Annotated in this window: 44 protein-coding genes (1 of these 44 only partly in view); 21 read left to right on the forward strand and 23 right to left on the reverse strand. The window is 46.6% G+C overall.

What is annotated here, in order from left to right:
• On the forward strand, positions 1 to 247 hold the final stretch of the coding sequence (locus tag Aso01_RS04260; protein ID WP_004933670.1) for a formate/nitrite transporter family protein. Its footprint begins 608 nt before the window's first position; the window shows 247 of its 855 coding nt (coding positions 609–855); its start codon lies off the left edge, out of view; the stop codon is at positions 245 to 247.
• On the opposite strand, the gene Aso01_RS04265 is transcribed toward Aso01_RS04260, so the two are convergent.
• From Aso01_RS04265 to Aso01_RS04285, 6 genes are all read right to left on the reverse strand, one after another.
• On the reverse strand, positions 244 to 2280 hold the full coding sequence (locus tag Aso01_RS04265) for a putative bifunctional diguanylate cyclase/phosphodiesterase (protein WP_004933667.1): 2037 nt from the start codon (positions 2278 to 2280) through the stop codon (positions 244 to 246). The two genes, Aso01_RS04260 and Aso01_RS04265, sit on opposite strands and share 4 nt — an antisense overlap.
• A 222-nt stretch (positions 2281 to 2502) precedes the next feature.
• Positions 2503 to 2661 carry a hypothetical protein gene (locus Aso01_RS15860; RefSeq protein WP_004933664.1) on the reverse strand — a complete coding sequence of 53 codons (159 nt, stop codon included), beginning with the start codon at positions 2659 to 2661 and terminating at the stop codon, positions 2503 to 2505.
• Between the two features lie 100 nt (positions 2662 to 2761).
• Positions 2762 to 4036, reverse strand: coding sequence for a replication-associated recombination protein A (locus tag Aso01_RS04270; RefSeq protein ID WP_025096028.1), 1275 nt, complete (start codon positions 4034 to 4036; stop codon positions 2762 to 2764).
• A 79-nt stretch (positions 4037 to 4115) separates the two neighbouring features.
• Positions 4116 to 5303, reverse strand: a complete 1188-nt coding sequence (gene blaASDC / locus Aso01_RS04275) for an ASDC family class C beta-lactamase (protein WP_004933657.1) — start codon at positions 5301 to 5303, stop codon at positions 4116 to 4118.
• A complete protein-coding gene (locus Aso01_RS04280; RefSeq protein WP_004933654.1) occupies positions 5304 to 6494 on the reverse strand; it encodes a PQQ-dependent sugar dehydrogenase in 1191 nt (396 codons plus the stop codon).
• A gap of 122 nt (positions 6495 to 6616) precedes the next feature.
• Positions 6617 to 7030, reverse strand: coding sequence for a Cd(II)/Pb(II)-responsive transcriptional regulator (locus Aso01_RS04285; RefSeq protein WP_004933651.1), 414 nt, complete (start codon positions 7028 to 7030; stop codon positions 6617 to 6619).
• Positions 7031 to 7094: 64 nt separating this feature from the next.
• Between Aso01_RS04285 and Aso01_RS04290 the strand changes: the two genes are divergently transcribed.
• Positions 7095 to 7733 (forward strand): cation efflux transmembrane domain-containing protein, encoded by a 639-nt coding sequence (locus tag Aso01_RS04290; protein WP_004933648.1) that lies wholly within the window; start codon positions 7095 to 7097, stop codon positions 7731 to 7733.
• Here Aso01_RS04290 and Aso01_RS04295 read toward each other — a convergent pair.
• Entirely contained in the window at positions 7730 to 8182 is a 453-nt protein-coding gene (locus Aso01_RS04295) for a YcgN family cysteine cluster protein (protein ID WP_004933643.1), read from the reverse strand. The genes Aso01_RS04290 and Aso01_RS04295 overlap by 4 nt on opposite strands.
• A gap of 187 nt (positions 8183 to 8369) precedes the next feature.
• Between Aso01_RS04295 and Aso01_RS04300 the strand changes: the two genes are divergently transcribed.
• The 8 genes from Aso01_RS04300 to ahr all read left to right on the forward strand — a co-directional run bounded on the left by Aso01_RS04300 (position 8370) and on the right by ahr (position 13519).
• Positions 8370 to 8528 carry a DUF1328 domain-containing protein gene (locus Aso01_RS04300; protein ID WP_004933640.1) on the forward strand — a complete coding sequence of 53 codons (159 nt, stop codon included), beginning with the start codon at positions 8370 to 8372 and terminating at the stop codon, positions 8526 to 8528.
• Positions 8529 to 8722: 194 nt separating this feature from the next.
• On the forward strand, positions 8723 to 9466 hold the full coding sequence (locus Aso01_RS04305) for a dienelactone hydrolase family protein (RefSeq protein ID WP_004933637.1): 744 nt from the start codon (positions 8723 to 8725) through the stop codon (positions 9464 to 9466).
• Positions 9467 to 9525: 59 nt separating this feature from the next.
• On the forward strand, positions 9526 to 9888 hold the full coding sequence (locus Aso01_RS04310; RefSeq protein ID WP_004933633.1) for an HIT family protein: 363 nt from the start codon (positions 9526 to 9528) through the stop codon (positions 9886 to 9888).
• A 130-nt stretch (positions 9889 to 10018) separates the two neighbouring features.
• Entirely contained in the window at positions 10019 to 11053 is a 1035-nt protein-coding gene (gene mutY, locus Aso01_RS04315) for an A/G-specific adenine glycosylase (protein WP_004933631.1), read from the forward strand.
• Positions 11054 to 11090: 37 nt separating this feature from the next.
• Positions 11091 to 11627 (forward strand): M23 family metallopeptidase, encoded by a 537-nt coding sequence (locus tag Aso01_RS04320; RefSeq protein WP_004933628.1) that lies wholly within the window; start codon positions 11091 to 11093, stop codon positions 11625 to 11627.
• Between the two features lie 11 nt (positions 11628 to 11638).
• Positions 11639 to 11884 carry a hypothetical protein gene (locus Aso01_RS04325; RefSeq protein ID WP_025096036.1) on the forward strand — a complete coding sequence of 82 codons (246 nt, stop codon included), beginning with the start codon at positions 11639 to 11641 and terminating at the stop codon, positions 11882 to 11884.
• 34 nt (positions 11885 to 11918) lie between these two features.
• On the forward strand, positions 11919 to 12473 hold the full coding sequence (locus Aso01_RS04330; protein ID WP_004933621.1) for a DNA-3-methyladenine glycosylase I: 555 nt from the start codon (positions 11919 to 11921) through the stop codon (positions 12471 to 12473).
• 23 nt (positions 12474 to 12496) lie between these two features.
• A complete protein-coding gene (gene ahr, locus Aso01_RS04335; protein ID WP_004933617.1) occupies positions 12497 to 13519 on the forward strand; it encodes an NADPH-dependent aldehyde reductase Ahr in 1023 nt (340 codons plus the stop codon).
• A 42-nt stretch (positions 13520 to 13561) separates the two neighbouring features.
• Here the strand turns inward: ahr and Aso01_RS04340 are convergent, their stop codons facing one another.
• Complete coding sequence (locus tag Aso01_RS04340; protein ID WP_004933615.1) at positions 13562 to 14974, reverse strand: aminotransferase-like domain-containing protein; 1413 nt, start codon at positions 14972 to 14974, stop codon at positions 13562 to 13564.
• 90 nt (positions 14975 to 15064) lie between these two features.
• On the opposite strand from Aso01_RS04340, the gene Aso01_RS04345 reads away from it, so the two are divergent.
• Positions 15065 to 15424, forward strand: a complete 360-nt coding sequence (locus Aso01_RS04345) for a hypothetical protein (RefSeq protein WP_004933612.1) — start codon at positions 15065 to 15067, stop codon at positions 15422 to 15424.
• Here the strand turns inward: Aso01_RS04345 and Aso01_RS04350 are convergent.
• Positions 15407 to 16312, reverse strand: coding sequence for a LysR family transcriptional regulator (locus Aso01_RS04350; protein ID WP_004933609.1), 906 nt, complete (start codon positions 16310 to 16312; stop codon positions 15407 to 15409). The genes Aso01_RS04345 and Aso01_RS04350 overlap by 18 nt on opposite strands.
• 141 nt (positions 16313 to 16453) lie before the next feature.
• Here Aso01_RS04350 and dkgB point away from each other — a divergent pair, with 141 nt between their 5' ends.
• Together dkgB and Aso01_RS04360 are read left to right on the forward strand one after the other, a co-directional pair.
• Entirely contained in the window at positions 16454 to 17257 is an 804-nt protein-coding gene (gene dkgB, locus Aso01_RS04355; protein ID WP_004933595.1) for a 2,5-didehydrogluconate reductase DkgB, read from the forward strand.
• 9 nt (positions 17258 to 17266) lie between these two features.
• Positions 17267 to 18445: an MFS transporter gene (locus Aso01_RS04360; protein WP_004933592.1), complete on the forward strand. Its 1179-nt coding sequence runs from the start codon at positions 17267 to 17269 to the stop codon at positions 18443 to 18445.
• Positions 18446 to 18493: 48 nt separating this feature from the next.
• Here Aso01_RS04360 and Aso01_RS04365 read toward each other — a convergent pair whose 3' ends face one another.
• The 6 genes from Aso01_RS04365 to Aso01_RS04390 form a co-directional block, all read right to left on the reverse strand.
• Positions 18494 to 19141, reverse strand: a complete 648-nt coding sequence (locus Aso01_RS04365; protein ID WP_004933591.1) for an START domain-containing protein — start codon at positions 19139 to 19141, stop codon at positions 18494 to 18496.
• 199 nt (positions 19142 to 19340) lie between these two features.
• Positions 19341 to 20162 (reverse strand): 4-hydroxy-tetrahydrodipicolinate reductase, encoded by an 822-nt coding sequence (gene dapB / locus Aso01_RS04370; protein ID WP_004933588.1) that lies wholly within the window; start codon positions 20160 to 20162, stop codon positions 19341 to 19343.
• A gap of 118 nt (positions 20163 to 20280) precedes the next feature.
• Positions 20281 to 21399 carry a molecular chaperone DnaJ gene (gene dnaJ / locus Aso01_RS04375; RefSeq protein ID WP_004933585.1) on the reverse strand — a complete coding sequence of 373 codons (1119 nt, stop codon included), beginning with the start codon at positions 21397 to 21399 and terminating at the stop codon, positions 20281 to 20283.
• Positions 21400 to 21501: 102 nt separating this feature from the next.
• On the reverse strand, positions 21502 to 21879 hold the full coding sequence (locus Aso01_RS04380) for a hypothetical protein (RefSeq protein WP_004933584.1): 378 nt from the start codon (positions 21877 to 21879) through the stop codon (positions 21502 to 21504).
• A gap of 132 nt (positions 21880 to 22011) precedes the next feature.
• Positions 22012 to 25140: an efflux RND transporter permease subunit gene (locus Aso01_RS04385; RefSeq protein ID WP_004933581.1), complete on the reverse strand. Its 3129-nt coding sequence runs from the start codon at positions 25138 to 25140 to the stop codon at positions 22012 to 22014.
• The gene (locus Aso01_RS04390) at positions 25137 to 26243 is read right to left on the reverse strand and encodes an efflux RND transporter periplasmic adaptor subunit (protein WP_004933579.1); all 1107 of its coding nucleotides are present in this window, start codon (positions 26241 to 26243) and stop codon (positions 25137 to 25139) included. Before Aso01_RS04390 ends, Aso01_RS04385 begins: the two co-directional genes overlap by 4 nt.
• A 148-nt stretch (positions 26244 to 26391) precedes the next feature.
• On the opposite strand from Aso01_RS04390, the gene Aso01_RS04395 reads away from it, so the two are divergent.
• From Aso01_RS04395 to Aso01_RS04410, 4 genes are all read left to right on the forward strand, one after another.
• A complete protein-coding gene (locus Aso01_RS04395; RefSeq protein ID WP_004933577.1) occupies positions 26392 to 27006 on the forward strand; it encodes a TetR/AcrR family transcriptional regulator in 615 nt (204 codons plus the stop codon).
• A gap of 186 nt (positions 27007 to 27192) precedes the next feature.
• Positions 27193 to 29877: a phosphoenolpyruvate carboxylase gene (gene ppc / locus Aso01_RS04400; protein WP_004933575.1), complete on the forward strand. Its 2685-nt coding sequence runs from the start codon at positions 27193 to 27195 to the stop codon at positions 29875 to 29877.
• A 272-nt stretch (positions 29878 to 30149) separates the two neighbouring features.
• Complete coding sequence (locus Aso01_RS04405) at positions 30150 to 31445, forward strand: solute carrier family 23 protein (RefSeq protein ID WP_004933573.1); 1296 nt, start codon at positions 30150 to 30152, stop codon at positions 31443 to 31445.
• Between the two features lie 112 nt (positions 31446 to 31557).
• On the forward strand, positions 31558 to 32472 hold the full coding sequence (locus tag Aso01_RS04410; RefSeq protein WP_004933570.1) for a LysR family transcriptional regulator: 915 nt from the start codon (positions 31558 to 31560) through the stop codon (positions 32470 to 32472).
• Here the strand turns inward: Aso01_RS04410 and Aso01_RS04415 are convergent.
• The 4 genes from Aso01_RS04415 to ilvD all read right to left on the reverse strand — a co-directional run bounded on the left by Aso01_RS04415 (position 32464) and on the right by ilvD (position 37917).
• A complete protein-coding gene (locus tag Aso01_RS04415) occupies positions 32464 to 33204 on the reverse strand; it encodes a sulfite exporter TauE/SafE family protein (protein ID WP_004933568.1) in 741 nt (246 codons plus the stop codon). The two genes, Aso01_RS04410 and Aso01_RS04415, sit on opposite strands and share 9 nt — an antisense overlap.
• A gap of 127 nt (positions 33205 to 33331) precedes the next feature.
• Positions 33332 to 34651: an NAD(P)/FAD-dependent oxidoreductase gene (locus Aso01_RS04420; protein WP_004933566.1), complete on the reverse strand. Its 1320-nt coding sequence runs from the start codon at positions 34649 to 34651 to the stop codon at positions 33332 to 33334.
• Between the two features lie 179 nt (positions 34652 to 34830).
• On the reverse strand, positions 34831 to 36159 hold the full coding sequence (locus Aso01_RS04425; RefSeq protein ID WP_004933565.1) for a hypothetical protein: 1329 nt from the start codon (positions 36157 to 36159) through the stop codon (positions 34831 to 34833).
• Between the two features lie 72 nt (positions 36160 to 36231).
• Positions 36232 to 37917 carry a dihydroxy-acid dehydratase gene (gene ilvD / locus Aso01_RS04430; RefSeq protein WP_004933560.1) on the reverse strand — a complete coding sequence of 562 codons (1686 nt, stop codon included), beginning with the start codon at positions 37915 to 37917 and terminating at the stop codon, positions 36232 to 36234.
• A gap of 312 nt (positions 37918 to 38229) precedes the next feature.
• Here ilvD and fmt point away from each other — a divergent pair, with 312 nt between their 5' ends.
• The gene (gene fmt / locus Aso01_RS04435) at positions 38230 to 39189 is read left to right on the forward strand and encodes a methionyl-tRNA formyltransferase (RefSeq protein ID WP_004933558.1); all 960 of its coding nucleotides are present in this window, start codon (positions 38230 to 38232) and stop codon (positions 39187 to 39189) included.
• On the forward strand, positions 39186 to 40490 hold the full coding sequence (gene rsmB, locus Aso01_RS04440) for a 16S rRNA (cytosine(967)-C(5))-methyltransferase RsmB (protein ID WP_004933555.1): 1305 nt from the start codon (positions 39186 to 39188) through the stop codon (positions 40488 to 40490). Before fmt ends, rsmB begins: the two co-directional genes overlap by 4 nt.
• A 31-nt stretch (positions 40491 to 40521) precedes the next feature.
• Here rsmB and zupT read toward each other — a convergent pair whose 3' ends face one another.
• From zupT to Aso01_RS04460, 4 genes are all read right to left on the reverse strand, one after another.
• Entirely contained in the window at positions 40522 to 41328 is an 807-nt protein-coding gene (gene zupT, locus Aso01_RS04445; RefSeq protein WP_004933552.1) for a zinc transporter ZupT, read from the reverse strand.
• An 82-nt stretch (positions 41329 to 41410) separates the two neighbouring features.
• On the reverse strand, positions 41411 to 41554 hold the full coding sequence (locus tag Aso01_RS04450) for a methionine/alanine import family NSS transporter small subunit (RefSeq protein ID WP_004933550.1): 144 nt from the start codon (positions 41552 to 41554) through the stop codon (positions 41411 to 41413).
• Positions 41555 to 41566: 12 nt separating this feature from the next.
• A complete protein-coding gene (locus Aso01_RS04455) occupies positions 41567 to 43045 on the reverse strand; it encodes a sodium-dependent transporter (protein WP_004933548.1) in 1479 nt (492 codons plus the stop codon).
• Positions 43046 to 43441: 396 nt separating this feature from the next.
• Positions 43442 to 44890: an aldehyde dehydrogenase family protein gene (locus Aso01_RS04460; protein ID WP_004933547.1), complete on the reverse strand. Its 1449-nt coding sequence runs from the start codon at positions 44888 to 44890 to the stop codon at positions 43442 to 43444.
• 325 nt (positions 44891 to 45215) lie between these two features.
• Between Aso01_RS04460 and Aso01_RS04465 the strand changes: the two genes are divergently transcribed.
• Entirely contained in the window at positions 45216 to 46313 is a 1098-nt protein-coding gene (locus Aso01_RS04465; RefSeq protein WP_004933543.1) for a zinc-binding metallopeptidase family protein, read from the forward strand.
• 156 nt (positions 46314 to 46469) lie between these two features.
• On the forward strand, positions 46470 to 47009 hold the full coding sequence (locus tag Aso01_RS04470; protein ID WP_004933540.1) for a type 1 glutamine amidotransferase domain-containing protein: 540 nt from the start codon (positions 46470 to 46472) through the stop codon (positions 47007 to 47009).
• The last annotated feature ends 35 nt before the right edge of the window (positions 47010 to 47044 follow it).

Below are 47044 nucleotides of genomic sequence, written 5' to 3' on the forward strand. Positions count from 1 at the left end.
GATGCTCCCTTCGGCCACCAACAAGTTTTTACTGATTTTCTTTATTACCTATCTGATGGGTTTGGGCGGATTTACACATGTGATCGTCGGCTCGGCAGAAATGGCCTACTGGGTATATCAGGGGCAGGCATCGCTTTATGACTATGTGCTTCAGTTTTTACTTCCGACCACCTTGGGCAATATTTTGGGAGGAACAGGCGTGTTTACCTTACTGATTTACGGACAGGTGAATGAAGAACTGGACTAATCGTGCAGCGTCTTGATCGGTAGTGGTCGCCCAAACAAAAAGCCCTGAAAACTAAAGCATTGGTTTTCTTTTAGGCAGTCGAGCTGCTCTTGAGTTTCGACGCCTTCGGCGACAATATTCAAATCAAGCAGATGCGCTAAACGGATAATCGTATTCACAATCGCCAGATCGCGCGGATTATCCACAATATTTTTTACAAAGGATCGATCGATCTTGAGCTGATCTAAAGGCAATAGCTTCAAGTAATTCAGCGATGAGTAGCCCGTGCCAAAATCGTCCATCGAAAAGCGAACGCCAATTTCGATCAGTTTTTTCATTTTTTGAATTGAACTGTGCATATCGCGATAAAACATACTTTCGGTCAGTTCTAAACGCAGGCGATGAGGATTGGCCTCTGTTTCGCGAATGATCTGCATGACGTTGTCTTCAAAATCGGATTGGCGAAATTGCTGTACACTAATATTGACCGATACCGTCCAGTGCGCCGAATGTTCATGCTGGCTCCATTGGTACAACTGCTGACAAGCCATCCGTAACACGCGATTGCCAATATGATGGATCAGATCCGATTTCTCGGCCTGTTCAATAAATTCGCCAGGTAAAATCAGCCCCCGTACCGGATGAATCCAGCGCAATAATGCTTCATAGCCAATAATGGTTTTATGCTGATCCACAATAGCCTGATAATACAACTCGAACTCATCTCGAATCAGCGCCTGCCGTAAATCTGAAATGAGCGAGGCGCGTGACACCACCTGCGATTCCATCAAAGGATCGAAGGTACAAATGCAGTTTTTTCCGTTGGCCTTGGCTTGATAGAGCGCCATATCCGCATATTTGAGCAGTGCATTTTGTGGAATGGAATCATCTTTAAATACAAAAATTCCGATACTGGCACTGGTTTGAATGACCTGATTTTCAAGTACAAAAGGCTGATAAATCACTTGAGAAATACGCTCTGCAATCGAATGTGCCTGCTGATGCGCTGTGGCCTCATCTTCACTTAAGTGAGACAGAATAATCAGCAGCTCATCACCACCCAGACGTGCCGTGGTTTCTGTTTCCCGCACACATTTGCTGACCCGTTTCGCCACCATTTTGAGTAAATGATCGCCGTAGTCGTGCCCCAAGGTATCATTGACCGTTTTAAAGTTGTCCAGATCCATCATCATGATTGCACTATGATGTTGCTCGTCTTTACTGGCCTGAATCACCTGCTTTAGTCGCTCTTTGACATAGCGTCGATTGGGCAGTCCGGTTAATTCGTCATACAGCGCCATGTACTTGGCATGATCTTCGGAAGATTTCAACTGCGTGATATCGGTTCGGATAGAAATATAATTCTTTAATAAACCATTGTTGTCTTTAAGCGGCACAATGGTGGTATCGACCCAGTACAAATTGCCATGTTTGGTACGATTACAGATCTCACCTTTCCAAATCTGTCCTTGAGCAATGGTTTTCCACATGGTTTTAAAAAATGTCCGTGGATGATAGCCCGAGTTGATAATTTTATGCGTGCTGCCCACCAGTTCGTGATATTCATACTGCGAGATATCACAAAATTTCTCGTTCACATGGGTGATGATGCCACGATGATCGGTGATGGCCACAATCGAATGCGCATCGATCGCCAATTTGTAGTTTTCAAAATCTTTCAGAATTTTCGCAAGCTGCTGCTGCATGCTAAGCTGATCAGCTTGTTCAATCACACTGAGGGTGATGCCCGCGACCTGCTGATCGCCTGAAAAATAAGGCGATACAAAGGCCATTTTAGAGAGAGTGCCCTGCTTGTGACATTGAATCTGCCAGCAGGCCTGTCCCGAGTGTCCCTCAATTGCGGGTTGCAATAAGGGATAAATATGCTGCCACCAGTCATCTGGAAGTAGATCTTGCAAATCGCGTTGCTGACATACCGCGACATCCATGTTAACGCGTTCAAAGAATGCGGCATTTCCACCACACACCGTCATATTTTTATTTAAATAAGTGATGCTATTAACTGTATGATCCAGATTTAAACTACTTTCCACTTTTATATCAGCACTATTTTATTTTATAGACAAATCTGTCTATAAGTATAACATCATTTGTCACCCGTTTTATTTGGCATAAAAAATCTATTTAAATATTAGAAACATACTTTTACTATAAATTATAATTTTTTAAATTGTTCATTTTTAATAGATTAATTTGAAGATATATTCATGATTAACGGATCGATGGTATTTGATCCGTTATAATCTGCTTAAGCATTATGACATTTTATCTGTTGTATCATTTTCTAAATCCACCAATAACTTTGCAGGATAGACACGATCCCAGTTTTCTTTAAATTTTTTATGGATCGCATCGATTTCAAAGGTACTGGTTTTCGCAACCTGTTGCGCATGTTGAATATCTCGCGCGCGCATGTATGCAATTCAAACTGCTTCAACATCCATTCTTTTTTACCCATTTTTCTCATAATTCTATTGATAGAACTCTCATCTTCCTTGATGGGAGTTCCTTTGATTATTGTTGCTGCTGCTCGTGTTGCCAGCGACGTTGCTGTAAACGCTCACCTTCGACTTCACGCTTGTTTCGGGCGTATTCGTATAGCTTGGTGCCTTTGAGTTCAGGCGGCAAATACTCTTGCTCTACAAAATGCTCCGGATAATGATGTGGATACAGATAATCCACACCATAGCCCTGCTGCTTCATCAGTTTGGTCGGTGCGTTGCGTAAATGCAATGGTACAGGCAAATTGGCGGTTTTTTCTGCCAAAGCCAAGGCCCGATCGATGGCCAGATAAGTGCTGTTACTTTTTGGACTCGTAGCCAGATATACAGCACACTGGCCCAAAATAATTCGCGCTTCGGGCATGCCCACAGCCTGTACTGAGCGAAAACATTCCCCTGCCAACAGCAATGCATTTGGGTTGGAGTTGCCAATATCTTCAGAAGCGGCAATCAGCATGCGTCGTGCAATAAATACGGGATCTTCTCCGCCTTTAAGCATTCGTGCCATCCAGTACAGCGCTGCATCCGGATCACTCCCGCGAATCGATTTGATAAAGGCCGAAACGATATCGTAATGCTGTTCACCCGATTTGTCGTAGCGGGCAATATTTTGTTGTGCCACCTTAACCGTTACAGCATTGGTGACCAGATTTTCCTGATCAGGCTCAAAAGTACTGGCAATTAAGTCGATCAGGTTGAGTGCCTTACGGGCATCACCAGCGGCGAACTGAAGCAGCGCATCGTATTCTTCAATATGAATATGGCGCGCTTTTAAAAAGGCATCCGAATCGAGCGCTCGATCAATTAAGCGTTGTATGGCATTTGCATCGAGCACATTCAAGGTATATACCTGACAACGCGACAATAGCGCACCATTCACCTCAAACGACGGGTTTTCGGTGGTGGCGCCAATCAGGGTAATCTTGCCTTTTTCAACCGCGTTCAGCAGCGCATCTTGCTGCGATTTATTGAACCGATGAATCTCGTCAATAAATACCACGGGAGTCAACAGGTCGCCACTTTCGGCAATCACCTCACGTAGCTCTTTAACCCCGGTATTGAGTGCAGAAAGACTGATAAAAGGCCGATCTACCGCCTGTGCCAACAGCAATGCAATGGTGGTTTTTCCCACTCCGGGTGGCCCCCAGAAAATAATCGAGGGCAAATGGCCCTGATCAATCATCTGACGCAGTGGCGCATGTTCACCCAGCAAATGATCTTGTCCAATAATTTCTGATAAATCGCGTGGACGTAAACGTTCGGGAAGTGGAATATGAGTATCTGACATCATCAAAGACTTTATGGGGTTTTCCTGTAGTCTATTGCGTCTGGTGCAAATCTACAATTTGAATCTACACTGCAACTGATCATTTGTTGTGATTAGACTGAATAAGCTGCGTAAGCGTGGCATAGGCGGCACGAATGCGGGCTTCATTGGGAAAATTACGGTTTGCCAGCATGACCAGTCCAATCTGCTCACTTGGAATAAATACCACATAGGCTGCAAAGCCATTGGTTGCACCAGTTTTGTTTAGCCAAGTTTGTGCTGGCGCTTTGACCGGATGAGCAATCGGCTGAGCCGGCTGTGCATTTAGCGCCATTTGAGTTGAATTACCGGCCAGCAAAGTGTCTAAAGCAACAGGATAGGCATACTGCTCCCACCCCAAACCTTGCTGCATAGGTCCAACCTTAAAATAAGCGATTTGTGTGCTTTCCACTGCTTGTTGCAGGGCAGGTTTGAGTCGCTGTGGATTCAGCTCAGCATCTAAAAACTTGAGCATATCGGCTGAGGTACTTTTGAGCCCATACGCCTGTGCATCAAACATCCCCGGTGAAACCCGAATCGCTTGTTTAGCCTTATAGCCCCACGCGTAATGTGGCATCTGAGCAGTTGGAACCTGAATATAAGTATGGCGCATGCCCAGCGCTACCAGCAAATTGCGCTCCATTAAGGTGGTGTACGGGGCTTTCATGGCTCTCGCCGTCAGTTCTCCCATCAAACCAATGCTCGGATTAGAATATTCACGAATACGGTCTGGGGCTGCTTTGGGCTGCCACTGCTGAAAATACTTGACCATGTCGGATTGAGTGGTGACCTGCTCGGGAAACTGTAGCGGAAAGCCCCCTGCGGTATAGGTACCCAAATTCAGTAGCGTAGCCTGATTCACGGCGCTTTGTTTTAACTCTGGAAAATACTGTGCGGGATGATCGCTGAGTTTCAGGTTGCCCTGTGCTTGTGCATAACCTGTTAGGGTCGCTGTAAACAGTTTACTCACGGAACCAAGTTCAAATAGTGTTTGCTCAGAAACCGCCTGCTGGGTTTGTACGGATGCCACACCATAATGACGGTAGTAATGCCGTCCATGCATGGTGACTGCAACGGACATACCCGGAATCTGATACTGATCGATCAATGGCTGAAAATGCTGATCGATTTGATGCTGGACTTGCTGCGCACTCAGCGGCTGAGCGGCGACTGCAGTGCAGGAAATGAATCCTGCCATGCAGCCGGTAAAAGTGAACGATGCGATACGATGTAAATAAGTGGATTTCATTTAAAGTCTGTCGGTTGATGATTTGGGCATTAATTTGAGTAGGCTGGCATTTGCGCCATCTTGAATCACCCAAAGACTTCCATCTTTGGCGGCATGCACGCCTCGAATCCGATGTTGCATATCAATGCGCTGTACTTCCTGTACGGGTTGCGATTGAAGATCAACCACCACAATGGATTCAGAAGATAACCCGCCGATAATGGCTTTATCTTTCCATGCTGGAAAGGCGCTATGCTGGTAAATAATCATACTGGACGGAGAAATAACCGGTGTCCAGCTCACCTCAGGCGCTTGAAATTCTGGGCGAGTATCGTGATCGGGAATTGGCTTTCCTGAATAATGATCACCATTGGAAACAATCGGATAGCCATAGTTGGCACCTTTCACAATCCGATTCAGCTCGTCACCGCCTTTGGGGCCCATTTCAACGACCCACAACTGACCTTTGGCATCGAAGGCCATACCCAACGGGTTACGATGACCCAGTGACCAGATTTGCGCAGCAACACCACCTTGACTGGCGAATGGATTCCCGGTTGCTGGCGTGCCATCGTCATTTAAGCGCACAATTTTGCCCAAATTCGACGTCATATCCTGCGCTGGATCAAACTTTTGTCGTTCGCCCGAACTGATCCAGAGTTTACCTTCCTGATCAAAAGCTAAACGATGTGCATAGTGGCCCTGTCCCGACATTTTGGGCACTTGCGTCCAGATTTTTTGAATATCGGTCAAACGTGGCTGTGCTGCACGGGTCTGATCGAGTTTGGCGCGGATTACCACTGCACCGTATCCACCGGTGCCTGCCTCAGCATAGCTCAGATAAATCCAAGAATTTCGCGCGTAATCGGGATGCACAATTACATCGCCCAATCCGCCCTGCCCGCCATAACTGACTTTCGGCACACCCGCAACCTCAAGACTTTTTTGAGTGGCTGGGTCAAATAGTTTAAGCTTGCCTTGACGCTCGGTGATCAGTAATCGATCATCGGGCAATGTGGTCAGCGCCCAAGGCTCATCAAATTTGGCAACCGCTTCCTGGTTAAATGTTTGCTCTACGCGGGTTGCCTGTTGCACGCTTGAGCTGCTTTGCGAATTGGATTGGGGTGCTTTGGAGTTGGTGTTGTTTGCACCGCACGCCCCCAACAAAATAAAGCTACTACACAGTATCGACGTGGCAAATTGCTTCGTCATCTCGTTATACTCCTGAGTCTTTGATCTTGTAGCATAAAAAATTCAGACTCGGCACAATGCTGTGAATATGTAGTTTTGTTTTACCAGATATGTCGAGAGACTAGCACAGTCAATCAAGACGACTAGATTGAGGGATCATGCTCTTTGAGCGTTTGTACAATTTTACAGTCGTCGATGGTCGTACTTGACTGACAACGTTGCCTGAGTTGTTGCAGCTCGGTTTTAAAGCGTTCAAACTGTTTGATTTTTTCATTGATGTGGCCCAAATGTATTTCGATCGCCTGATCGACCAGCGTACATTGCTGTTCAGAATGCTCCAGCAATTGCTGCAATTCCTCAATCTCTTTTAAAGACATCCCAAGCTCTCGACAATGTCGTATAAAAATCAGTTGATCCAGTGCCTGATCATCATAGTAACGATAGTTATTGTCTGCACGTTTGGGTGCTTTGAGCACACCACGTTTTTCATAGAAACGGATGCTGTCGACAGAAACCTGCGATTTTTTTGCCAATTCACCAATTAAATATTTCATCATGTGCTTGACCTTGGAGCGGCTCCAGCCTTTTTACTCAGCTTATCCCATACTGAGGAACTTGCATATGGCTGGCTGCTGTCAACATCACCCACCCGAAAAATATCAGAGTGCTAAATTTAAGACGGCATTATGGATTGCACTTTTACTAAATCTTGGCATGTTTTTGATTGAAGTTTTCGGCGGTGCACATATTGGCTCGACTTCGCTATGGGCCGATGCACTGGATTTCTTGGGTGATTCCGTCAATTACATCATCTCGATTTTTGCGTTGGGCATGAGTCTGTACTGGCGGGCCACCGTTGCACTGCTTAAAGGCCTGACCATGGGGATCTTTGCCCTGATTGTATTGCTTAAAGTACTCTGGTCGATATTCTACGGCATGGCGCCTGAAGCAATGGCTATGGGTGCAATTGGCTTTATGGGCTTAATGGCCAATCTGATCAGCGCGCTTGTACTGTTTGCCTTTCGCGATGGCGATGCCAATATGAAATCGGTGTGGCTGTGTAGCCGTAACGATGCGATTGGAAATTGCGCCATTATGCTGGCTGCACTCGGTGTGTTTGGTACCCAAAGCATCTGGCCCGATCTGGTGGTGGCCTCAATCATGGCCTTTTTGGGTTTGACTGCCGCATGGAGCGTTACTCAGCAATCACTTCAAGAGCGTCGGGACAGCCAAGTCATACAAAGCCGTACAGCAGATTAACGAATCCAGCGTACGATGTATTCCTCGATATCGTCTTCATGTACCTCGGTTTCTGAAATACATCGCCCTGCTGCTGATTTGCGTGCTTTCAGCATACTTTGCCTTGAGCCCGTATTTAAATAATGCCATGAAGGTAAGTTTTTCCCCTCATTTAAGCGCCGATAGGCACAGCTCGACGGTAACCAACGAATGCTTTGCAAACGCTCAGGTGTCAGTTGAATACAGTCGGGCACGCTGGCTTGACGATTTTCATAATCAGAGCAACGCGCAGTGTTGCAGTCGAGCAGTTTGCAGGCCACCTGCGTATAGGCAATCTCATGCGTGTCTTCATCTTCAAGTTTAATCAGACAGCACAGGCCGCAACCGTCACACAGGGCTTCCCACTCTGCTGTATTGAGTGCATCGAGCGGATAGTGTTTCCAAAATTGGGGACGCAGTGCGGTGGTCATAGTGAATATCTCGGTACCAGAGCCTAAAGTATAACACTCTTTGCTGGCCCTTCGTGGTTGAGCGACCTTGTAACAAATGTTTCCTCAAGATGCTGTGTTTTATACATTTTCGCCACATAAACAACACATAGCCATCTGAAATTTCGCTCTATATTGAAAGAACGATAAATATAAGGAGATCAAAAAAATGTTCCGTTGGGCGATTATATTTGCAGTGATTGCACTTATTGCGAGTCTGTTAGGGTTTGGTGGCGTTGCTGGCTTGTCCAAAGATTTCGCAGTGATCTTACTCGTAGTTGCTGTTATTTTGGCAATTATCGGATTTATCTCGCGTGGTAGGGTATAACGATTCATTCGTGTCTATACGCTTCAACCATAAAAAAGAGGGACCGTACTGTACGGTCCTTCTTTTTTATCTTGAAAATCTGACATCAACCCACTATTTTTTTTGAACATCCTGAGACCATGTAGCAGGCTCTTTGAGTCACATAGTGCCTGATCTGCACAAGCTGACTTTTATTCTTTATAAGGATTTAACCCATGACAGCATCGATTATTACCCGTGAAATTGAGTACACCGCAAAGGACGGCACCCATCTGATTGGTTTTTTTGCAGCCCCCGCTACTAAAAGCCCGGTTGCAGGTGTGATTGTGGCACCTGAATGGTGGGGTCGCACCGACTATACGCTACAGCGTGCTCGTGAATTGGCCGAGCATGGTTATGCGGCACTGGCGATCGATATGTATGGCGAGAAAAAAGTGACCACAGAGGCAGCCCAGGCCAATGAGTGGATGACGCAAACCTTTCAAGATCCAGATACCATCGTCACACGTGCAACAGCGGGTCTTGAAACACTCCAAGCACAACCTGAAGTGGATGCAAGTCATGTGGCCGCGATTGGATTTTGTTATGGCGGTAAAGTTGTGCTCGATCTGGCACGCGAAGGCGCGCCCTTAAAAGCGGTCGTTTCGTTTCACGGCACACTCGCCCCGAAAGCACCTGCACAAAAAGGACAAATTCAGGGTGAAATTTTAGTATTACATGGTGAAAAAGACAGCATGGTCACACTTGAAGATGTTGCTAAATTCAAAGAAGAAATGAACAATGCAGAGGTGGACTACAGTGTCGTGGTATTGGAAGGTGCCAAACATGGCTTTAGTAACCCGCTTGCCGATGAACGAGCCAAAGCAAATGGGGTAGATTTAGGCTATAGTGCACAAGCAGAGCAAGACAGTTTGGCTGCTATGTATGCCTTACTTGAACGTCATCTGTGTGCAAAGTGATGTATAAACGGTGCTGGGACACAAGGGTTTAAAGAACAACATCAATCGAGGATATGAAAATGACAGAGAAAAAATGCCCTTATTGTGAATTTGACGACTACGACGTCATTGATAAAAATGATTTTGGTGTAATTTTGCCCGAGGCAAATCCTCTGTCCAAAGGACACTCCATCATCATCCCGATTCGTCATGTCAGTTCTTTTTTTGAAGTGACAGATAAAGAGCGTAAAAGCCTGCTTTCTTTACTCGAACTTGCACGTAATGAACTCAAACTTCGTCATCAACCCGATGGTTTCCATGTGGCTTTTAATGACGGCGATGTCTTTGGAGAAGCGTCTGAGCATCTGCATATTCACATCATTCCACGCTATAAAGGGCAGCAGCTCAAGCTCGATAAGCGCTGGGGGATTGTGCAAGACTAAACCGGCACACGCATAGTATCAGCTTAGGGACGATCAATGATCGTCCCTTTTGCATAGCTTTACTTGCAACGGATAGCTGTGATAATTCAATTTGGGTATACTGACCCCTTCCCTGCCGCTGTATGTTTTCATGTCTGATTTCTGTTTTTCCGATGCATTGCTGACTTGGTTTGATCAACATGGCCGACACGACTTGCCTTGGCAGGTAGCCGATGACCCTTATAAGGTTTGGGTCTCTGAAATCATGTTGCAGCAGACACAAGTCAAAACCGTATTGCAATATTTTGAACGCTTTATGACGCGCTTTCCCACTGTCGATACGTTAGGCAGTGCCACATGGGATGATGTCGCGCCCTACTGGGCCGGTCTGGGCTATTATGCGCGGGCACGCAATCTGCATAAGGCAGCAGGCATCGTACATCGGCAAGGTCATTTTCCTCACGATCTAGACGGCTGGATGGCCTTACCCGGAATTGGACGCTCCACAGCTGGCGCATTGATGTCGCTCGGATTACGTCAGTATGGCGTGATTATGGACGGCAACGTCAAACGTGTCTTATCACGTTTTTTGGCACTTGAAGATGACTTTAGCAAACCTGTCAACGAGCGCATGCTGTGGCAGATTGCAACGCAGCTCTGCCCTCGGCAGCGTAATCACGACTATACCCAAGCGATTATGGATTTAGGTGCAACCATTTGTACGCCTAAAAAACCGTTGTGTTTGTATTGTCCGATGCAGCAGCACTGCAAGGCACATCAGCAAGGCATTGAAAGTGAATTACCTTTTAAGAAGCCCAAAAAACCAGTGCCGATACGCCACGCCGAAGTACTGTTAATCCAGTCGGAACAACAGTGGTTTTGGCAGCAACGCGATGCAAGCGGACTTTGGGGTGGCTTGTGGTGTCTCCCGATTATCGAGCATTCAGGCGAGGTACAGCAATGGGTTAGGGAGTATGGTCTCAGTCCACTGGCACAAAACGTACAGATCAGCCACAGCTTCACCCACTTTACCTGGGTGTTGAATGTACAGATGTTTCACGTGGAACATGATCAAAAGGAGCATCTGATGAGTGCAGCTGCCGGCGAGTGGCTTAGCCCTGAAGAGGCAACATCTCGAGGTATTCCCACCGCGATGAAAAAATTGATCTCTGCGCTGGATTCATGACATAGTGATGCCCAAAAGACACATCCAAGGAGGAGCTGTGCGCCCTTTTTTTGTCTATATTGGGATCATCTTTGTAACGGTTGTGTTGTCTGCCTGTACCACAACACCCAAAAAAACAACGCCTCTGCCCAGCGCAGATCTGGCACGATTAAAGGCCACCCCGCTCAGCCATCGCCTGCCCATTCCGGTGAAAGGCATTCAACGCGATGCACTCAGTGACACATGGGGAGCTGCGCGCAGTCATGGTCGTCGGCATGAAGGCATCGATATACTTGCTCCACGTGGAACAAAAATATACAGCACCACCGATGGGATTGTTGCAGACTTACGAGACAACAACTTAGGTGGTAAAGTCATCTGGATTATTGGTCCGGCCGCTTCATGGCATTATTATGCCCATCTGGACGGACACAAACGTGGTTTAAGCGTGGGTGATGCTGTCAAAAAAGGCGAGCTGATCGGGTATGTAGGCAATACCGGAAATGCACGCCATACCCTTCCCCATTTGCATTATGGGCTTTATCTGGACGGAAAAGGCCGTGGTGCAGTAAACCCTTATCCATATTTACGTTAGGAACTTAAATGATGTCTGAAGCTTTGGTTAATCGACTGGTCGAATTTGCCGAATCGGGGAATCAACAAAAAATCTGTATAGATGGTCAAAGCTATCAAGGCTGGATCATGGAAATTACAGAGGATGCCCTCTTGATCAGTACTGGCTATGCCGATAAATCAGGTCAGGATTTCTGGATCAAGTTTGAAAACTTAGAACGCGCAGAATTATATTATTGGGACACATCGTCCGATCAGTGGACGCGTTTTACATTATAACAATAGATTAAGATTTAATTTCAAGGAGCATAAGATGAGTGTTCGGCGCTGTGGCTGGTGTTCTACAGATCCTGTGTATATGGCTTATCACGATCATGAGTGGGGTAAACCCGAACATGATGAAGCCAAACTCTTTGAAATGTTATGCCTCGAAGGTCAACAAGCTGGGCTTTCGTGGATCACGGTGTTAAAAAAGCGAGAAGCTTATAGACAACATTTTTTTCAGCATTCCATTGAAGAAATTGCCAAGTTCACAAATGACCAACTGGAACTCAAATTAGAGGATAAAGGCTTGATCCGACACATCGGCAAGCTCAAAGCCATTCGTGATAATGCGATTGCTTGGCAATCACTTAAACATCAGACACAGGATGTTTCAACATGGTTATGGGAAAAGGTGCAGCATCAACCAATACTTAATGATGTACAAGATTATCGGCAAGCCCCGGCTCAAACAGAGCTCAGTGTCCAGTTGTCTAAACAACTTAAAAAACTTGGATTCAAATTTGTAGGACCCACGACCTGTTATGCATTTATGCAGGCTGTAGGCATGGTGAATGATCATGAAGATGATTGTTCGTTTAAATGAGTCAAGCATTAAGGATGTCAATCATGAGCAGTAATGAAATTCAAGCTTACGCCGCAATGAAAGCTGGCGAAGCACTCGTGCCGTATACATTTGATGCCGGTGAACTATTGCCCCATCAGGTAGAAGTCAAAGTCGAATATTGTGGGCTGTGCCATTCCGATGTTTCGGTCATCAACAATGAGTGGCATTCTTCAGTTTATCCGGTGGTAGCAGGTCACGAAGTCATTGGTACCATTACGCAGCTTGGCAGCGAAGCCAAAGGGCTCAAACTGGGTCAACGTGTCGGGATTGGCTGGACGGCAGAAAGCTGCCAGGCCTGTGATCAGTGTATCAGTGGTCAGCAGGTCTTGTGTACTGGTGAAAATACCGCAACCATTGTTGGCCATGCGGGTGGCTTTGCCAATAAAGTCCGTGCTGGCTGGCAATGGGTCATTCCCTTACCAGACGAACTTGATCCAACCAGTGCCGGGCCACTGTTGTGCGGTGGAATTACCGTGTTTGACCCCATATTAAAACATCAGATTCAAGCCATTCACCACGTTGCCGTGATTGGGATTGGCGGACTGGGTCATATGGCCATCAAGCTGCTAAAAGCATGGGGCTGCGAAATTACTGCGTTTAGTTCAAATCCAAGTAAAACCGACGAACTCAAAGCCATGGGTGCCGATCACGTGGTCAATAGCCGTGATGATGCCGAGATTAAATCGCAACAAGGTAAATTTGATTTACTGCTGAGTACGGTCAATGTGCCTTTAAACTGGAATGCGTATCTAAACACATTGGCACCTAATGGTACTTTCCACTTTTTGGGTGTGGTGATGGAGCCGATTCCTGTACCTGTCGGTGCACTACTTGGAGGTGCTAAATCACTAACCGCCTCGCCTACTGGCTCGCCTGCTGCCTTACGCAAGCTGCTCGAATTTGCTGCCCGCAAAAATATCGCGCCGCAAATCGAGATGTATCCTATGTCGAAGCTCAATGATGCGCTTGAGCGTCTACACTCGGGCAAGGCACGTTATCGAATTGTGCTCCAAGCCGATTTTTAATCTGCTCGCGTAAATCTGGTGATCGCTTGTGATCGCCAGATTTTAACCATGCTGTTTCACCCAATCTGCCAAAAAGATAATCGCTGCATGATAGTCACGCCGCAAAGCGTGTCCCACACTCAGCCGGATAAAATGTCCATAACGCTGATCTTCACCAAATACCGTACCCGGAACAATATTGATGCCGTGTTGCTGGGCAACCTCGTATAACGTCATACTATTGATTGTTTCGGGTAGCTCAAGCCATAAGGCATAGCCCCCTTGAGGCTGACTCAAACCAATGCTTAAAGGCGCAAATGCATTTAAAATCGCGTCTCGATAGGCTTCGACCTGTTGAAGCAAACGTGGATATAACTGATTCAGATGCGCACGGTAGGCACGACTAAAAATAAAATCGGCCAGCGCCAGTTGCAATGGTGTATTCACAATCATGTTGTGTGAAAGAAACTGTGGACGCATGGATTCGAGCTGTGCCCCGATACAAAACCAGCCGATTCTATACGCGCTCGATAATGATTTTGACACCGAACTGACCCAGACCACATACCCTGCCTCGTCCCAGTGTTTGATTGGTCGCGGGCGCTGCCCGTTGTGACTGCATTCGGCGTAGATATCATCTTCTAAAATAATACATTCATAACGTGCCGCTAACTGCGCAATGGTCTGCTTATCCTGATCGGCCAAACAATAGCCCAAGGGATTTTGGTAATTGGCCGTGAGCAAACACAATTTCGGCCGATGCTGCTGCATGGCCTGTTCAAGGCGTAATAGATCAATGCCGCTATGGTCTGCTGGAATCTCGATAATATGTCGATTTAAACCCGCCAGCATTTGCAGCTGTCCGTTAAAAGTCGGCGTTGGAATCAGGACACTATCGCCTTCACGACTTAACTGCTGAATCAATAACGACAATGCCGGCATACACCCATTGGTGATAAAGATATCACTGGGTGCCACATAAATGCCGTCTTCACGCCAGTGTTCACTTAGTGCCTGACGTAAGCGCAAATGGCCCTGTTTTTCACAATACAAAAAATCTTCAGGTTTACAATATTTCAATGCGCGTTGTATCGAGCGACGCAAGCCATCGATTGGCACCAGCTCAGGGCTAAGCTGAATGGCACCAAAGGGAATCAAATGATTTTGAATAGAGGCTTCCTGAATCTGATTTTGTAACATCAGATTGGAAACCTCACGTGGCATCGATTCAAATTCAGGGCTGACGGGTAAACGACTCAACCCACTTCTGGGTTTGACAAAATAGCCCGATTTTGGACGGACATAGATCAACCCCTGCGCCTCAAGCCATTCATAACAACTTTTTGCAGTGCTGACACTCACATGATGCTGGGCTGCAAAATCACGCAAAGAACTTAACTTCTGCTGCGGCAATAACTGTTGCTGATAAATTTTATGTGCAATCTGCTGTGCCAAGCGCTGATAGTGAAAGGCCATATCTGTACCGCTTTTTTATAAAAATCTGTATCTGTATTGATCCATACAAACCGATTAACCTCTAAAAAGCAACATATATGAGATAACACCATGAAAAAATTAGGATTTATATTTACATTTATATTCCTGTTGAGCGCCTGTCATCCGCTCGATGAGAAACAGCAGCAGCAAGATTATATTTGTCAGAGTATGATTCAGGGCTATCTTAAAATGCAGCAACTGTATGATTTTCGACTCTGGCAGCGCGAGTCGCATACTCCCAACCAGATCCGCTATCAGTATCGTCCAGCCAGTGAGCATGGCATGCTGATCGGCACATTAAAAACCGAGCAATTGGTGTTTGAATGCAGCCAGAATCAAAATCTGTTTCGTATACAGCGCCCCAACGAACATGCATCCTTATTGCAGGTTCAGCTTCCAAGTGCCACACAATCATTCATCTGGCGTTGAAAATTGATCTTTTAGCTCATCGGCCAAAAAGTCGATGAATAAGCGGATGCGGTTTGGCAAGTGCTTTTGCTGATAGTACACCGCATGAATATGCTGAAGCTGGCACTCAATTTGATCTTCAAACAATGCCACCAGTCGGCCTGCTTGTAGGTCTTGCCAGATCTCGAACTCAGATAAACGTGCAATGCCGTGGCCACTCAATGCCAGCTGACGGACAGTTTCACCACTGGAGGCAGTAATTTTAGGTTCAATCCTGTAATACTCCTCACCCACCTTGAGGGGCCATGTATTTAAATATACCGGACGGCTAAAGCCAATGGTCTGATGCGTATTCAGTTCATGTGAATGTCGGGGATGCCCATGTTCGGCCAGATATTCAGGACTGGCCACAATATAAAGCCGGCTTTTGCAGATCAGGCGTGCATGCAAACTGGAGTCATGCAATGCGCCAAAACGAATCGCAACATCTGTTTTGTGTTCAAGTAGATCAATCACCTGATCGTTGTTATTGAGTTCGATCTCGATGTTGGGATAGCGCTGCATGAATTTTTTCATTAAGGGTGCAATCACGTGCAGCACAAACGGTGTGGCCGAATCGACGCGAAGCTGTCCCGAGGTATCACTGTCCGATTTTAACAGTGCCTCTTCGGCATCTGACAGATCGGCCAAAATCGTCCGTGCCCGTACCAAAAATAAACTGCCCTCTTGAGTGAGTTTAATTTTACGCGTGGTTCGTTCTAGTAAGGTCACATTGAGTTTTTTTTCAAGCCGGTTAAGTGCACGGCTAATACCCGATGGCGTTTGATTGAGTTGCTCTGCAGCCGATACAATCGATCCGGCATCGACAATACGAATAAACGCAACTAGCTCTTCTAGGGTCGATTTCATATCTAGATCATGATTCTTGACAAATACTCAATGATATTTTGCGTATTGCAGTATTTTTTCGCAACAATTATCACCGCAGAATAATCATCATTGTTTTAAATTCTTGCTCGCAGTCCGCGGGCGTAAAAAATAGGTACGCATATGATTCTTCCTGCATTTGGTTTAGGTACGTTTCGTTTAAAAGATCAGGTGGTGGTGGATGCGGTGAAAACCGCCTTAGAGGTCGGTTATCGCGCCATCGATACAGCCCAGATTTATGACAACGAAGCCGAAGTAGGTCAAGCCATTCAAGCCAGCGGTGTGGCACGTGACCAGTTATTTTTAACCACTAAAATCTGGGTCAGCAATCTGAACGAACAAGATTTAATCCCCAGCTTAAAAGACAGCTTGGTGAAACTCAAAACCGACGCTGTGAATTTAACCTTGGTGCATTGGCCTGCGCCACAAAAAAACATTGATCTGGTGGCTGTCATGCAGCTATTGATGCAGGCCAAACAGCAAGGCTTGACCCAGCATATCGGAATTTCAAATTTTAATATCGCACAAACGCAACTGGCAATCGATACGGTCGGTGCAGAGCACATTGCCACCAACCAGATCGAACTGAGTCCGTATCTGCAAAATGCCAAACTGGTTGATATGCTCAAACAGCATGAGATTGACGTTACCTCCTACATGACACTGGCCTACGGCAAAGTCTTGCAAGATCCCGTACTCAAGGCCATTGCGGCCCAGCATCAGGCCAGTACCGCTCAAATTGCACTGGCATGGGCGTTACAACGCGGTTTTGCCGTCATTCCGTCATCGACCCAGCGTGAACATCTGATTCAAAATCTGCAAGCACAGCAGATTCAGCTCAGTGCAGATGACATGCAACAGATAGCAGCGCTTGAGCGTAACGGTCGAGAGGTCAATCCGGCTGAACTTGCTCCTGAGTGGGACTGAGATTAGGCCATGAAACTGAACTTTCCTCTGCTCGCCTTGGCGATTGGTGCGTTTGCCATTGGAACCACCGAATTTTCACCAATGGGCTTATTGCCCAATATCGCCAGTGATTTACAGATCAGTATTCCGACAGCGGGAATGTTGATTACAGGATACGCCTTGGGCGTTATGCTCGGTGCACCGATCATGACACTTTGGCTGGGGCATGTGCCACGGCGCAAGGCGTTAATCTTACTGATGACACTGTTTACCGTGGGCAATATTTTAGCGGCACTGGCACCGAATTACTGGAGCCTGATGGCCGCACGCCTCATCACCAGTCTCAATCATGGCGCATTTTTCGGCATTGGTTCGGTGGTGGCGGCCAGTGTGGTTCCCGTACACAAACAGGCCAGTGCCGTAGCGGCCATGTTTATGGGCCTGACCATTGCCAATATTGGGGGAGTTCCTCTGGCCACATGGCTCGGTCAGACAATTGGTTGGCGAATGGCATTTTTAAGTATTTCGGGACTGGGGCTACTGACCATGATCTCGTTGTATCAAGCCTTGCCACAGGGGCAGTCGGGTCAACGTCCGAATATTCGAGCAGAACTAAAGGTGCTGACCCGGTTTCCCGTCTTGATGGCACTGCTGACCACGGTATTGGGCTCTGGTGCGATGTTTAGCCTCTACACCTATATTGCACCAAGTTTGCATCGCTTTAACGATGCAACACCGAGCTTTGTAACGCTGATGCTGGTTCTAATCGGGATTGGATTTTCGATTGGCAATCACTTGGGAGGCAGATTGGCGGATCTCGCTTTAAATGCAACGCTGATTGGTTTCTTATCGATGGTAATCGTGATGATGTTACTCTTTCCATGGTTGGCGCAAACACAACTGGGCGCAGCGATTGCCGTGATTCTCTGGGGCATTGCCACTTTTGGTCTGGTTCCTCCGGTCCAAATGCGCGTCATGAAAATTGCACATGAGGCGCCCGGGCTGGCATCATCGATTAATGTGGGTGCATTTAATTTAGGCAATGCACTGGGTGCCGCGGCAGGTGGCTGGGTCTTGAGTCAGCAGCTCGGTTATGCGGCCGTCTCCTACACCGGCGCTGGTTTAGCCGGATTAGGGTTACTGCTGGTACTGCTGCAAATGCGAGTGGCACAGACCGCGCATTCTCATGCCAAACCGTGCACCGACTAAATTTAAGCGTCCTCAGGGACGCTTTTTTATTGCTTTACCTTTATTGCTTTATTTTAACACGTCGGGTAAATAGACATTCGATACTGTGGACTGTGCCAGCTCTGTTTTCATTTTCATCAGCATTTGATAGGGCTGCTGCTCGACAAACATATTCACAAAACTCAGCGGAATACTTCCCGCAGGGTCGGCATAACCCGACGTGGTGACCTTTACTTTCTGCGCACCTAACTTTTGAAACGTCCAGTCTCCGACATAGTGATGTATGCGAATTCGGCCCGGCTGTTCGGGATATCCACCAGACAAGGCCATATTTCGAATCACGATACGGCCTGTCGCATCCTTACTCAAACTACTTTTCACCACCACATCACGATCTTTTAGCGGAAAAGGAAAATCGAGCACCATATACAGTACAAACTCGCCCTTCTTGTCGTCTCTCGACAAAATCTTGGTATCCCCCATATAAGGCACCCACTCTGGCGCACGAGCGACATCAAGTACCAAACTGACCGCCCGCTCAAGCGGCACATCATAGGTGGTTTCTGCCTTGTATTGAATCACCGGATTGGCCTCTGAACGATAGGTCCAGACCTTGATATTGTTGCGAACAAGGCTCAGTTTTTCGTTGGCAGGCGCACTTTGGGCAGATGTGGTCAATGTGAGCAGCAAGGCCAAAAGCCATGATTTTTTTTTCATATTGTTCTCATTATTTATGCCATACCGAGCAAGTTCGAGCAGTATCATTGGGTTGCACCAAAGCCAATTGCTTGACGCGGCTCAACGACAGACTTTATAGGTGGCAGCGCCTTATGGGTATTCGGTCATTTTTTATTTTAAGGCCAAATCGCCTCAATGTGAGACGATTTGATTTATTAAGAAGAATAAGAATGAAGCTTTATACGTCGATCTCGTTAAAACCCAGTACATCTTTCATGTCGTATTTGCGGGCATCTCGTCCGACCACCCATGCCGCAGCACGCACAGCACCCGATGCAAAATTCATACGGTTGGTGGCTTTGTGAGTGATCTCAACACGTTCACCTTCACCAATAAACATCGCGGTATGTTCACCGACGATATCGCCGCCACGGATGGTTTGAAAGCCAATACTTTGACGCTCACGCGCACCAGTATGCCCTTCACGACAATACACTGCATCGGTTTTCAAGTCACGGCCTAGGGTTTCTGCAATCGCCTCACCCATCATCAGTGCAGTGCCAGACGGCGCATCTACTTTATGACGATGATGTGCTTCAATAATCTCGATATCCACACTGTCGCCAAATACTTTAGAGGCAAGCTCAAGCAATTTAATTGAAACGTTTACCCCTACCGAATAGTTTGCAGCATACACCACTGGAGTACGCGTTGCGGTCTCGTTCAAAAGTTGCTTCTGTTGTTCTGAAAAACCTGTCGTGCCAATCACCATGGCCACACCAGCCTCAGCACACAGTTGTAGATGCTGCTCGGTCGCAACAGGTGCAGTAAAATCAATCACCACATCGCAGTCTTTTAATACTTCAGACAGGCTACCCGCCACCTTGACCCCAATCGATCCGATTCCTGCCAGCTCACCTGCATCTGTACCGACCAAGCTGCTTTCTGGGCGCTCAACCGCCGCCGCCAACTGATAGCCGGCCTGTTGCACAGCCTGAATAAGAATGCGACCCATACGGCCACCCGCACCCAAAACACCAATGCGTGGAGATGCTGACATAATTTTAATCCTGAAAATAGATAATCAAACGTTGCAGCCTACTATATCAAAACTCAGGCAGTGCGCTAAAAAAATCGCCATAAAAAAACCTGCCGAAGCAGGTTTTTTTCAGTATCACTTAATCGAACAAACGGTCGAGAAAGGATTTTTTCTTAGGTGAAGAACCGTGATCGTCTCCATCCAAGCTGGCTTGCAATTCTTTTAACAGTTCACGCTGACGGCTGGTCAAGTTTACTGGTGTTTCAACCACAATACGGCAAAGCAAATCACCGACCATGCTGCTACGCACTGGACGTACGCCTTTACCGCGCAAGCGGAACAGTTTGCCAGTTTGCGTGCCTTCTGGAATCTTTAAACTCACGCGGCCTTCAAGCGTTGGAATTTCAATCTCTTTACCCAATGCAGCATCTGCAATGCTGACCGGCACATCCATATATAGGTCTGCACCATCACGCTGAAAGATTTCATGCTCGCGTACCACTACTTCGACGTAAAGATCGCCAGACTGGCCATCACGTACCGCTTCGCCTTTACCGCTTAAACGTACACGGTCGCCGTTGTCTACGCCAGCAGGAATGGTCACTTCCAAAGTTTGCTGACGATCGGCAACGCCTGAACCATGACATGCATTACATGGATTTTTAATAATTTTACCTTGGCCACGACAGGTGCCACAGGTTTGCTGAACCGAGAAAAAGCCTTGCTGCATACGTACCTGACCCGAGCCATGACAGGTTCGGCAGGTTTCAACATCATTCGGATTTTTCGAGCCTTTACCGTCACACACCTCACACGGTGCTGGTGCAGTAAAGGTAATGGTTTTCTTCACGCCACGAACCGCTTCTTCAAGCGTAAGTTCCATGACGTAGCGCAGGTCTGAGCCACGGCGTTGACGCTGTTGCTGACGACCACCGCCGCCACCGAAGGCACCACCAAAAATATCGCCAAACTGACTAAAAATGTCTTCTGCGCTAAATCCGCCGAAACCACCGCCGCCGCCGCCAAAACCGCCTTCAAATGCATTATGACCCATACGGTCGTACATGCTGCGCTTTTCAGCATCGGACAGTACTTCGTATGCTTCAGAAGCTTCTTTAAACTTTTCTTCTGCTTCGTGGTTATCGGGGTTACGGTCCGGGTGATACTTCATCGCCAACTTACGGTAGGCTTTTTTGATCTCATCATCACCTGCGGTTTTCGAAACGCCTAAAACCTCATAATAATCTCGTTTAGCCATGACTGGCGATGCTCCTCACGGAATTTATTTAATACCTGATTGCGATTAAATTGGGGGCGTGCGTCATGATTACAAGGGAGATTGCAAAAAAAAATAACGGTTTTAAAAAACCGCTTTCTTTTTTAAATACTTAGACATGCCTTTAATCAATGCATTGAGCAAATACAGCCAGGCAATCGCAGCAAAAATCACACCGGCAATGGTCAACGCGGTAACCCAGAGTGCGCTGTTCCATGCAAAGAAAATCAGGGGAATAAACCAAAGCGAGGCAAATAAGGTCATGAGCAGAAATAACACGGTACTGTGCATGATCCAGACGCCGTGCGCCTGAATCCAGACTTCTGCATTTTCAACCAGAGCAACTTTTCGAGCCAGAAAATAGGCAACCACTGCTAAAACCACACTTGCCAATGCAAGAAACATACAGACATAAGAAATCGTAATATAACGACGATGCTGTTTTAATTGATCTTGCCCCATTCGTATCTAACCTCGAATCCATTGCATTTTTAGGTTTCATTGCAATGAATGTATGCTCTGTTTTTTTGTGTTAACAATAAGGTGCTACTATATTTGACTTTTCACTATTTCGCACCTTTTATTCGCAAAAAATTATGACAAAGTTGGCGTTTTTTTAACCTTAAACCATGCTGCATACAGTGCTGGCAAGAAAAATAAAGTCAAAAAGGTCGCCACGATCAATCCCCCCATAATGGCAACCGCCATAGGACCAAAGAAAATACTGCGCGATAACGGAATCATGGCCAAGACCGCAGCCAGCGCCGTCAGTAAAATCGGTCGGAATCGGCGCACGGTCGCATCGATAATAGCCGTCCATGGATCATGCCCGGCTGCAATATCCTGCTCGATCTGATCAATCAAGATCAGTGAATTACGCATGATCATGCCTGAGAGCGCAATGGTGCCCAGCATGGCCACAAAACCAAAAGGTTTATTGAACAGCAATAAAAACAAGCTCACACCAATCAAGCCCAGCGGTGCAGTCAAAAACACCATCAGGGTTCGCGAGATACTTCGAAGCTGTAGCATCAGCAGCGTCAGCACTACGCCTAAAAATAGCGGCATGCCAGCATTGACCGATGCTTGGCCTTTAGAAGACTCCTCGACCGCACCGCCGACATCGATTAAATAACCGCTCGGCAACTGACTGCGCAACTGATCAATCGAGCTTTGCAGCTCAGACACCACCGTAGCAGGCTGTAAATCGGTGCGAACATCGGCACGAACCGTAATGGTGGGCAATCGATCTCGGTGCCAGATAATCCCATCTTCAAATGTAGCATTGATTTTGGCAATTTGCCCAAGCGGTACACTCTGACCGCTACTGGTCGGCACCGCCAGACTGCCCAGTGAGGCCACATCGGCACGTTCATTCTGATCACCGCGTAAACGGATTTCGATCAGTTCGGTTTTTTCGCGATATTGATCAATCACGCTGCCTGTCAGCGAGCTATTTAAGAAGTTGGCCAAATCAGTATTGCTAATTCCCAATTGACGCGCGCGTTCCTGATCAATTTCAAGTTGAATGCGTTTACTCGGTTCACCCCAATCCAGATGTACGTTATTGGCATTCGGATTTTGACTTACCGTCTGTGCTACTTTTTGTGCCCAGTCACGTACCAGATCCTGATCTTCTCCCGAAACACGATACTGGATGGGATAGCCCACGGGTGGGCCATTTTCAAGTAACGACACTCGCGTTCTGGCGTATGGCAGTAACAATTTAATCTCTCGCTCAAGTGAATGGCGAATCTGATTGCGGTTTTCAAGTGACGAAGCCAGCACCACAAACTGGGCAAAACTGGCCTGTGGAAGCTGTTGATCGAGTGGTAGATAAAAGCGTGGTGACCCTGTACCGACATAAGCCACATAATTATCAATGCCGGATTGTTTCGCCAAAAACTGCTCGACTTTTTTTGCCGCCTGCTCGGTGGCGGTTAAAGACGCGCCTTCTTCTAGTTTGATATCGACCAAAATTTCGGCGCGATTAGAGGGCGGAAAAAACTGCTGTGGCACTAATTTAAATAGCAAAACAGCCCCGACAAACAGTCCAACCGTCACCACGATCACGGTTTTCCGGTAGCTCACGCAGGTATCGACGGCATGACGAAAAGCCTGATAAAAACGCGTTTGATAGGGATCATGCCCATGATCATAAGGCACAGGCTGAGGTTCAGGCTGATTGCGCAGTTTCGCCCAAAAACGCTGATACCACGGCGCGCGCAGTGGCGTATGGCTAAAATCGGGCAGCAGCTTTTCACCTAAGTACGGCACAAAGACCACCGCTGCAATCCATGACACCACCAGGGCAATGGTCACCACCTGAAAAATGGATCGGGTATATTCGCCAGTACTTGAACTGGCTGTAGCAATGGGTAAAAAGCCCGCGGCAGTAATCAGGGTACCTGTAAGCATTGGAAATGCGGTGGTTTTCCATGCGAAGCCCGCGGCCTTGAGCCGGCTGTAGCCCTGTTCCATTTTAATCGCCATCATCTCCACCGCAATGATGGCATCATCGACCAGTAGGCCCAGCGCCAAGATGAGCGCGCCTAGTGAAATTTTGTGCAGGCCCACATCAAACAGATGCATGCCTGCAAAGGTCATGGCCAAGACCAGTGGAATTGAAAACGCCACCACCAGTCCGGTTCGGAATCCTAAAGAGAAGAAACTGACCAACAGTACAATAATGACCGCTTCTGCCAGTACCTGAATAAACTCTCGAATACTGTGCTGAACCGCGACCGGCTGATCTGAGACCTTGCTTAAGGTCATGCCCAAAGGTAAAGTTTTTTGCAAATGAGAAAAAGTCTGTTGTAGTTGCTTCCCCAAAGCAATGATGTCGCCGCCTTTACGCATCGATACCGCAATACCAATGCCATTGTCTCCCATAAAGCGCATCCGCGGCTGTGCCGGTTCACTAAAGCCACGATACACCTCGGCGACATCACTGAGTCGAATGGTTTTATCACCGACTAAAATCGGCAATTGCTTTAGATCTTCAACCGAACTCAGCTTCCCGGTCAGACGCACCTGTATTCGATCGGAGGGGGTTTCAAAAAAACCGGCACTGACCATATTGTTTTGCTGCTGTAAGGCCTGCTGAATGGCACTGACGGGTACACCGAGCTGCGCCATTTTGGTATTGGACAGTTCAATCCAGATTTTTTGGTCTTGCAGGCCAATCAGTTCTACTTTGGCAACATCGGGCACGCGCTGTAGTTCAAGCTGCAAACGGTCGGCATAGGCTTTAAGAAGCGCATAATCAAAATCTTTCCCGGTCAAAACATAAATATTGCCAAAGGTATCGCCAAATTCATCGTTAAAGAAAGGCCCCTGCACACCAACGGGAAGCTCATGCTGAATATCGCTCACTTTTTTGCGCACGTTATACCAAATATCCGGGATATCGGCAGAGGTGTACGTGTCTTTGGCAAAGAAAGTGACCATCGACTCACCCGGACGCGAATATGATGAAATCCGGTCATATTGACCTGTGGTCATGAGTTCTTTTTCAATCCGGTCGGTGACTTGCTCTGCCACCTCTTTGGCCGTAGCCCCCGGCCAGTAGGTCTGCACCACCATCACTTTAAAAGTAAAAGGTGGATCTTCGCTTTGCGAAAGTTGGGTATACGAATACACCCCCACCACCATCAAAAGCAGCATAAAATACAGCACCAAGGCTTTATTTTTCAGTGACCATTCAGACAGGTTAAAATTCATGATGCAGCCCTCGCTTGAAGGTTGACAGCACGGTTATTTCGGTCGATCGGACGAATTTTTTGCTGCTCACGCAATAAATGCACACCGCCCACCACCACCCAATCGGATGGCTGAAGCCCTGACAGTATGCTGACCTGTTCACGGCCGTAATCCCCTAAGCGAACCGGAACTTTCTTGAGCGTATGATTGGCTTGTACAACCCATACATAGGGCTGCTGGTGCGTCGCCGAGACACTACTGAGCGGAACACTCAATGAGGTCTGAGTTGGCTCACTCAAAAACACCCGCGCACTTTGCCCCAGTTGAATACTCGGTTGTGCCTGTGAAAATGCCACCTTGACACGAAAAGTTCGTGTTGCGTCAGCTGCGGGCGAAATTTCCCGAACATATGCCGGATAAACATTTTCCGAGCTTGACCACAAGCGCACACTGGCAGACTGACCAATTTTTAGCGTACTGATCAGTTGCTCGGGTACGCCAATCACCACTTCACGATCACCATCGATCGCAAGCTGATAAACTGTCTGCCCAGCGCTTACCACCTGCCCAACCTCGATTTCTCGCGCAGTAATAACGCCTGCCTGAGTCGCCCGTAGCTGGTTATAACGGGTTTGATTGGCTGCAACATCCAGATTCGAACGGGCCTGCTTTAAACTTGCTTGTGCCGCGGTATATTGATTTTTAATTGCATCAAACTGGGAACGACTTACCGCATTAATCGGCAGTAACTGTTGATAGCGCTTTAGTTCGTTGCTGGCAACCTGTGCCGCCGCACTGGCATTATCAAATTGTGCCTGTGCTGCATTGAGCTGTAACTGCGCATCCTTGACATCGAGTTTGGCCAGTACTTGGCCAGCACGAACACGATCCCCCACATCCACATCACGTTCGGTAATCTGACCCGCAACCCGAAACGACAACGCCGTTTGCTGGCGGGCTTCAACTTGCCCCGCATAACTGTGTTGTGCTTGTGCGCTGCTGCTCGGTTTAGTCACCATCACCAAGGGAATGTCTTGATTGACTGTTTTTTCTTTCTGACACCCCAACAACGTGATACTGCATAAAATGATCAAGCCCGAAAGGCCAATGTGTGCTCTGTTCATGATCCCAGTACTCTTTTCAAATTTATTTTTAAGGCACAATATGCGATTATCTTAAATTGTTTATTTTTTAATTAATATACCCATAAGTACATTAATTAAAAAATAAACGTTATTGCTTTGTTTTTCAAAAATTTTATTGAGGTTTAATGTGCAAAATTCTGGAAGACCAAAAGATCTTGAGAAACGACAACGTATTCTGGAAGCAGCAAAAAATATCTTTTTAAAACAGGGTTATCATCATGCCGGTATGAATCAGATTGCACAGATGGCAGGTGTGACCAAATTGACGGTCTATAATCATTTTCAAGATAAAGCCAATCTGTTTGTCTGCGCCATTGAAGAAAGCTGTGAAACCTACATTTCTGCCGACACATTTCAGTTACAGCCCCAATCCGATTTCAAGCAACAACTGGCGAGTATTAGCCGGTGTGCGCTCCACACCATTTATTTACCCGAAGCACTCAAACTCGATCATGTGCTGTATGAACTTGCGGCAGAAAAAAGCCCATTGGTAAAACAGTTTTTTGCAGCATCACATCAAAAACTCTGCAACATGCTGACTCACTTTTTTGAGCAAGCCAGCAAACTCGGGTTGATTCAAGCCGATGACCCACTGCGCCAGACCGAATTGATCTTGTCGTTATTACTGGGCTTACGTCATCAAAATGTCTTGCTTGGCATAGAAATGCCTCCTACGCCTGATGAGCTTGAGCTCAGCATTCAATATGCTATCGAGATTTTCATGCTCAAATACAGCCCTTAAATGCTGACGATCTGGTCAATTGATTTTGTTTTTCTACATCACGAAACATTTGCGTAGCAACGCACCTTTTTTGCTTAATACACGGTAAAAAATGCATTTTTTTCATGTAACGACTTGGAATGTTTGCTAATCGGCGTATATTCAGGTGGTTGAAAGTGAATATAGTAGAAGAACAGGAGAACTAGAATGATTCAACAAATTGATGCTCCACTGCGTGAGGATGTACGCTTACTGGGAAATTTACTGGGCGAAACACTCAAACAACACGCAGGACAAGATTTGTTTAATCAGATTGAACAAATTCGTGCACTCGCCAAAGGTGCACGTGACGGTCAAGCGAAAGTTGAAAAGCAATTAGAAAAGTTATTTTTAAATTTAAAGGACGAGGAGATCTTACCGCTGACCCGCGCGTTTTCCTATTTTTTGAATTTTGCCAATATTGCAGAACAATATCATGTGGTTCGTAGCCGTCGTCAAAGCGAGTTTGATGCACATGCCCCTTCACCGAATCCACTAATTCGCCTGTTTGAAAAATTTCAGCACAATCACATCACCCCGCAACAACTGTTTGATCAGGTATGTGAGCTGAATATTGAACTGGTACTGACTGCGCATCCGACCGAAGTTAGCCGACGCACCCTGATTCAAAAATATGACGATATCAATGACGCCCTGTCAAAACTCGATCAGCAAAAGCTGACCCCGCAAGAGCGTGAGCAAGTGCTCACCAACCTGAAGCATTTGATCTGTTCGGCATGGCAGACCGATGAAATTCGTCAAAACAAGCCAACCCCACTCGATGAAGCCAAATGGGGTTTTACCACCATTGAACAAACCTTGTGGAACGCAGTACCTAAATTTGTTCGAGAACTAAATACACTGGTGCATCAGCACTGCAACGCGACCTTACCACTTGATATTTCTCCAATTCGTTTTGCCTCATGGATGGGCGGCGACCGTGACGGCAATCCGAATGTCACACACACGGTCACGCAAGAAGTGTTGTGGCTGTCGCGCTGGCAAGCGGCCGATCTGTATTTGCGTGATATCGAAAGTTTACGCTGGGAACTCTCGATTCAGGCCTGTTCTGAAGAATTAAGCCTTGCGCTGGGTCGTAGTCATCCCGAGCCATACCGTGAATACTTACGTACCACGCGTGAACGCCTGAAAGCTACACGTCACTGGTTGTCGCTACGCTTGCAAGGTCTAGATGGCGATGACAGTCAAATTATCCGCCACAAACAGGAATTACTTGAACCGTTGCTGTTGTGTCATCGTTCACTGATCGCCTGTAACTTACCGGAACTGGCCAATGGCAAGCTGCTTGATTTTATTTACCGCGTAAACTGCTTTGGTATCGAACTGCTTAAACTGGATATTCGTCAGGAATCGGGGCGTCATCGTCAGGCGATTTCCGCCATTACCGAATATTTAGGCTTGGGTAATTTCGAATCCTGGACTGAGCAAGCCCGTCAAAACTTTCTGATTCAGGAATTGCAAAGCAAACGCCCGCTTCTGCCTAAATATCTTAAAGAACCAGAAGGCAGCCTGATTGAACATCCAGATGTCAAAGAAGTGTTTGCCACCATGCGTACACTGGCCGAGCAGCCGCCAGAAAGTTTGGGTGCATATATTATTTCTATGGCCGAATATCCAAGCGATGTCCTAGCCGTTTTGCTTCTGCAAAAAGAAGCCGGTATTTTGCATCCGCTTCGTGTGGTACCACTGTTTGAAACCTTAAAAGATCTAGACGGCGCAGCCAAGACCATGGAAACGCTGTTTAATATGGACTGGTACAAGCAGCATATTCAGGGCAAACATGAAGTCATGATCGGTTACTCCGACTCTGCCAAGGACGCAGGCTTTATGTCGGCCAACTGGGCACAGTATCGTGCGCAGGAAGAACTGACGGCGGTGGCCAAGGCGCACAATGTACAGCTCACCTTATTTCATGGTCGTGGCGGCTCGATTAGCCGTGGCGGGGCGCCAACACAGCAGGCCCTGTTTTCACAACCACCCGGCTCTATTTCTGGAGCCATTCGTGTGACTGAACAGGGTGAGATGATCCGCTTTAAATTTGGTTTAGAAGGCGTTGCGTTACAAAACCTTGAAGTGTATACCGCAGCGACCCTTGAAGCGACCTTACTGCCACCACCCGTACCGAAGGCAGAGTGGCGTGAGCTGATGCATCAGATGACGGACATTTCAGTTCGCGTATATCGCGAAACCGTGCGTGAAAATCCTCATTTTGTACAGTACCTGAGAACCGTGACGCCTGAGCTTGAACTGCAAATGTTGCCACTGGGTTCACGACCGGCCAAACGTAAAGTAAGCGGCGGAATCGAATCGTTACGTGCCATTCCTTGGGTATTTGCATGGACGCAAATTCGACTCATGTTGCCAGCTTGGCTCGGCACCGGTGCAGCCATTAATCAAGTGATCGATGAAAACAAAAAGCCGCTGCTCGACGAAATGCTGGCAGAATGGCCGTACTTCCAAACCCTGATCGATATGCTGGAGATGGTTCTCTCCAAAGCCGATGCCAATGTCGCGTTGTATTACGAATCACATCTTACTCATGATGATGAGCTTAAGGTACTGGGCGAAATGCTGCGCGCACGTTTGAACGATGCCGTTCAGACCTTATTGACCATGAAAGGTGAATCGAAGCTGCTCAGTAAAAACGATGTACTGGATCAAGCCATGCAGGTACGTAAACCCTACCTGTTGCCATTGCATTTACTTCAGGCAGAACTGATGAAACGGCGTCGTGAATATACGGCAAAAACCAACGCCGATCATACACCTGTCGATCACGCACTGATGGTGAGTATCGCCGGAATTGCAGCGGGTCTGCGTAATACAGGCTAATCGCTGAAATCTATTCATTATCGGCGGTGAGCACAGGCTCGCCGCCGATTCATTCGTGTGAAAAAAAACGTTTTTTTAACAATGGTTCAATTTTTTGTAATGTATAGTTTAAGTAAATCAATACCTTGATTTCATACTAAATTATCTTTACCGTTTGGTAAATAATAAAAATAAATCTATGATTTTGAACACATAAGGTCATCAACGAGTAATTATAACTCATCGCCAGACAGGGTATGATGTGCTCCAATTGGATTATTTGAGCCTATTTTATGTCCAGCTGGTTTCCAAAATGGAAGGCGTACAGCGGTCAGATCGATCATCGACCAGTCGCAACCAACGAATATCTCCCTCCTGTTCAAAGCGCGGTACTGGGCATCCAGCATGCATTCGCCATGTTTGGTGCGACGGTGCTAGCTCCCCTTTTAATGGGATTCGATCCAAATCTGGCCATTTTAATGTCTGGTATTTGTACCATTTTATTTTTTCTGATGACCGGCGGCCGGGTGCCGAGCTATCTCGGTTCAAGCTTTGCCTTTATTGGGGTCGTGGCGGCGGCTACGGGTCATGTGACAGGTTCGGGCGCCAATGCCAATTTATCGGTTGCACTGGGCGGTATTGTCGCCTGTGGTGTGGTCTATGCTGCAATTGGCTTTTTGGTCATGCTGACTGGTACGCGCTGGATTGAAAAACTCATGCCACCTGTGGTGACTGGTGCCGTGGTGATGATTATCGGCCTGAATTTAGCACCCGTTACCGTTAAGGCAGTTGCCGGGCATCCCTTTGATATGTGGATGGCACTGATTACCGTACTGTGTATGGGAACCATTGCTGTGTTTACTCGGGGGCTATTACAGCGTTTACTGCTCTTGATTGGACTACTGATGTCTTATCTGATCTATGCCATCGTGACCAACGGACTGGGCTTGGGTAAGGCCATTGATTTTGGTCAAATTGCCACGGCGGCATGGTTTGGTCTACCGAGTTTTAGCGCTCCCACCTTTCAAACCAATGCCATGCTGATTATTGCGCCAGTGGCACTGATTTTGGTGGCCGAAAATCTGGGACATATTAAAGCTGTCGGTGCCATGACCGGTGAAAACCTGACGCCACATTTAGGCAAGGCTTTTGTGGCAGACGGAATTGCGACCAGTCTTTCTGGCAGTGTGGGCGCACCCGGTATGACCACCTATGGCGAAAATATCGGTGTCATGGCGGTTACACGCGTGTACTCGACCATCGTCTTTGTGATTGCGGGTGTATTTGCCATGTTTTTAGGGCTGTCACCCAAATTTGGTGCCGTGATCAGTACAATTCCGACCGCCGTTCTGACCGGTGCATCGATTGTGGTATTTGGCTTAATTACCATTGCCGGTGCCAAAATCTGGATTGAAAACAAGGTCAATTTTGGCAACAACAAAAATTTGATTGTGGCCGCGGTGACCATTATTTTAGGTGCCGGTAATTTTGAACTGACCTTTGGCAGTTTTAATCTGGGCGGTATTGGTACGGCGACATTTGCCGCCATCTTGCTGAATTTATTTTTTAGCCTGAAAGACAAAAGTTAAAGCATCTAGATACGATCAGCAGCCTTAGGGCTGCTTTTTTTATGCCTTTACGCTGCGAGCATGCATCATTTTCAGTATGATAAGCTGGCTCACTCAAGGATTGAACGTTGCCATGCGCTACGATTTTGTTGACCTTCGCTTGTTTTTACATGTCGTCGATACAGGCAGCCTGACTCACGGTGCTGAGCGGGCCGCGCTCTCCTTGCAAGCTGCCAGCGAACGTATTCGTAAATTAGAACACTATTTCGGTTGTGCCCTGTTTACGCGGCATCGAACTGGTGTCGAACTGACTCCTGCGGGGCAACGCGTTTTAGATCATGCCCGTGTGCTGTTGCAGCAAGCTCAATTGTTAGAACAAGACATGAACCGCTTTCGCGCTGAACCTCAGCAGCGACTCCACTTATGGTGTAACTCATCGGCACAAAGTGAATATCTGCCGACATTACTGCCAATGTTTTTGCTCAAGCACCCTACGATCAGTATTGAATTGCACGAGGCAGAAAGCTCTGAGATTATTCAGGCACTCGAACAGGGACGCGCACAATTGGGGCTGGTCTCAAGCTTCTCCCAGACTGAATATTTACAAACTCAAGATTTTGTCCATGATCCTTTGGTGTTGATATGCCCAGCTACGCATCAGTTTACTCGCCAGCATCCGCTCAATTTACCGGCGGTGTTTAGCGAGAGTATGATCGGATTAAGTACGCATCACTCCTTACAGCGCTCAATCGATATTCAGGCACGTGCGCTTGGTATTCACATCGATTACCGTTTACGCCTACCAAATTTTACTGCCATTGCCGAAGTGGTGGCCGCAGGTGCGGGTGTGGCGATTATGCCAGCGCGTGCAGCAAGCCGTTTAAAAGAGAGCCACGCCTTGGCCCTGTTGCCACTGAGCGGTGCATGGGCCAATCGGAAATTACTCATTGTGGCACGCGACTTTACGCAGCTCTCAACGATGTATCGTGACTTTACCGATTTTTTATTGACGCATCGGCCCGCAGCTCCCAAGCTGCAATTATGTTAAAGGCGAACCCAGCATATACAGCCCCAGCAGCATCAGCCCCACAAAAAACAGTCGACGGAATTTTTCTTCGGCAATTTTGTAGCGGATTTTTTGTCCCCACCACATACCCAGCAATGCAGGCAATACCGCAAGCCATGCCAGTCGATAATCCACGACACTGGAGGCACCTGTGTAAAGGTATAAATAAATCGCCAGACAAATGGTAGAAAAGGTAAATACCAATCCAAGCGACTGCACCAGTTCATCACGCTTTAACCGAAGCGATTGCAAGTATGGTACAGCCGGAATAATAATCACCCCGGTAGAGACAATCAGCGCACCGCCGATATATCCCACAATCGGTGACAACCAACCCGCATGGCGCGAAAGATCGGGAAGTTGTTTGACAAAGAGTCCAAATCCGCCATAGGCAATTAACATACCACCCAACAGCATTTCACTGGTTTTTCCAGAAGATGCACTTAAAGTAGGTAAAAAGCTCCAGCACGTCCCGAGTACAATACCCAACAATAACGACCAAAAACGCTGAATCAGTGCCCAGACTTTACCTTCGGCAAAGAGTTGCCATATGTTGGTGATCATGGAGGGAACGATTAAGAGTGCTGCGGCCTGAAACGGCGAAATCGCCATGCTCATTAGGCCCATGGCGACAGTCGGTAAGCCAAGCCCCAACGTGCCCTTGACCAGCCCCGCAAAGATAAAAACCGCAATCACCAGTAACAGCATGTCCATCGTTTCATTTCCTCCCTAATATATGAATCATGCTAATTCAATACGGGTGGCATCACGATGCTTGATTTTGGAAGTGAGCCTCAAGCAAAGATTGAGGCTCTAAAACAGAGGTGAGCAGCAGATGGAGTTAGTGCAATTTAAGCTGTGGTGAAGAACCTTTTGAGAGCAAGTCTTTGATGATCATTAAACTGGTCTTGAATACCCCATGCAAAGCCACCTGATGAAAACGATACAGCGAGATATACATCATTCGGGCAAACAGACCATCAACATTAATATTACCCAAGATATTGCCCACGGTACTCTGATCGCTCAACGACACCAAGGAGCCTTTGTCTTTAAACTCAAAGCTACCCAGTGGTTTACCTTCTAAACGCAGCGCCATGGCTTTGGCTAAAAAGATGGCTTGCTGATTGGCCACCTGTGCACGCGGCGGAACTGGGCGCTCTGCACCTGCGGGAATGTAACAGGCACAATCTCCCATGGCAAAAATGTCTTCATCGAGTGAGCTTTGTAAGCTGGCATTGACCACCAGTTGATTAATTCGGTTGGTTTCCAGACCACCAATTCCTTGCAAAAAATCGGGCGCTTTGATGCCGGCAGACCAGACTTTTAAGGTGGCAGGAATCTCGATTTCATCTTCGCAGTAGACCGTATGTGCATCAATCTCGACCACCCGACAATTTTTGATCACCTGCACACCAATCTCACGCAGTGTGGCTTCGGCGTCGTGTGATACCCGTTTGGGTAAGGCAGGCAAAACGCGAGGTGCCGCTTCGATCAGGCTGATTTTGACATCTTTAGGGTCGATACTGTTTAGGCCATATTTGGAAAATTGATTGGCTGCATGGTGTAATTCTGCTGCCAGTTCTACGCCAGTTGCGCCCGCCCCAATAATTGCAATATTGAGCTGCTTGTGATGATGTTGTACCAGATTTTTAGCCTGCGCCTCCAAATATAAACTTAAAAATTCGCGTTGAAAACGATCGGCCTGAGGTCGGGAATCGAGAAAAATACAGTGCTCTTTGGCACCCACAGTGCCAAAATCATTGGAGGTCGAACCAATGGCAACCACAAGGGTGTCGTAGGCAATACTGCGTTCTGGCGCAACTTCTTTACCGTCTTCATCTTGAAGCGCTGCCAATAAAATCGTTTTGTCTTTACGGTCAATATCAATCATGCGCCCCAGAAAAAACTCAAAGTGATGCTGGCTGGCATGGGCAAAGTAATTTAACTCGTCTTCGTAAGAATTGAGTGTGCCGGCCGCAACTTCATGCAGCAAGGGTTTCCAGATATGCGTGAGGGCAGCATCAACCAAAATAATCTCGGCTTTATTCCTTTTTCCTAGCTGGTTACCCAAACGCGTAGCCAGCTCCAATCCTCCTGCACCGCCGCCAACAATGACGATTCGATGTTGTTTTTCGGCATACTTGTTTTGAGTCGACATAACGTCCTCCAATTTTCTTATGCATGACGACCCATCAGCAGCCATGCATAAGAAAATTGCAAGCTATTATAAACATGAATAATTTGAATAAAAAATAAACTTTTACAGCGGCTGTGTAGTTTTAGGTAATCAATCTGTTTGTGCTGGTCTCATTCAATGCGACATGCTTAAAAAGCGCATCACGATTCATTTTTTGATGCGCCAGATGATTGGGCGAATGATACAACCGCGTCGTGTTTATACTGCTGCTCCAGTACATGACTAAAGATACTTTCAATCAGCCAGACACGATACAAGCTGTTAAATACATATTGCTGTCCATCAATACGTAAGGCCAGTACCGGAAAATCGGGTTGATGGTGTGCAATACAGGCCTGATCATTGTGGTTTAAGCGCTGCAATACTTCATCTTCTGGCAATAAGCTGTCAATCCGCAACTGCTGACGCAAGGCTTCAAAGTGTGCCTTAAAAGACAGGTCGCGTCCTTTGGTCCAGACTGCTTCTAAAATACAGTGAATGGTCTCGATCTGCTGCTCTTCGGGCACACTATAATACAGCTGGGCCATATTGTGCGTTGCAGCCTCTGTCGGACGGCAAAACGGCGTGAATGCCACTTCAGTCCGTTTAGATAAACGAGTGGCCAGACTCCAGTCAAACCAGTCACGCCCCTGATACGGCAGTGGATACACATTGAGCTTGATGTCGTAGTAATTGGCCAATTCTTCACGAATATAAGCCAGTAATAACCAACTGATCGGATCTTCAAGCGCAATAAACAGATCTAGCTCGGGTTTGAGTGCCTGAATCTGAGCCAATTCTTCAGCATCATTGATCAGATGCTCACGCCATTCAATGTGATTGATCAGAAAAAGCGGTGCACCGGTCAAAAGTTTTTGCTGACGCAAACGACGGGCCAGTCGGAGTAAATCATCTACTGCGTGGTAGTTACGGCCACCAAATTCAAAGAAACTTGCTGCCACTGGTACATCTTTAAAAATTCGTTCTGGAAAGTTTTGCGGGCTATGCTGCTGACTGGCCATGGTATATAAGGTTCGTAGCTTGCCATATTGCTGCTGCCACAGCATATGAAATACATCTTCAAGCAAGTACAAAAAATCTTTACCAGTCAGCGGGGTATTGCGCAAAATTACTTCGGCTTGTTGCAAAGATTCAGGTGTGGGAAGTTCTGGTGTTTCATCAAAGCTAAAACGATGCTGCCGAGCCAAAATTTTGGCGTCGTTCAAACAATAATTTTGCCAATCGGCATGCGACATACTATTTGGCGGCGCGGCGGCTTCGCGCGAAATAATGACTTTGAGCGGCTTAAGTTCGTCGCTTAAAATATCATCAAGATGATTCAGCTGTTGTACGGCAAGATAACTGTAGACATCGTCTAGACGCAGATAAATCTGCAATCCTTGATCGGTTGGTAAAACCGCCTGACGCGAAGGTTTTTGATAAAACCAACTCGACCGAATCGGATCAAACCAACGTCTTAACAGTGACATGTATAGCGCCTCGAACAATAAACCCCTGTAATCATACAAGGGTTTATAACAATTTAGGGACAATATGATCAATTATAGATCAAGATTTAGATCGGTAACTGCACCTTTGTCCGCACCCACTGCAAGTTTTGCAAATTTCGCCAAAGCCCCGCTGGTATATTTCGGTCTTGGCTTTTTCCATTGTGCACGACGTGAGTCCATCTCATCGTTAGAGATATGTAAGGTGATCTCACGTGTTTCTGCATTGATCGAAATTTTATCACCATTTTTAACCAAACCAATAGGCCCGCCGTCATAGGCTTCAGGCGTGACATGGCCAATGACAAAGCCATGACTTCCACCAGAAAAACGACCATCGGTTAACAGTGCCACCGACTGCCCTAGGCCTTTGCCAATGATGGCAGAGGTAGGTTTGAGCATTTCGCGCATACCCGGGCCGCCTTTAGGGCCTTCGCCACGAATTACCACCACTTCGCCTTCTTGAACCTCGCCTTCTAAAATACCACGCATCGCGCCCTCTTCACCCTCAAACACGCGGGCCGGACCTTCAAAATACAACCCTTCTTTACCGGTAATTTTGGCGACAGCACCGGTTGGTGACAAGTTACCTTTGAGCACCACCAAGTGTGAATCTTTTTTGATAGGCTGATCAAAAGGCAAAATAATGTCCTGACCCGCTGGATAATCTTCTACTTCGGCCAAGTTTTCGGCCAGTGTTTTACCCGTTACGGTTAGGCAGCTGCCATCTAACATACCCTGTTGTAGCATGCGTTTCATCAACGGCTGGATGCCACCAATTTTGATCAGCTCAGACATCAGGTATTTGCCTGACGGACGTAAATCGGCCACCACCGGCGTTTCTTTGCCAATACGAACAAAATCGTCTAAATCTAAATGCACACCTGCGCTATGTGCCATCGCAATCAAATGCAATACTGCGTTGGTCGATCCGCCCAGTGCAATCACCACCTTAATCGAGTTTTCAAAGGCAGCTTTGGTCATGATGTCGCGCGGACGAATATTGAGGCGTAGCAGATTCATCACCGCCTCGCCAGCACGATGACAGTCCTGACGTTTATCTTCTGAAATAGCATCTTGTGCTGAAGAACCCGGTAAACTCATACCCAAAGCTTCAATGGCAGAGGCCATCGTGTTGGCAGTGTACATACCGCCACACGAGCCAGGACCAGGCAGCGCCACTTCTTCGATGTGCTTGACCTGAATGGCATTGATTTCACCTTTGGCGTACTGTCCCACCGCTTCAAACACCGAAATCATGTCGGTATGCCCCTGACCCGGTTGAATGGTGCCACCATAAATAAACAGGCCGGGACGGTTTAAGCGCGCCAGTCCCATGATACAGCCCGGCATGTTTTTGTCGCAGCCACCAATGGCAATCACCCCGTCATAGCCCTGACAGCCAATCACAGCCTCAATCGAGTCGGCAATGATCTCACGCGATACCAAGGAATACTTCATGCCTTCGGTTCCGTTTGAAATACCGTCGGAAATGGTAATGGTATTAAAAATAATACCTTTGCCGTTGGCTTGGTTTACCCCTTGCTCAACTTCACGTGCCAAGCCATCGATATGCATGTTGCACGGCGTGACATTGGCCCAAGTCGATGCGATGCCAATAAAGGGACTGGTAAAGTCGTCATCCTTAAATCCGACTGCACGCATCATCGAGCGTGCAGGTGCATTTTCGATCCCGTCATAAACTGGTGCCGAATGCTGGCGTATTTTGTCATTACTCATGCGTTTTTCTCCGTGGCTGAGGCAAGGTCCTGTCGCTACGCGGGTGTCACCTCATTGGTGTTATGCTGTTTTTTTCGCCCGTCACTGAATACAATAACGAAAAAACGCTATTAAATCTTGTTACACACGGCAAAGTGAAATGAATAATTTTTTGGTAATTCATAATCTATTTTTATGACTTTGATTTTATTTTATAAATTTTTGTATGGCTGATAGGTTTTGAGTGCGGATCGTATCGAGAATAATGCGCTTTTTCGCGCTTAGCGGGGTTTTGGCTTATACTGGTGCACATGTTTATTTTGGAATGTCTGTGTGAAGATTATTTTTGCTGGCACCCCTGACTTTGCTGCATCTGCATTAGACGCTTTGCTGCAAACATCGCACGAAATTGTTGCTGTCTATACCCAGCCTGACCGTAAAGCAGGTCGCGGGCAAAAATTAACGCCCTCACCAGTCAAACAACTGGCCTTAACGCATCATTTGCCAGTGTATCAGCCCTTGCATTTCAAGTCTTCGACTGACGAGGGCAAAAGCGCCCAAGCCGAACTGGCCGCTTTAAATGCCGATGTGATGGTGGTTGCTGCCTATGGTTTGATTTTACCTCAAGTGGTGTTAGATACGCCAAAATACGGTTGTCTCAATATTCACGGCTCATTGTTGCCACGCTGGCGTGGAGCAGCACCGATTCAGCGTGCCATTGCCGCAGGTGATCCTGAGACCGGCGTGACCATCATGAAAATGGCGGCAGGACTAGATACCGGCGATATGTTGCTAAAAACACACTGCCCTATTCTAGACACCGACACCTCTGCCCACCTATACGAAAAGCTGGCTACACAAGGCGCAGAGGCCATTTGCACGGTGCTTGAATCTGAGCAGCAATTACAACAACTACTGGCCGAGCGTGAAGTACAAAACGAAGAGCAGACCGTTTATGCCCACAAGCTGACCAAAACCGAAGCTCGAATTGACTGGACACAAGATGCCATTCAGATCGATCGAAATATCAGGGCATTTAACCCATGGCCTGTCGCGTTTATTCCACTCGATGATCAAAATAATCTTCGGGTGTGGCAATCGGCTGTTTCAACCCTGAGTGCAGCAGATACCCAAGCAGGGCAGATTATTGCCATCGACAAACAGGGCGTGCATGTGAGCTGTGGTACAGGCGTGGTTTGTCTTAAAGCATTACAATGGCCAGGGGGCAAAGCATTAAATCCTGTACAGATTGCACAGACACAAAAACTTAATGTTGGGCAGGTACTTGCATGAAACAGTTTCCGCGTCCAAGTACAGACCTCAATTTACGTGCCCAAGTGGTCAGCACCCTACTCAAAGTGCAGCAAGGTCAGTCACTCTCGGGGATTTTGCATCAGCAGCTCAATGACATTCCGGATCGTGATCGCGCCTTGTTTCACGAACTGGTCTTGGGTACGTTGCGTCAGTGGTTTGCCTTAAAAGCCATTACCCTGCCCCTATTGACCAAACCCCTTAATAACGAAACGGTCGAAAGCTGTTTGTATCTGGGGCTATACCAAGTGCTGTGTACCCGTATTCCGGCACATGCTGCTATTTCTGAAACCGTCACAGCCACCAAGCAACTGGGCTTTCATGCCTTAAGCGGGATTGTGAATGCCATCTTACGACGTGCTACTCGTGAAACAGATGCATTTCAAAGCCAGCTACAACAGGCACATGGCCTACCAAGCTGGTTGTACAAACGATTAAAAAGAGACTGGCCAGCTCAACTCGATGATCTCTGCCAACAGCTTAAACACACCGCACCGCTGACCTTACGCATTAACCAGCGCCAGATCGGACGCGATGCTTACCTGCTCAAACTGCAAGCACAGTCGATACAAGCCAGAGCCTGTGCATGGTCGGATGTAGGTATTGTAATCGAGCAGTCAGTTCAAATCACCGAGCTGCCGGGCTATCAACAAGGTTGGTTTTCGGTACAAGATGAACATGCACAGCTATGCGCCAGTTTGTTGCACGATCTAGACCAGAAAATCGTGCTGGATGCTTGCGCGGCACCGGGCGGTAAAACGGCGCATCTGCTTGAGGCATTTAAACCTGAGCAGCTGATTGCGCTGGATCACGATGCCAAACGTTTACTGCGTGTCAGTGAAAATATTTCGCGCTTACAGTTAGATGCCTCAAGACTTGAGATTCTTGCCGCAGATGCCACCACATGGCAGGCGCCTGACGCATTAGATTGTATTGTACTGGACGCCCCTTGTTCGGCGATTGGTGTATTACGTCGCCATCCCGACATTCGCTTACTCAGACAATCGACCGATATTGCACAAACCGTGGCGTTGCAGCAGCAGATTTTGAAAAATCTATGGCCTCAACTGAAGGTCGGCGGAACGTTACTCTATATCACCTGCTCCATCCTCAAACCTGAAAATGAGCAACAAATGCAGGCCTTCTTTGCAGAACATGCCAACGCATCGGAGCTTAAAATCGAGGCCGACTGGGGGATTGAGCAAGCTTACGGACGCCAACTGCTACCGACCTCTGGACAAGGTGACGGATTTTATTACTGCCGCATCAAAAAAATCGCATAACGCGATTTATTAGCTGGCGGTGTGATGTGTCTCAGATCCATTTAAACAACACCAGACTCACTGCCAGCACCGCCATGCCTGTAACCAGTCCATATACTGTTTCGTGACCTCGACCATAGCGCTGGGCAGTGGGTAAAAGCTCATCCAGTGCAAGATACACCATCACGCCTGCAATCAGTCCAAAAACGATACCAAACACCAAATCACCCATGTAGGGCGATAACAGGAAATAGCCGAGTGCGGCACCAACTGGCTCGGCAAGACCAGAGAGTAGACTGGCCAAGATCGCGTAGGACTTTTTGTTGGTGGCCATGTATACCGGTACGGCAATCGCAATCCCTTCAGGAATATTATGAATTGCGATGGCGACTGCCAAAGGTGCACCAAGCATTGGACTGTCTAAGGTTGCAAAAAAAGTGGCCAGCCCCTCTGGAAAATTATGTGCCGTGATGGCCAGCATGGTCAATAATCCGGTCCGCTGCAATTGACGCCGATCAAGCTGCTGTGCTGTATTTTTTTCGACCAAATCATGTGGGTTAGGAACCCATCGATCCAGTAGCAATACCCCAACCACACCCGCCAAAAATGCAGCCGTTCCCCAAGCAAAGCCGATCTTGTCATCAAAAACTTGGCTAAACGCATGGATTGATTTATTCAGGATTTCTGTGAGTGAGATATAAATCATCGCACCAGCAGAAAAGGCCAGACCAAAAGAAAGCAGACGAAAGCTGGGCTGCTTGAAGAACAGCACAATTGCTCCCCCGATGAGGGTGGCGAGCCCTGCAAGTAAGGTCACACTAAATGCAATCAAAACCTCGGAGCTCAATAGTGCCGTCATATGCTATTGATCCTAAAAAAAGAAAGCCATCATCTTAATTGATAATGACTTTCATTTACAATTTGTTTTATGGCGCTTTTATTTAGAGTGTGTGCTGATCTTTGACATCCTCAAGCACATCATCGAGCTCTTCTGGATGCTTCATCAAATGAAGAATCGACAAAATCAGCCCGCCCCAAACAAAGACCATGGAGATAATCATCATAATGATTGCAAACTTATTCATACTGGTTCTCTCCTAGCGATCTTTCATTTTACTCAGTACCACAGCAATCACAGCACAGAACAACACACTGCCCCAACCAAAGATGCCCAGCAAACTTGCGCTATAAGTATCATAGCCATTTTTGATTAAATTATATACGGTCATGCTGAGCGTGGTTAACAAAATCAGCGACGTAATTACAGTTAAGGTGAAATCCCAGCCTTTACCTAATTGAATGGTCGAGATGCGATTAACGTGATCACGAAGCGCTTTGAGAGCAGTACGCTTAAACCATGCAACACTAATAATCGACAATAATGCACCGCCGATAATGCCAATATTGTTAATGAAATGATCGATAATATCGACCAGCTTGATGGCATTAACGCTTGAAAATAGAAAGATCGACACGACCGCACTGCCACCACCAATAATGGTCACGGCTTTTTTACGTCCCCACTTTAGCTTGTCTTGCATTGCTGCAATGGGAACTTCCAAAATACTGACCATCGAGGAAATACCGGCGACAAACAAAGACGAGAAGAACAGTAAACCAAAAAGATCGGCGCCAGCACCCAAGCTCGAAATAATTTTAGGAAACGCAATAAAGGCTAGTCCAATACCGCCACTGACCACATCTTTGACTTCACTGCCTGCCGCATGCGCCATAAAGCCCAGTGCCGCAAAAATCCCGATTCCAGCCAAAATTTCAGTTGATGCATTGGCAAAACCTACAATCAGGCCCGATCCAGTGAGATTGGTTTTGGGTTTTAAATACGATGCATACGTCACCATAATACCAAAGCCCACCGAAAGTGAGAAAAAGGTATGACCATAAGCTGCGAGCCAGACCTTATAGTCCATCATGGCAGCCCAGTTCGGGGTAAAAAATGCATTCAAGCCTTCGACAGCACCCGGCAATCGTAAGGACTGAATCACCAAAATGGTAAACAAAACAAAGAGCAATGGCATAAAGATCTTATTGGAGAGTTCTACACCCTTTTTCACGCCACCATACAAAATAATCAAGGTCAGTGCCCAGATACCCAGAATTGGCCAGAACAAATGACTCACAAAAGTCAGATCAAGCCCCGATGCTTTGCTGGTTTGCAAATAAGTATTGAAGAAAAAATCTTCTGGATTACTGCCCCACATTTGACCGACGGAGAAGTAAATATAACTACCGGCCCACGTGAGTACACTGGCGTAGTACAGCCCAATCACGATACAGACACAGACCTGCCACCATCCCAGCGTTTCGCCGCCTTTAAATAATTTACGATAAGCTTTGGGTGGTGAACTGTTACTGCGATGCCCCACCGCATAATCGAGAAATAACAGCGGTAAACCTGCGGTAATCAGTGCCAGTAAATATGGAATTAAAAATGCACCACCGCCATTTTCGTAGGCCACATAAGGAAAACGCCAGATGTTGCCCAAGCCCACGGCAGACCCCACCGCAGCAATAATAAAACCTGATCGCGAGGACCAGTTTTCACGAGTATCAGTCATAATATAAATTCCCTGGTTTTTCTTGCTTAAATTTTTATTGATTACTGCAAGAAAAATACCACCTGTAAAATCTTGAACGTATTGATGGCAGCCTCGCTGGGTAAGCGTCACGACATGCCCCAAACAGACAAAAAACTGTTCCTTCTTCCTTAAAGATGGTTCATGTGGTTTTTGTCTTTCTTATGCTTGAACAATACCTGTTTTTATCAAGATTTTCTCTTTTTTGATGCATTGATTCATGAACTGGATAATCATTTCAATCAGATTTGCCTATTTTTAAAGCAAAAATATGTTTTTAATCGATCTGTTGATCAGGCTGGCTTAACAGATATCACCATTTCAAAGAAAAAACTGTTCCACGTGGAACAGTTTTTGTACAGCGTTGGACACTCAAGCTTAGCCGTTTTTGATGACTAATAGGCGCTCTTCTTGCATATCCCGAACAGCGGAATGAATTCCTTCACGCCCTAAACCAGAATCTTTGACGCCTCCATAAGGCATGTTATCTACCCTGAAAGTGGGAATATCATTAATGATCACCCCACCCACCTGTAAATACTCCCATGCATACAGCATTTTGTTTAGATTTTGAGTGTATACACCTGCTTGTAAGCCAAAACGACTGCGATTTATTTTGGCAATTCCCTGCTCAAAATTTTTGTATTTTTCTAAAATGGCAACAGGCCCGAAGGCTTCATCTTTATAAATCTCGAGGTTTTCATCCACCTGTTCTAACAACGTCGCCTCAAATAAAACACCATTAAGTTCGCCACCTGCCAAAATTTTGGCGCCTTTTTTCTCTGCTTTGTCTATCCATTTTTTTAAGCGAACCGCTTCTTTTTCCTTGATCATTGGCCCAACTACTGTCGACTCCTGTGCCGGATCACCCGCTTTGAGTTTTTTAACTTTGGCCAGCAGTTTCTTTTTCAGCTCGGCATAAAGATCACTGTGAACCAAAATACGCTGTACGCTAATACACACCTGCCCTGACTGACCGTATGCTCCCGCAATTAAACGATCAATCAAAGCGTCTGTTAGCGCTGTATCAGGCTCAATCATGACCGCAGCATTGCCACCAAGCTCAAGCGTAACCTTTTTACGGCCAGCTCGGGCTTTCATATCCCATCCCACCTGATCTGAACCAGTAAAACTTAGCATTTTAAAACGGTCATCAGTTACCAAAATATCTGCCGCACTGCGCTCACAAGGCAGTATCGACCATGCTCCTTGTGGCAGATCAGTTTCAGCCAAGATTTCAGCAATTTTGAGGGCACTAATAGGCGTCAAACTGGCTGGTTTGAGTACAAAAGGACAACCTGCCACAATGGCGGGTGCAATCTTGTGTGCGGTCAGGTTCAGTGGAAAGTTAAACGGACTAATCAGCGACAAAGCCCCAATAGGCACATGCTTCACCATGCCTTCATAAGCTGCCGCAACAGGCGTCACAGCCAGTGGCATCACCCGGCCAGCATCCATTTGCGTGGTCGCATCGGCCGCCAGTTGAAAGGTATTGATCAACCGCTCAACCTCAGCAGCGGCTGCAGCACGTGGTTTACCTCCCTCTGCTATTAAAATATCAGTCAGCAGCGCTTTTTCTTGCGTAAAACGTCGCACACAATGCAGTAAAATCTGCTGCTTTTGATACGGCTTAAGCGCTGCCATATCAGCTTCGGCTTGTACCGCTGCAACAGTCGCTTTTTCTAGAGTCTTGGCATCAGCGACTGCAACACGCGCATATACCTCACCGGTATATTTATGATGAACATCCAGCCATTGCCCAGTTTTACTGGCTTTTCCAGCCACATAAAGTGGATATTCGATTGGTTTTTTGGAGCTTGTTGTCATTCTGGTTCCTTATTGTCATCTATCGAATTCATAAATTCTTTCTGGCTTATGTGCTTATCATTATCGCTTTGAGTATGGAAATACACTGTGTTTCGGTAACAAAAAAAGACCTTTGGCAAAGCCACTCATCTGGCTTTTACGATCATTATGTTATTCAATCGAGTATTAAATGGCCCAGCATATTCTTTGCTCAGATGATTTCATCGGCAACAATTTCACGTATAATTGAAACTGTAATGTGCATTGGTTGATCAGCTTGATCAAGTCTTCTACTGTTGTCTTTATCAGGCCCAGCAGCTCTCCACCGTCATAAAAGATCATTCCTATGAAAGTTTTCTACTGTCACAATTGCCATCATCAGGTATTTTTTAACAATACCTTTTGTCAAAACTGCAATGCGTTGCTGGGCTATCAAGTGAACCGCAAGACGATTGGAACTTTTGATCGAATTGAAGAACTAAAGTGGAAAAGCCTGAATCCAGACGATGCAGAAGAGTTATATAAACCCTGCTACAACTACCACCATCATCATGCCTGTAACTGGATGGTTTCAGCAGATGACCCGAATATTTACTGTGAATCGTGTCGGCTTACGCATACGATTCCGGACTTATCCATTAACAACAGCACGATGTATTGGCATCGACTTGAACAAGCTAAACGCCGTTTTTTATATCTGACTCAACAACTCAATATCTTTCCACGTCCCAAAAAAAACGATCAGGACCGTTATGGTCTAAGATTTAATTTTTTAGTACCTTTGCCAAACCAACCCGTGATGACTGGTCATCATATGGGCACCATCACCCTCAATGCCAGTGAAGCTGATGTGGTTCATCGTGAAAAAACTCGACTCGATATGGGCGAAAACTATCGAACCGTTTTGGGACATTTCCGTCATGAAAGTGGGCATTATTACTTTGATGTCATGACCTATTTATATCCAGATTGGCTTGAAGAGTTTCGTTATTTCTTTGGCGATGAACGACTAGACTATGGTCAGGCGCTACAAGAATATTATGAAAACGGGCCAATCATGAACTGGCAAGAGTTTTATATCAGTCGCTATGCCTGTGCACATCCATGGGAAGACTGGGCTGAAACATGGGCGCATTATTTACATATGATGGATACCCTAGACACGGCTTATCATTCAGGTCTGTGTATCGAAGCCAATCGTAAAAACGATCCGGATATGCACTTCAAAGAATCACCGATTGGATCTGTCGACTTTGAGCACACCATTAATAACTGGTTTGCTTTAAGTTACTCACTCAATGCACTAAACCGAAGTATGGGATTGGGCGATGCTTATCCGTTTACTCTATCTAACGGGGTACTCGATAAGTTACGATTTATTCATCGAACGCTGATGAAAGTTGCGCTCAAACCCGAAACTCGTAATCCTTCAGAGTTAATATAAAGATAAACATCATCCTCCATGACTGCGATTCAATCGAAAAGGTATTGAATCCTTACAAATTTGATCTAACGACACAGTTCACGTATAAAACTGCAACACGGTTGGGTAAAGGTATTGGTTAGTCTTGAAGCACTCATGACAACAACGAGACCAACAATGACCAAACATGTGCTTTTTATTACCTCAAATGCAGGTATCGAACATGACGAGCTAATCAAACCACTCGAATTTTTAAAATCAAAAGGTTTTGCTACACAGCATGCTGCTGAGCATCACAAAGCGGTTCAAACTGTTGTTGGAGATCAAGAATTAGGTGAAAAATATTCGCCAGATTTAGCTTTAGCTGATGTTGATCCCTCAGCCTACGACTTACTCGTCATTGCAGGTGGTACCGTCAATGCCGATTTATTGCGTTTAAATTCAGACGCGCTCAACATTATTCAACACTTTACCGACCAAGGAAAGCCCATCGCCGCGATTTGCCATGCGCCGTGGGTATTTATCAATGCAGAACGCATTCAAGATAAAAACCTGACGTCGTATAAAAGTATCCGACTAGATCTTGAAAATGCAGGAGCAAACTGGGTAGATGAAGCCGTTCATCGCTGCAATACAGGCGGATGGGTACTGATCACATCACGTAATCCAGATGATATTCCTGAATTTAACGCGGCAATTTTAAAAGAATTAAATTAAGTGGTGGAAAGTTAATTGGTTTTCCACTTATTTTT

Source organism: Acinetobacter soli, from assembly GCF_000760595.1.
GTDB lineage: Bacteria > Pseudomonadota > Gammaproteobacteria > Pseudomonadales > Moraxellaceae > Acinetobacter > Acinetobacter soli.

Coding starts and splice junctions, on each gene's coding strand:
- Aso01_RS15860 (WP_004933664.1), bottom strand. CDS start 2,661: ATGCGCGCGCGAGATATTCAACATGCGCAACAGGTTGCGAAAACCAGT.
- Aso01_RS04270 (WP_025096028.1), bottom strand. CDS start 4,036: ATGTCAGATACTCATATTCCACTTCCCGAACGTTTACGTCCACGCGAT.
- blaASDC (WP_004933657.1), bottom strand. CDS start 5,303: ATGAAATCCACTTATTTACATCGTATCGCATCGTTCACTTTTACCGGC.
- Aso01_RS04280 (WP_004933654.1), bottom strand. CDS start 6,494: ATGACGAAGCAATTTGCCACGTCGATACTGTGTAGTAGCTTTATTTTG.
- Aso01_RS04285 (WP_004933651.1), bottom strand. CDS start 7,030: ATGATGAAATATTTAATTGGTGAATTGGCAAAAAAATCGCAGGTTTCT.
- Aso01_RS04290 (WP_004933648.1), top strand. CDS start 7,095: ATGGCTGGCTGCTGTCAACATCACCCACCCGAAAAATATCAGAGTGCT.
- Aso01_RS04295 (WP_004933643.1), bottom strand. CDS start 8,182: ATGACCACCGCACTGCGTCCCCAATTTTGGAAACACTATCCGCTCGAT.
- Aso01_RS04300 (WP_004933640.1), top strand. CDS start 8,370: ATGTTCCGTTGGGCGATTATATTTGCAGTGATTGCACTTATTGCGAGT.
- Aso01_RS04305 (WP_004933637.1), top strand. CDS start 8,723: ATGACAGCATCGATTATTACCCGTGAAATTGAGTACACCGCAAAGGAC.
- Aso01_RS04310 (WP_004933633.1), top strand. CDS start 9,526: ATGACAGAGAAAAAATGCCCTTATTGTGAATTTGACGACTACGACGTC.
- mutY (WP_004933631.1), top strand. CDS start 10,019: ATGTCTGATTTCTGTTTTTCCGATGCATTGCTGACTTGGTTTGATCAA.
- Aso01_RS04325 (WP_025096036.1), top strand. CDS start 11,639: ATGTCTGAAGCTTTGGTTAATCGACTGGTCGAATTTGCCGAATCGGGG.
- Aso01_RS04330 (WP_004933621.1), top strand. CDS start 11,919: ATGAGTGTTCGGCGCTGTGGCTGGTGTTCTACAGATCCTGTGTATATG.
- ahr (WP_004933617.1), top strand. CDS start 12,497: ATGAGCAGTAATGAAATTCAAGCTTACGCCGCAATGAAAGCTGGCGAA.
- Aso01_RS04340 (WP_004933615.1), bottom strand. CDS start 14,974: ATGGCCTTTCACTATCAGCGCTTGGCACAGCAGATTGCACATAAAATT.
- Aso01_RS04345 (WP_004933612.1), top strand. CDS start 15,065: ATGAAAAAATTAGGATTTATATTTACATTTATATTCCTGTTGAGCGCC.
- Aso01_RS04350 (WP_004933609.1), bottom strand. CDS start 16,312: ATGAAATCGACCCTAGAAGAGCTAGTTGCGTTTATTCGTATTGTCGAT.
- dkgB (WP_004933595.1), top strand. CDS start 16,454: ATGATTCTTCCTGCATTTGGTTTAGGTACGTTTCGTTTAAAAGATCAG.
- Aso01_RS04360 (WP_004933592.1), top strand. CDS start 17,267: ATGAAACTGAACTTTCCTCTGCTCGCCTTGGCGATTGGTGCGTTTGCC.
- Aso01_RS04365 (WP_004933591.1), bottom strand. CDS start 19,141: ATGAAAAAAAAATCATGGCTTTTGGCCTTGCTGCTCACATTGACCACA.
- dapB (WP_004933588.1), bottom strand. CDS start 20,162: ATGTCAGCATCTCCACGCATTGGTGTTTTGGGTGCGGGTGGCCGTATG.
- dnaJ (WP_004933585.1), bottom strand. CDS start 21,399: ATGGCTAAACGAGATTATTATGAGGTTTTAGGCGTTTCGAAAACCGCA.
- Aso01_RS04380 (WP_004933584.1), bottom strand. CDS start 21,879: ATGGGGCAAGATCAATTAAAACAGCATCGTCGTTATATTACGATTTCT.
- Aso01_RS04385 (WP_004933581.1), bottom strand. CDS start 25,140: ATGAATTTTAACCTGTCTGAATGGTCACTGAAAAATAAAGCCTTGGTG.
- Aso01_RS04390 (WP_004933579.1), bottom strand. CDS start 26,243: ATGAACAGAGCACACATTGGCCTTTCGGGCTTGATCATTTTATGCAGT.
- ppc (WP_004933575.1), top strand. CDS start 27,193: ATGATTCAACAAATTGATGCTCCACTGCGTGAGGATGTACGCTTACTG.
- Aso01_RS04405 (WP_004933573.1), top strand. CDS start 30,150: ATGTCCAGCTGGTTTCCAAAATGGAAGGCGTACAGCGGTCAGATCGAT.
- Aso01_RS04410 (WP_004933570.1), top strand. CDS start 31,558: ATGCGCTACGATTTTGTTGACCTTCGCTTGTTTTTACATGTCGTCGAT.
- Aso01_RS04415 (WP_004933568.1), bottom strand. CDS start 33,204: ATGGACATGCTGTTACTGGTGATTGCGGTTTTTATCTTTGCGGGGCTG.
- Aso01_RS04420 (WP_004933566.1), bottom strand. CDS start 34,651: ATGTCGACTCAAAACAAGTATGCCGAAAAACAACATCGAATCGTCATT.
- Aso01_RS04425 (WP_004933565.1), bottom strand. CDS start 36,159: ATGTCACTGTTAAGACGTTGGTTTGATCCGATTCGGTCGAGTTGGTTT.
- ilvD (WP_004933560.1), bottom strand. CDS start 37,917: ATGAGTAATGACAAAATACGCCAGCATTCGGCACCAGTTTATGACGGG.
- rsmB (WP_004933555.1), top strand. CDS start 39,186: ATGAAACAGTTTCCGCGTCCAAGTACAGACCTCAATTTACGTGCCCAA.
- zupT (WP_004933552.1), bottom strand. CDS start 41,328: ATGACGGCACTATTGAGCTCCGAGGTTTTGATTGCATTTAGTGTGACC.
- Aso01_RS04450 (WP_004933550.1), bottom strand. CDS start 41,554: ATGAATAAGTTTGCAATCATTATGATGATTATCTCCATGGTCTTTGTT.
- Aso01_RS04455 (WP_004933548.1), bottom strand. CDS start 43,045: ATGACTGATACTCGTGAAAACTGGTCCTCGCGATCAGGTTTTATTATT.
- Aso01_RS04460 (WP_004933547.1), bottom strand. CDS start 44,890: ATGACAACAAGCTCCAAAAAACCAATCGAATATCCACTTTATGTGGCT.
- Aso01_RS04465 (WP_004933543.1), top strand. CDS start 45,216: ATGAAAGTTTTCTACTGTCACAATTGCCATCATCAGGTATTTTTTAAC.
- Aso01_RS04470 (WP_004933540.1), top strand. CDS start 46,470: ATGACCAAACATGTGCTTTTTATTACCTCAAATGCAGGTATCGAACAT.